Origin of the sequence: uncultured Veillonella sp., assembly GCF_900545795.1 — a bacterium.
Taxonomy (GTDB): domain Bacteria; phylum Bacillota; class Negativicutes; order Veillonellales; family Veillonellaceae; genus Veillonella_A.
In genome coordinates, this window is the sequence record NZ_URAR01000014.1 from 1 (window position 1) to 46,414 (window position 46,414).

At 40.0% G+C, this 46,414-nt stretch carries 42 protein-coding genes and 1 other annotated feature; of the genes, 3 read left to right on the top strand and 39 right to left on the bottom strand.

Annotation, left to right across the window (positions count from 1 at the left end; translation table 11 throughout):
* Positions 1-236: 236 nt before the first annotated feature.
* The 27 genes from QZR90_RS07185 to QZR90_RS07315 all read right to left on the bottom strand — a co-directional run bounded on the left by QZR90_RS07185 (position 237) and on the right by QZR90_RS07315 (position 30,080).
* The gene (locus QZR90_RS07185; RefSeq protein WP_295790277.1) at positions 237-362 is read right to left on the bottom strand and encodes a hypothetical protein; all 126 of its coding nucleotides are present in this window, start codon (positions 360-362) and stop codon (positions 237-239) included.
* 16 nt (positions 363-378) lie between these two features.
* On the bottom strand, positions 379-1,548 hold the full coding sequence (locus tag QZR90_RS07190) for a sodium ion-translocating decarboxylase subunit beta (protein ID WP_295790279.1): 1,170 nt from the start codon (positions 1,546-1,548) through the stop codon (positions 379-381).
* A gap of 129 nt (positions 1,549-1,677) precedes the next feature.
* Positions 1,678-2,097 carry a biotin/lipoyl-containing protein gene (locus QZR90_RS07195; protein ID WP_295790281.1) on the bottom strand — a complete coding sequence of 140 codons (420 nt, stop codon included), beginning with the start codon at positions 2,095-2,097 and terminating at the stop codon, positions 1,678-1,680.
* A gap of 16 nt (positions 2,098-2,113) precedes the next feature.
* Positions 2,114-2,476 carry a hypothetical protein gene (locus QZR90_RS07200; protein WP_295790284.1) on the bottom strand — a complete coding sequence of 121 codons (363 nt, stop codon included), beginning with the start codon at positions 2,474-2,476 and terminating at the stop codon, positions 2,114-2,116.
* A 39-nt stretch (positions 2,477-2,515) separates the two neighbouring features.
* Positions 2,516-4,045, bottom strand: coding sequence for a carboxyl transferase domain-containing protein (locus QZR90_RS07205; RefSeq protein ID WP_295790286.1), 1,530 nt, complete (start codon positions 4,043-4,045; stop codon positions 2,516-2,518).
* A gap of 91 nt (positions 4,046-4,136) precedes the next feature.
* On the bottom strand, positions 4,137-4,559 hold the full coding sequence (gene mce, locus QZR90_RS07210; protein WP_295790288.1) for a methylmalonyl-CoA epimerase: 423 nt from the start codon (positions 4,557-4,559) through the stop codon (positions 4,137-4,139).
* A gap of 133 nt (positions 4,560-4,692) precedes the next feature.
* Positions 4,693-5,640, bottom strand: coding sequence for a methylmalonyl Co-A mutase-associated GTPase MeaB (gene meaB, locus QZR90_RS07215; protein WP_295790289.1), 948 nt, complete (start codon positions 5,638-5,640; stop codon positions 4,693-4,695).
* Between the two features lie 70 nt (positions 5,641-5,710).
* Positions 5,711-6,103, bottom strand: a complete 393-nt coding sequence (locus QZR90_RS07220; protein ID WP_295790291.1) for a cobalamin B12-binding domain-containing protein — start codon at positions 6,101-6,103, stop codon at positions 5,711-5,713.
* Between the two features lie 15 nt (positions 6,104-6,118).
* Entirely contained in the window at positions 6,119-7,765 is a 1,647-nt protein-coding gene (locus QZR90_RS07225) for a methylmalonyl-CoA mutase (RefSeq protein WP_295790293.1), read from the bottom strand.
* Positions 7,766-7,789: 24 nt separating this feature from the next.
* Complete coding sequence (locus QZR90_RS07230; protein WP_295790295.1) at positions 7,790-9,292, bottom strand: acetyl-CoA hydrolase/transferase family protein; 1,503 nt, start codon at positions 9,290-9,292, stop codon at positions 7,790-7,792.
* Positions 9,293-9,524: 232 nt separating this feature from the next.
* The gene (locus QZR90_RS07235) at positions 9,525-10,808 is read right to left on the bottom strand and encodes an O-antigen ligase (protein ID WP_295790297.1); all 1,284 of its coding nucleotides are present in this window, start codon (positions 10,806-10,808) and stop codon (positions 9,525-9,527) included.
* Between the two features lie 11 nt (positions 10,809-10,819).
* Positions 10,820-12,118 (bottom strand): folylpolyglutamate synthase/dihydrofolate synthase family protein, encoded by a 1,299-nt coding sequence (locus QZR90_RS07240; protein ID WP_295790300.1) that lies wholly within the window; start codon positions 12,116-12,118, stop codon positions 10,820-10,822.
* A gap of 88 nt (positions 12,119-12,206) precedes the next feature.
* On the bottom strand, positions 12,207-14,870 hold the full coding sequence (locus QZR90_RS07245) for a valine--tRNA ligase (RefSeq protein ID WP_295790301.1): 2,664 nt from the start codon (positions 14,868-14,870) through the stop codon (positions 12,207-12,209).
* A 109-nt stretch (positions 14,871-14,979) separates the two neighbouring features.
* Positions 14,980-15,284: a binding site (T-box leader), on the bottom strand.
* Positions 15,285-15,339: 55 nt separating this feature from the next.
* A complete protein-coding gene (gene tatC / locus QZR90_RS07250) occupies positions 15,340-16,260 on the bottom strand; it encodes a twin-arginine translocase subunit TatC (RefSeq protein ID WP_295790302.1) in 921 nt (306 codons plus the stop codon).
* A 3-nt stretch (positions 16,261-16,263) separates the two neighbouring features.
* Positions 16,264-17,235 carry a polyprenyl synthetase family protein gene (locus QZR90_RS07255; protein ID WP_295790304.1) on the bottom strand — a complete coding sequence of 324 codons (972 nt, stop codon included), beginning with the start codon at positions 17,233-17,235 and terminating at the stop codon, positions 16,264-16,266.
* Positions 17,232-17,924, bottom strand: coding sequence for a ribosome biogenesis GTP-binding protein YihA/YsxC (gene yihA, locus QZR90_RS07260; RefSeq protein WP_295790306.1), 693 nt, complete (start codon positions 17,922-17,924; stop codon positions 17,232-17,234). The genes QZR90_RS07255 and yihA overlap by 4 nt, the downstream gene beginning before the upstream one ends.
* Positions 17,921-20,233, bottom strand: coding sequence for an endopeptidase La (gene lon, locus QZR90_RS07265; protein WP_295790310.1), 2,313 nt, complete (start codon positions 20,231-20,233; stop codon positions 17,921-17,923). Before lon ends, yihA begins: the two co-directional genes overlap by 4 nt.
* Before the next feature lie 98 nt (positions 20,234-20,331).
* On the bottom strand, positions 20,332-21,558 hold the full coding sequence (gene clpX / locus QZR90_RS07270; RefSeq protein ID WP_295790311.1) for an ATP-dependent protease ATP-binding subunit ClpX: 1,227 nt from the start codon (positions 21,556-21,558) through the stop codon (positions 20,332-20,334).
* 21 nt (positions 21,559-21,579) lie between these two features.
* Complete coding sequence (gene clpP, locus QZR90_RS07275) at positions 21,580-22,173, bottom strand: ATP-dependent Clp endopeptidase proteolytic subunit ClpP (protein ID WP_295790312.1); 594 nt, start codon at positions 22,171-22,173, stop codon at positions 21,580-21,582.
* A gap of 52 nt (positions 22,174-22,225) precedes the next feature.
* On the bottom strand, positions 22,226-23,557 hold the full coding sequence (tig, locus tag QZR90_RS07280) for a trigger factor (RefSeq protein WP_295790314.1): 1,332 nt from the start codon (positions 23,555-23,557) through the stop codon (positions 22,226-22,228).
* Between the two features lie 372 nt (positions 23,558-23,929).
* Entirely contained in the window at positions 23,930-24,385 is a 456-nt protein-coding gene (locus tag QZR90_RS07285; protein WP_295790316.1) for a CBS domain-containing protein, read from the bottom strand.
* Between the two features lie 99 nt (positions 24,386-24,484).
* Complete coding sequence (locus QZR90_RS07290) at positions 24,485-25,393, bottom strand: hypothetical protein (RefSeq protein WP_295790318.1); 909 nt, start codon at positions 25,391-25,393, stop codon at positions 24,485-24,487.
* A 16-nt stretch (positions 25,394-25,409) separates the two neighbouring features.
* The gene (gene rlmH / locus QZR90_RS07295; protein ID WP_295790320.1) at positions 25,410-25,886 is read right to left on the bottom strand and encodes a 23S rRNA (pseudouridine(1915)-N(3))-methyltransferase RlmH; all 477 of its coding nucleotides are present in this window, start codon (positions 25,884-25,886) and stop codon (positions 25,410-25,412) included.
* A gap of 3 nt (positions 25,887-25,889) precedes the next feature.
* Entirely contained in the window at positions 25,890-26,999 is a 1,110-nt protein-coding gene (locus QZR90_RS07300; RefSeq protein WP_295790322.1) for a S1C family serine protease, read from the bottom strand.
* A 10-nt stretch (positions 27,000-27,009) separates the two neighbouring features.
* On the bottom strand, positions 27,010-27,852 hold the full coding sequence (locus QZR90_RS07305; RefSeq protein ID WP_295790325.1) for an MBL fold metallo-hydrolase: 843 nt from the start codon (positions 27,850-27,852) through the stop codon (positions 27,010-27,012).
* 151 nt (positions 27,853-28,003) lie between these two features.
* The gene (gene larE, locus QZR90_RS07310) at positions 28,004-28,840 is read right to left on the bottom strand and encodes an ATP-dependent sacrificial sulfur transferase LarE (RefSeq protein ID WP_295790326.1); all 837 of its coding nucleotides are present in this window, start codon (positions 28,838-28,840) and stop codon (positions 28,004-28,006) included.
* A 97-nt stretch (positions 28,841-28,937) separates the two neighbouring features.
* Positions 28,938-30,080, bottom strand: coding sequence for a RuBisCO large subunit C-terminal-like domain-containing protein (locus tag QZR90_RS07315; protein WP_295790327.1), 1,143 nt, complete (start codon positions 30,078-30,080; stop codon positions 28,938-28,940).
* Positions 30,081-30,323: 243 nt separating this feature from the next.
* On the opposite strand from QZR90_RS07315, the gene QZR90_RS07320 reads away from it, so the two are divergent.
* Positions 30,324-31,490 carry a pyridoxal phosphate-dependent aminotransferase gene (locus QZR90_RS07320; RefSeq protein WP_295790329.1) on the top strand — a complete coding sequence of 389 codons (1,167 nt, stop codon included), beginning with the start codon at positions 30,324-30,326 and terminating at the stop codon, positions 31,488-31,490.
* A gap of 181 nt (positions 31,491-31,671) precedes the next feature.
* Here the strand turns inward: QZR90_RS07320 and QZR90_RS07325 are convergent, their stop codons facing one another.
* The 5 genes from QZR90_RS07325 to QZR90_RS07345 form a co-directional block, all read right to left on the bottom strand.
* Positions 31,672-32,085 carry a flavodoxin gene (locus QZR90_RS07325; protein ID WP_295790330.1) on the bottom strand — a complete coding sequence of 138 codons (414 nt, stop codon included), beginning with the start codon at positions 32,083-32,085 and terminating at the stop codon, positions 31,672-31,674.
* 15 nt (positions 32,086-32,100) lie between these two features.
* Positions 32,101-32,670, bottom strand: coding sequence for a DUF3793 family protein (locus tag QZR90_RS07330; RefSeq protein ID WP_295790331.1), 570 nt, complete (start codon positions 32,668-32,670; stop codon positions 32,101-32,103).
* A 340-nt stretch (positions 32,671-33,010) separates the two neighbouring features.
* Entirely contained in the window at positions 33,011-33,550 is a 540-nt protein-coding gene (locus QZR90_RS07335; RefSeq protein WP_295790332.1) for a hypothetical protein, read from the bottom strand.
* A gap of 61 nt (positions 33,551-33,611) precedes the next feature.
* On the bottom strand, positions 33,612-33,995 hold the full coding sequence (locus QZR90_RS07340; protein ID WP_295790334.1) for a thioesterase family protein: 384 nt from the start codon (positions 33,993-33,995) through the stop codon (positions 33,612-33,614).
* 217 nt (positions 33,996-34,212) lie between these two features.
* Positions 34,213-34,791, bottom strand: a complete 579-nt coding sequence (locus QZR90_RS07345) for a DNA-3-methyladenine glycosylase I (RefSeq protein ID WP_295790336.1) — start codon at positions 34,789-34,791, stop codon at positions 34,213-34,215.
* Positions 34,792-35,237: 446 nt separating this feature from the next.
* Between QZR90_RS07345 and QZR90_RS07350 the strand changes: the two genes are divergently transcribed.
* Positions 35,238-36,356, top strand: a complete 1,119-nt coding sequence (locus QZR90_RS07350; RefSeq protein WP_295790337.1) for a M20/M25/M40 family metallo-hydrolase — start codon at positions 35,238-35,240, stop codon at positions 36,354-36,356.
* Positions 36,357-36,561: 205 nt separating this feature from the next.
* Entirely contained in the window at positions 36,562-37,908 is a 1,347-nt protein-coding gene (locus QZR90_RS07355) for an MATE family efflux transporter (protein WP_295790339.1), read from the top strand.
* Positions 37,909-38,170: 262 nt separating this feature from the next.
* On the opposite strand, the gene QZR90_RS07360 is transcribed toward QZR90_RS07355, so the two are convergent.
* The 7 genes from QZR90_RS07360 to QZR90_RS07390 all read right to left on the bottom strand — a co-directional run bounded on the left by QZR90_RS07360 (position 38,171) and on the right by QZR90_RS07390 (position 45,616).
* On the bottom strand, positions 38,171-39,670 hold the full coding sequence (locus tag QZR90_RS07360) for a DASS family sodium-coupled anion symporter (protein ID WP_295790341.1): 1,500 nt from the start codon (positions 39,668-39,670) through the stop codon (positions 38,171-38,173).
* Between the two features lie 421 nt (positions 39,671-40,091).
* Complete coding sequence (cydB, locus tag QZR90_RS07365; protein WP_295790343.1) at positions 40,092-41,111, bottom strand: cytochrome d ubiquinol oxidase subunit II; 1,020 nt, start codon at positions 41,109-41,111, stop codon at positions 40,092-40,094.
* Positions 41,102-42,481 (bottom strand): cytochrome ubiquinol oxidase subunit I, encoded by a 1,380-nt coding sequence (locus QZR90_RS07370; protein WP_295790345.1) that lies wholly within the window; start codon positions 42,479-42,481, stop codon positions 41,102-41,104. The genes cydB and QZR90_RS07370 overlap by 10 nt, the downstream gene beginning before the upstream one ends.
* Before the next feature lie 17 nt (positions 42,482-42,498).
* Entirely contained in the window at positions 42,499-42,963 is a 465-nt protein-coding gene (locus QZR90_RS07375) for an Rrf2 family transcriptional regulator (RefSeq protein WP_295790346.1), read from the bottom strand.
* A gap of 375 nt (positions 42,964-43,338) precedes the next feature.
* On the bottom strand, positions 43,339-44,340 hold the full coding sequence (locus QZR90_RS07380) for an inorganic phosphate transporter (protein WP_295790348.1): 1,002 nt from the start codon (positions 44,338-44,340) through the stop codon (positions 43,339-43,341).
* Positions 44,333-44,962, bottom strand: a complete 630-nt coding sequence (locus QZR90_RS07385; protein WP_295790351.1) for a DUF47 domain-containing protein — start codon at positions 44,960-44,962, stop codon at positions 44,333-44,335. The genes QZR90_RS07380 and QZR90_RS07385 overlap by 8 nt, the downstream gene beginning before the upstream one ends.
* Positions 44,963-45,118: 156 nt before the next feature.
* The gene (locus QZR90_RS07390; RefSeq protein ID WP_295790352.1) at positions 45,119-45,616 is read right to left on the bottom strand and encodes a molybdenum cofactor biosynthesis protein B; all 498 of its coding nucleotides are present in this window, start codon (positions 45,614-45,616) and stop codon (positions 45,119-45,121) included.
* Between the last annotated feature and the right edge of the window lie 798 nt (positions 45,617-46,414).

Below are 46,414 nucleotides of genomic sequence, written 5' to 3' on the forward strand. Positions count from 1 at the left end.
ACTTCTAACTTTACTTCTAACTTTACTTCTAACTTTACTTCTAACTTTACTTCTATCTTATACTTTATCTAGACCTTATAGTCTTAACTTAACTTAACTTACCTTACCTCACCTAACTTTCAATACCTACCTTCATTTTACTCCTTACCTTACACTAAGATCACAAAAATCCCCTAAAACAAGTATATTATTCATACTTGCTTTAGGGGACTAACTTCAGGTGGATATGTTATTTTTTACGCATCTTTTTCTGGGAATAAATTTACCAATGCTTTCGTAGCTAAAATAAAACCACAAATTACGAAAAACATTACGGGTAAAGCAATACACATTTGCAATACAGCTGCTTCTACATCAGTCATCGTATACCCTCCTCTATTAACGCGCAATCAATTGACTAAGCGCAGGAATTAAAGCTAATACTAAACCACCAGCTACAACGGAGGCAATTTGTCCAGCTACGTTCACACAAATAGCATGCTGAATGATGAAGTTTGTATTATCTTCTTTCAATGCCATTTTAGCAACTACACGGCCAGACATAGGGAATGCGGAAATACCACAAGCACCAATCATTGGATTAATTTTCTTCTTAGCAAAGACGTTATATAACTTAGCGAACATGATGCCGCCCACTGTATCAAATACGAAGGCTACTGCACCAAGGCAAAGAATTTTAAATACGTCAAAGGTCAAGAAATTATCCGCCGTCATAGTAGAACCTACGGTAATACCAAGAACTAAAGTAACCAAATTAGATAGTTCATTTTGTGCCGCTTGGGATAAAGAGTCGGTTACACCAGACTCTTTCAATAAATTACCAAACATCAAGGCCCCAATAAGTGCTACCGAAATAGGTGCCACAATCCCTGCAATGATAGTAATCATAATAGGGAATAATACTTTTGCCATTTTACTTACTGGTTTTTCTTCTTCAAAATCCATGCGAATTTGGCGTTCTTTTTTAGACGTAATCGCACGAATTACAGGCGGTTGAATTACTGGCACTAAAGACATATAGCAATAAGCAGCAACCGATAAAGGTCCCAGCATATCAACAGCATGGCGAGAGGCTACATAAATCGTAGTCGGACCATCAGCAGCGCCAATAATAGAAATAGCTGCTGCATGAATATAGTCAAAGCCTAATAACGCTGCCCCAATTGCAGTTGCAAAGATACCAAATTGAGCGGCTGCAGCAAAGAGCATAACAGACGGTCTACGCATAAGCGGTGTAAAATCACACATAGCACCAATGGCAATAAAAATAAGTACAGGGAATAATTCATTAGCAATACCTGATTGATACAGAGTGATCAAAAAGCCTACTGCGCCGGCCTCTTCTGATACGGCCGAGGAAAATGGAATATTGGCCAACATACAGCCAAAGCCCATAGGTAATAAAAGTACTGGTTCATAATCATAGCGCGCTGCCAAGAAAATAAGCAGGCCGCCAATACAAAGCATAACTAAATGGCCCCAATGGAAGCCTGTAAAGCCCATTAATAACTCATTTAGCCAAGGATATTCAACAAATAGCGAACTCATAAAAAGCCCTCCTACACCATGCAAATCCTCACCTATCCACCTATAAAAATAGGGAGACATTACTGCGAGTAATGTCCCCCTCATTTAGTCAATTGAAATCAAGCGCTCAATTTTACCAATCGACGACAATTACTCGATTACAACAAGTGCTTCGCCAGCTTTAACAGACTGGTTGGCTGCTACGCGTACATCAGCAACTACGCCGTCTTTTTGTGCCACGATTTCATTTTGCATTTTCATTGCTTCTAAAATACATACTACTGTATTAGCACTTACAGTGTCACCTGCTTTTACTGCTACAGAAATAATTTTACCAGGCATAGGAGAATTAACGCTGAACGCGCCGGCTGGAACAGCCTTAGCTGGTGCTGCTGCAGGTGCTGGAGCTGGAGCCGCAGCTGGAGCAGGTGCTGGCGCTGCTACTGGAGCAGTTGCAGCTGGACGAGGCGCTGGAGCCACTGGAGCTGCTGGAGCCACAGAAGTCCCGCCTACTTCATTAACTTCTACATCATATGCAGTACCATTAACAGTAATAACAAATTTTTTCATCTTAATCCTCCTGTGATTAACCTTGACATCTGCCACTTAATCGAGCTTCTAATGTCCAATTTTTAAGTTTTGCCGGTCTAATTGAGGCTATTTGATCAGAGTCATAGCCCATAGCTGCTACAGCTGCAGCGATAACCGCAATGACCTCTTCTTCTTGCATTGCTACAGTAGCGGCAATAACAGCCATAACTTCCTCCTCTTGTGCTGGATTTGCAGTTGTTGTAGGTTCTGCTACAGCATTTGCAGTCTCAGCCGTATTCGAAGCAGTTGCTTCATCAGTAGACGCTGGCGCACTGGATTGATTGCGCTTTACCATCTTTACAATAATATAGAGCACAATCACACCTACCAATGCAATCAGCAAGTTTTGAATGTCCATATGGTGCTTCCCTTCTTATTCGTAATAACAGACGACTAATTATAATGGAATATTGCCATGTTTCTTAGGTGGTCTATTTTCACGTTTACTTGCTAACATTGCAAGGGAGCGAATAATGGTTGGGCGCGTTTCTTTTGGTTCAATAACAGAGTCTACATAGCCACGCTCAGCTGCTTTATAAGGAGTAGCAAATTCTTCTACATATTGAGCTGTTTTAGCCTCTTTATCTTCATCGCGTTTGAAGATAATATTGGCTGCCCCTGCAGGCCCCATTACTGCAATTTCAGCTGTTGGCCATGCAAATACTTGGTCTGCTCCTAAATGTTGGGAGCACATAGCAATATACGCACCGCCATATGCTTTACGAGTAATTACAGTCACTTTTGGCACAGTTGCTTCAGAGTATGCATAGAGCATTTTAGCGCCGTGACGAATAATACCGCCCCACTCTTGATTAGTCCCTGGCAAGAAGCCTGGTACGTCAACAAAAGTAACAAGTGGAATATTAAAAGCATCACAGAAGCGAATGAAACGAGCACATTTATCGGATGCGTTAATATCTAAACAGCCGGCCATAACCTTTGGTTGGCTTGCAATAATACCTACGCTTTGACCATCAAAACGGGCAAAGCAAGTGATGATATTTGTCGCATAGAATGGCTGTACTTCATAATATTCGCCATTGTCTACTACATTAGCAATAATATCTAGCATATTGTATGCCATATTACTATTGTCTGGTAGCATGGAGTTCAATGCTTCATCAGCACGTGTTGGGCTGTCACCAGTCTCAACAAGTGGTGCATCTTCCATATTATTGCTTGGTAAGAATGTCAACAAGTAACGAATCTGCTCTAAGCAATCATCTTCGTCTTCTGCTGCAAAATGTGCCACCCCAGATACAGCATTATGAGCCATCGCACCACCAAGATCCTCTGCTGTTACTTCTTCTGCTGTTACAGACTTAATAACCGCTGGACCGGTAATAAACATTTGGGATGTATTCTTAACCATGTAAATAAAGTCAGTAATAGCTGGAGAATATACGGCCCCACCTGCACATGGTCCCATGATAACAGAAATTTGTGGGATAACACCGGAGGCAGCTGTATTTTGGAAGAAAATCTTACCAAAGCCAGATAAAGCATCTACCGCTTCCTGGATACGCGCTCCACCAGAGTCATTAATGCCGATAATAGGAGCTCCCATCTTCATGGCTAATTGTTGTACTTTAACAATTTTAGCCGCATGCATTTCACCAAGAGAACCACCTTCTACGGTGAAATCTTGCGCAAATGCATATACTAAACGACCATCAATAGTACCATAGCCAGTGACAACACCTTCACCAGGTAACTCTTTTTTATCTTGACCAAAATTAACACAGCGATGTTTAACAAATTGATCAATTTCAACAAAGCTATTTGGATCAAATAATTTTGCAAGGCGCTCCCGCGCAGTCATCTTGCCTTTACTATGCTGTTGGGCAATGCGCTTTTCACCGCCGCCTAATTTGATAGTCTCAAGTTTCTCATGTAATAAAGCAATCTTCTCTTGGACTGTTGCCATTACTGTACCTCCATTAATATATCTTACTTTTGTTTTATATTGATTATTAGGTGTAATGTTGCACACAGCCTAACAAATAATATATGTTCTCTTAATTCATGCGTTGGCAAAGCTCAACTAAGACGCCACCTGTTGCTTTAGGATGAATAAAAGCAATAGCAGATCCGCCGGCTCCATAACGTGGCTTTTCATCAATCATGCGCACGCCTTTTGCCATTAAATCAGCGATGGCATTTTCAATATTGTCCACGCGAAGGGCAATATGTTGAATCCCATTACGCCCACCATTTTTTTCAATGTAACGACCAATTGGGCCATCTACTTCAGTAGTTTCTAAAAACTCAAGCTCTGCGTCACCTAGAGGGAAAAAGCTAACTTTTACTTTTTGCTCTTCTACTACTTCATCTTCTGGCAAGTGTTCCATGCCTAAAATGTTCTTATAGAAGTCTTTTGTCTCGTCTAAATTCGCTACAGCGATACCAATATGGTCCACCTGTAATACTTTAAAAGCCATGTTTCCACGCTCCTCACTTAAATTCTATACGTCTATTTTACCATTAATTACAGTTTTATAGAACAATTTTCAAAAGACTATAGAGTATAGTAATGCAAAATGATTATATATGCAAACTCCTAAAGAAGTAATGCTATACACTCTGAGGAAATATTTTTGCCACTAAGGAATTAACTAAGCTATACGGATCGCTTGTGCGTGCCTCTACTTCTGCCAAGCCTTTAGTAAAGGTTTCACTTGGCACAATAGTTTGACTCACAAAACGGCCAATTTGTTCTTCTAACATGCCAAGAATCTCATCTCTTGTACGGGCTTGACGGCGAGTTTTTAATTCTCCAGTTTGGCGCAAATGGTCAAAATGAGATTCCAAGGATTCAATCAACTCAGTCACGCCTTCATCACGGCTAGCTACAGTACGATTAATCGGTGGTCTCCAAGTTCGTGGACGGCCATCTAAATCAAGCATCATTTCAATTTCTACATTGAGTTTGTCACAACCATCACGGTCAGCCTTATTTATGGCGAATACATCACCAATTTCAAGAATGCCAGCCTTAATCGCTTGAATGTCATCACCTAAACCTGGCACGAGGACCACTAGCGTAGTATCAGCACTTTTTACAATATCTACTTCTGATTGGCCTACCCCAACAGTCTCAATAATAATTAAATCCATGCCAAAGGCATCCATCAATTTAGCCACATCAGACGTCTTGCGGGATAAACCGCCTAAACTGCCACGAGTGCCCATACTGCGAATAAAGACATTGGGATTTAAGGTTAAATCGTTCATGCGGATGCGATCCCCTAAAATGGCTCCACCAGAAAATGGACTCGTAGGGTCCACCGCAATAATGCCAATTTTTTTACCAGCCTTTAGGTATTGCTTAACAATTTTATCGGTCAAAGTACTCTTACCAGCACCAGGCGCACCCGTAATACCTAAAATTTGAGCGCGTCCAGTCTTAGGATAAATAGCCTTCATAATCTCACTGGCACTATCATATTCACTTTCCACTGCTGTAATGGCTCTCGCTAGAGCCAATCGTGAGCCTTTAAACAGCTCGGCGATTAAATCCATAATTACACCGCCTTATATAAACTACACAGGCTCGAACTATTCATTCGAGCCTGCATTGCCTTACACCAATTTATACATGGGCTTTGACGAAATCAATGATGTCGCTCGTTGGAGTACCTGGTGTAAAAACTTCTGCCACACCAGCTGCTTTTAGACCTGGAATATCAGCATCAGGAATAACACCACCGCCAATAACAAGGACTTCGCCCATGCCTTTTTCTCTCAATAAATTTACGATTTTAGGGAATAATGTATTATGTGCGCCCGATAATAAACTGAGAGCCACTACATTTACGTCTTCAGATAAGGCTGCTTCCACTATCTGCTCAGGAGTTTGACGAAGCCCCGTGTAAATGACTTCAAAACCCGCATCGCGAAGCGCGCGAGCCACTACCTTTGCTCCGCGGTCATGTCCATCTAAACCTGGTTTAGCTACTAATACACGAATTCGTTGTTCTACCATGATTGTCCCTCCAAATTATAAAGTGGAATGCGCTTGATATTCACCAAATACTTCACGAAGTACATTACAAATTTCACCTAATGTGGCATATGTGCGTACAGCATCTAAAATAAGTGGCATCAAGTTAATAGATTCATCTTGTGCGCCTGCTTTTAATGCAGCTAGTGCCGCATTTACAGCATCATTATCACGCGCTTCACGAACTTGTTGGGTCTTCATAGATTGATTTTTACCTACTGCCGCATCAACGCGCATTAAACCTTCCGCTGGCTTTTCTTCAACTTGGAATTTATTAACCCCTACAATAGTGCGAAGCCCTGATTCCACTTCCATCTGCCATTTATAAGCAGACTCTTGAATTTCTTTTTGAATATATCCTTGTTCAATGGCTGCCACAGCACCGCCCATTTCATCAATTTTTCGAATATATTCTAAAGCTTCATCATAAATAGCATTTGTCATCGCTTCTACATAGTAGGAACCACCAAGTGGGTCAACTACGTCGGCTAAACCAGACTCATAAGCTACAATTTGTTGCGTGCGAAGTGCAATTTGTACAGATTCTTCTGTAGGAAGTGCCAATGCTTCATCGCGGGAGTTAGTGTGAAGTGATTGTGTGCCACCCATAACAGCTGCTGCCGTTTGAAGGGCTACGCGAACAATATTATTATCCACTTGCTGCGCAGTGAGCATAGAACCTGCTGTTTGTGTATGAACGCGAAGCATCATAGATTTAGCTTTTTTCGCACCAAAGCGTTCCTTCATAATATGCGCCCACAAGCGACGGGATGCACGGAACTTAGCTACTTCTTCTAGGACATTGTTATGTGCGTTCCAGAAGAAGGATAAGCGGCCTGCAAAGTCATCTACATCAAGGCCTGCAGCTAAGGCTGCTTCTACATAAGCAATGCCATCAGCAATGGTAAATGCAATTTCTTGCGCTGCTGTAGAGCCAGCTTCGCGGATATGGTAACCAGAAATAGAAATTGTATTCCATTTAGGCACATTTTTAGAGCAGTATTCAAAGATATTAGTAATTAGACGCATGGATGGTTTTGGTGGGAAAATATAAGTACCACGAGCCGCATATTCTTTAAGGATATCATTTTGAATAGTCCCTTTTAATTCACTAGCTGGCACACCTTGTTTTTCAGCCACCGCAATATACATAGCTAATAGAACCGACGCCGGTGCATTAATAGTCATCGACGTGGATACTTTGCCAAGATCAATACCATCAAATAAGATTTCCATATCCTTTAAGGAGTCAATGGCAACCCCTACCTTACCAACTTCCCCTTCTGCCATAACATCATCGGAATCGTAGCCGATTTGGGTTGGCAAGTCAAAGGCACAGCTAAGGCCAGTCGCGCCAGACTCGATAAGATAGCGATAACGCTTATTAGATTCTTCAGCTGTAGCAAAACCTGCATACATACGCATAGTCCAAAAACGACCGCGGTACATAGTTGGCTGCACACCGCGAGTATATGGATACTCGCCAGGGAATCCTAAATCTTTTTCATAATCAAATCCATCCACATCAACTGGTGTGTAAAGACGATTAAAGGTTAGATTTTTACGCTCTGGAAATTTTGATGTTACTTTCTCACATGCTGCCTCATAGTCAGCTAGTTTGGCTTTAAAATTGTCATTAGCCATGTTGTTTCATCCTCCTAATCGCGACTACTTTTTCATAGAGCCTGTATCTTGGAATCGTTTATGCCAGGACAATGCCTCATCCAATAGAATTGGCGTATGCGCATTTTTACTTTCCACAATAGCGCGCTCTAAATAGTCTTCTAACATGTCTTTGTAATCAGGATGGGCACAATTCTTAATGATAAGACGTGCTCGTTCCACAGGTGCTAATCCTCTTACATCAGCAATCCCTTGTTCTGTACAGAATACTAATACATCATGCTCTGTATGGTCAATATGAGAGCAGAATGGCACAACTGAACTAATAGCGCCTTGCTTAGCAATAGAACTTGTACAGAAAATTGATAAATATGCATTGCGCGTAAAGTCACCAGAACCGCCAATGCCATTCATCATGCGACTCCCCATAATATGCGTGGAGTTCACATTGCCAAAGATGTCAAACTCAATGGCTGTATTCATAGCGATAACCCCGAGGCGTCGCGCCACTTCTGGCGAGTTAGATACCTCTTGAGGACGCAGAATAATCTTTTTAGAATACTCATCAATATTATCGTAAAAACGCTGTAAACCAGCTGGTGATGGCGATAAGGAAGTACCTGAAATGATTTCAATTTTTCCTTCATCAATTAAATCAAACATACCATCTTGAATTACTTCAGTATAAATTGAGAGATTCTTAAATGGTCCATGAGCTAATCCACTAACTACGGCATTAGCTACGGAACCTACACCTGATTGTAGTGGCAAGAGATTTTCTGGAAGACGCCCTGCCTTTACTTCATGTTCAAAGAATTCAATCAAGTGCTGACTCATAGCCTTTGCATCATCATCGATAGGCGCTAATGGTCTTGTTCCATCAGGCACATCGGAATATACAATGGCTACGATTTTTTCTGGATCACAAGGAATATATGGTGTTCCTATGCGATTACTTGGACTATAAATCGGAATAGGTTGGCGATGTGGTGGATCCTGTGGCTCATAAATATCATGCATGCCCACCAAACCCATAGACTGTACTTCATTGATTTCTACAATAACTTTTTTTGCGCGACTTACAAAAGTGGTCGCATTACCAACTGCTGTAGTCGGTACGATGCCGCCATCTTCGCGAATGCATACAGCCTCAATAATAGCTACATCACATTCATCGAAGAAACCATAGCGTATTTGTTGCGCCATATGGCTTAAATGTAAATCACTATATAATACTTTGCCTGAATTGATAGCATTGCGCAAATCAGTATTTGTCTGATACGGATAGCGTCGATGCAAACCATCAACGCGAGCTAGAACTCCATCAACTTCTTCACCTAATGAAGCACCAGACCATACATCAATTTTAAATGGTTCTGTTTCCATCCGCTTTGCCAGTGCCATGGTAACTACTTTTGGATAACCTGATGGCGTAAACCCACTTGTACCAACTCTATCATTAGGGTTGATCAACAAAGCGGCCTCTTCCGCACTCATAACTTTAGACTTCAGATACTCACTTTGAATACGATCGTGGATATTGGTCATCTTTCCAATCCTCCTTTAAAGTTTTACGAACTTATACTATAAGTAGTCAATTACTGCTAAAAACTCTATATATAGTTTTCATATATTATTGAAGCCACTCAACTTAATTCTATAGAATGAAGTTCCATATATGACACAAATATAGATATACTTACATAATTCGACAAATCCTATAAAACTCCTTTTTTATAGTTCAAATTCCAGCTAATTCTCTTATTAAATTTTTATATAACTAACTATTTTCTCGCAAGGTATGCTCCAACGCTTCTTTCTGGTCAGTTTTTACTTTATCAAACTTATACGCGTATAAAACTGCCGACGCCCAACCTAATACTTGCCAAAAAACAACTGACATTTGATGACTAAATAAATCATGATCAAAGAAACCGCTCACTGTAACACCTACGGCTACAGCGCAAATCCCATATTTCACAATATTGCTAATTGTCGCTCTAGGCAAGCGCAAGGCATGAACGGCATGACCATAAACGGCAGCAAAATAAAATAATGCACCAGGAATGCCTATTTCAGCTAACATGTTTAAGAACATATTATGGGCATGATAAATAATAACGCCTGGCTCTTGAATAAAGTAATTGTAATGAGGATACTCAAACCAAAACGCGTCCCAGCCAATGCCTAAAATTGGATAATCTGCAATCATATAGGTCGTGCTATCCCAAAGAGCCCAACGAAGACTTGCCGATGTGTCCGCCCCATTAAAGAGGGACCACAAGCGTGAAGCCACCTCGCCATGATAGCAAAAAAGAACGATAGGGATAACTAACAAGGACAGAAGCAATCGGCGATCGATAGCTATGCCCCAATACACTACAACAGCCATAAAGCTAAGCCATATGCCGCGCGAGTAAGTCAAGGTCATGCACACCAAGAAAAGGAGTGCGGCCGGTACCATCCACGCCAATAAACGCCAACGTTTTTCTCGTAAACCTTGAAATATACCCGTCCCCGCTATGGAAAGTACTACGAGCAAATACTCACCTAATAAATTAGGATTTTGCAGAGTAGAAAACATGCGGCGCTTCAACAACGGAAAGTGCTCCGCATCAACCCACTGTGCTAAGAGTTCCATCGTTGTGTGCATATATTGATAAATGCCAACTAAGCACACCAGTACAGCAGCAACCATGAAAAAGCGCAAAAAGATGCGCCATTGATGGGGCTCACGTACATAGCGATAGGTTAAAAAGTAAATAGCTCCATACATCCCCACATTATAGAGCCAACTAAAAGTAGTAAACAAAGGTTTAGAAGACGCTAAGGAGGAGAGTAAACTCCACCCCATAAAGCCTAATACACTCCATTGGAGCCACGATACAGGCCTCGACAAAGGCCTAAATTTAAAAGTATCAATCACACTTAATAGCAAGGCTAATACGACGAGTACATCACCACCTAATGGATATAAAGGCATGACCAGTACTACGGCATAGAGCAAACGAGTAATGATTTGCTGTAGTCTCTCTCCCTTGTTATTAATTTGTATATCTGTCATAGATACATCCTTTACTGGACTTTTGAAAGTGTGGCGCTCAGCCACTCTTTGACTTCCCCTAATATATATAATGAACCTGCTACTACAATTATATCATTAGGCTGTGTCTCTTTCATAGCCTTTTCAAGTCCTGCTGCAACAGACTCTGCTGCCCAAGACTTAACCGGCATTTGCTGTGCTAACTCTTCAGGCTCACTACTTCTTGGCGTTGGCGCTGGCACTGTAATGACTCGGTCTTGAGGCTTTACAATATGGCCAATCATCGCCTGCACATCTTTATCCTTTAAGATGGCCATAACCAAGGCTTTCGGCCTATTGTGATACCAGGTTTCATAGGTTTCCTCAAAGGCCTTAGCTCCATCAGTATTATGAGCTCCATCTAAAATAAAAAGTCGGTCTAAAGTTTGCACTACCTCAAAGCGACCAGGCCAACGAGTCATTTTGATTCCCTTTAAAATAGTCTCTTTAGTAATAGATGAATCCTCTTTAGCCAAAACCCATAAGGCTCCTAAAGCACAGGCTAAATTACGACTTTGATGAGCGCCGCGAAGCGCTGTTTCATAGGTCTCTAGATGATTATCAAAATCTCTAATCCTTACAATTTGCCCTTCTGTAGTAGGTTCTACAGACTGAATAACTCTTTCTGTATCAACTGCATATAGAGGTGCTGATTCCAAAGCAGCTTTTTCTTTAATAATCTCTAACGCCACGCCAGTGGCTGTAGTGACTACGGGACGCCGAGATTTAATAATCCCTGCCTTATGTCGCGCAATCTCAGGAATTGTGCGGCCACAATAATCTTGATGGTCAATGGCTACATTCGTTATAACTGAAACCGACGGATTCACCACATTCGTCGAATCCAACAATCCGCCTAAACCGACTTCAATGACTGCATAGTCAACGCCAACTTCTTTAAAGTATAAAAAGCCTAATGCAGTTAAAATTTCAAATTGTGTTGGACTCTCCATCCCCTCTGCTACAAGGCGAGCCACTACGGGTTCAAGACGAGCTACTAAATCGGCAAATTGCATTTCCGAAATGGCCTCACCATTTACGCAAAATCGCTCCGTATAACTGACTAAGTGAGGCGATGTATATCGCCCCACCTTATGTCCACTACAAGTCAATACAGAAGCTATAAAGGATGTAACAGAGCCCTTGCCATTCGTACCTGTCACATGAACAACTTTATAGGCTTTTTCAGGATTACCTAAAGCCTGTAAGAGTCGTTCAATTCGTTCTAAACCTGGTTTTATTCCGAAAGAAGCACATTGTTCTAAATATGCTATTGCTTCTACATAGGTCATGAACTGCCTCCTGTAAACTTATGATTATATAATTGTACAACTATTTTGTAGCTGCTATTGTCTCTGCGCTTGCATTCACTTTAGGAGCTTACGCTTCCAAAGTCTTTAAGAATTCTTCGCGCTCAATAACGGCTTGTTGTTTTTGCTTGTATTCAGCTAATTTAGCCTGTTCTTTTTCCACTACAGCAGCTGGTGCTTTAGCCGTAAAGCCAGGATTATTTAATTTGCCTTCTAAGCGAGCTACTTCTTTTTCAAGAGTTGCTTTTTCTTTAGCCAAGCGCTCACGTTCTTTACTTACATCAATTAGGTCTTTAAGCAATAAATACGCCTCTAAACCATTTACTACAGCAACAGTGGCATTTTCTGGTTTAGTGTCATCAGCGTCTAGAATAGTTACAGTTTCAGCCCACCCTAAAGTTTTAAAGTAATCTTTATGTGCTTCTACGATTGGACGCAAGGCTTCATCAGTAACGGCTAAAATAACAGCGCTGCGCTTGCCCATAGGAACATTCATTTCAGCGCGCATATTGCGAATGCCTTTAATGGCATCCATCATGACATTCATTTGCCCAGCAGCTACACTCTGGTCTCCAAATGGCAATGCTTCAGGCCATGGCGCAATAACAATGCTGTCCCCTTCATGAGGTAAGTGTTGCCAAATATGTTCTGTAACGAATGGCATAAATGGATGTAACAACTCAAGCATATGACGTAAAATGGTAACCAATAAGTATTGAACTACAGCGCGGTCACGACCACCTTCTTTATTGTAAAGACGTGGCTTAGCTAATTCGATAAACCAGTCGCAATAGCTATTCCAAATGAAGTCATATACGCCGCCAGCTGCTTCGCCAAGCTCAAATTTTTCAAGATTAGCTGTAATATTACTTACTGCCTTATTATAACTATCAATAATCCAGCGGTCAGCCAATGTAAAGTCTTCCTCAGTTGGCACAAAGCTTGGATCATATTCATCAAGATTCATAATAACAAATTTAGCTGCATTCCAAATTTTATTGGCAAAGTTGCGATTTGCCTCTACGCGTTCCATGTAAAAACGCATATCATTGCCTGGCGTATTACCAGTTACTAAAGTAAAACGCAACGCATCAGCACCAAATTCTTCAATCACGTCTAATGGATTAATACCATTGCCTAAGGATTTACTCATTTTGCGGCCTTGGCTATCGCGAACTAAGCCATGGATGAATACATGTTTAAATGGAATTTCCTGTTTAAACTCGAGGCCTGTGAAAATCATACGCGCTACCCAGAAGAAGATAATATCGTAACCAGTTACCATTACACTGGTTGGGTACCATTGTTCTAATTCCTTAGTTTTTTCTGGCCAACCCATAGTTGCAAATGGCCATAAAGCAGAGCTAAACCAAGTATCAAGCACATCTCCATCTTGATGAACATGGCCGCCGCAATGAGGACAAGTAGTAATATCTTCACGAGATACCGTTACTTCCTCACAACTATCACAGTACCAAGCAGGAATGCGATGGCCCCACCAAAGCTGTCGAGAAATACACCAATCGCGAATGCTTTCTAACCAATTTGTATAGGTCTTAGTAAAGCGTTCAGGTACAAATTCGATGGATTTATCTTTTACTACTTCAAGAGCTGGTTTAGCCAATGGCTCCATTTTAACAAACCATTGTTTAGATACAAGTGGCTCTACAATTGTTTTACAACGAGAGCAATGGCCTACACTATGGTCATGGTCTTCAATTTTTACAAGTAAGCCTAGGTCTTTAAGCTCTTCTACTACTTGTTTACGTGCCGCCTCGCGAGTTAAGCCATTGAAATGACCAGTCTTTTCATTCATAGTACCGTCAAGATTCATAATCACTACGGATTCTAAATTGTGACGTTGGCCCATTTCAAAGTCATTAGGGTCATGAGCTGGTGTAATTTTTACGCAACCTGTACCAAAGTCTTGATCTACATATTCATCAGCAATAACAGGGATTTCGCGATTTATAAATGGCAATAATAAAGTTTTACCAATAATATCTTTGTAACGGCTATCTTCTGGATTAACAGCTACCGCCACGTCGCCAAACATAGTTTCTGGACGAGTGGTAGCAATAGTTACAAAACGACCTTCTTCACCTACTACAGGGTAGTTGATATACCAGAAATGACCTGGCTCGTCACTGTGATCAACTTCAATATCGCTAAGCGCCGTGTGACAGCTTGGACACCAGTTAGTAATGCGTTCGCCACGATAGATAAGCCCCTTTTCATAGAGGCTAACAAATACTTCGCGCACTGCTTTATAATAGCCTTCATCTAAAGTAAAACGTTCTCGTTCCCAGTCACAGGAAGCCCCTAAGCTTCTAATTTGCTTAACGATGGTACTGCCATACTCTTTTTTCCAATCCCAAACGCGTTTTACAAATTCTTCACGGCCTAAGTCATAGCGAGTTTTGCCCTCAGTTTTAAGTAAGTTTTCTTCTACTTTTACTTGCGTAGCAATACCTGCATGGTCAGTACCAGGCATCCATAGTACATTGTAACCTTGCATGCGTTTAAAGCGGATTAAAATATCCTGCAATGTATTATCTAACGCATGGCCCATGTGTAATTGCCCCGTTACATTTGGCGGTGGCAATACAATACTAAAGGGCTTTTTATTTGTGTCTACTTCTTCGTGAAAATATCCTTGTTTTTCCCAAAACTCATACCAATTCTTCTCAATAGATCCTGGATTATAAGTGTCTAAATTTTTAAACTCGCTCATCCCTTATTCCTCCTCGTTTAACTAAAGAGTCCTTTGCATGAACAGCATTACATAATAGCTTTTGCCTTCATACGGAATCTTATCAATCATATAAAAAAGCCCTCTCGTCCATTAGGACGAAAGGGCTAAACTTCCGCGGTACCACCTAGATTATTGCGTTCGCAATCACTCATTACTCTTAACGGAGTTATCCGGAATTGACTATTAAATGCCTTGCCAAGTAGTAAGACCTAATCTATAGGCTTACATCATCGCTAAAATAGGTACTTCATGTAAATACTTTCCAACATATGACTTAGCATAGTTCATCAATTCAGCTCCAAGGCTACCCTTCTCATACGCCGTGTACTGCTCCCACCTACTCAGCACTCTCTGGGACGGTTTCAAAAAATTTTTCCTCTTCTTCGCTTTTATTTCTATATCTAAATTATATAATAGCGAAAATAAGGAGCCTCTGTCAATTAAGATTTTATTTTTTCATTACCTTGCGCACTAGGAATAAAGAAATCTCATAGAGAATAATCATAGGCAAGGCTATCATGGTTTGCGAAAACATATCTGGTGTTGGCGATATGGCGCCACCGATGACAAAGGCAATAAAAATAAAAAACTTGCGCTTTGAACGTAAAAACTCAGAACTAATTAAGTTTAATTTTGCCATAATAATCATCACTATAGGCAATTCAAAAATAAAGCCAAAAGGCAAGATAAATGATATGACAAAATCTAAATACTGACCAATGGAAAAGAGCGGTTGCAATTCATCAGTAGCAAAGCCAATGAAAAATTTAATCGCCACCGGCAAAACTAATGTATAGGAGAAAACAATACCAATAAAAAATAAAATAATTGCAAATGGTAAAAACCAATTCGTAATATTCTTTTCTCGCAAAGTTAATGCCGGTATGATAAAGGCCCATATTTCATAGAGCCATATGGGACTCGCTAAAAGCACCCCAGCTACAAAGGCCACCTTCATATAAGTAAAGAAGGCTTCTGTTGGGCGCATATAGTATAAGGTTCCTGCTGGTTCTACAATAATTGCGAGAATATCATCTACATAGTAATAAGCCGCACAAAAACCAACTAAAATAGCGATTACACTGATAATAATTCGCTTACGAAGTTCTCCTAAATGCCCCACTAAGGACATGGCCTTACTTTCTGCCATAATTTGCTCTTCTGTAGGCGTATAACTGGATTCAGCTAAGGCCTTACTCACAGAATCTGAGTTATTGTCCTCCACTTCGCTAGTTAGAGCTTTGGTAGACTCTAGTTCATCAGCTCCAGCTGCTCGTGCTGCTTTGAGACGCTTTTTATGAGCGATTACACTATTTAAAGAAGGTTTTCGTTTCGGGTCATTAAAATCTCTCACCTGAAACGATTCCATATATTACACCTTTCTATGAGCCAAGGAATTTAATACATCATATAACATAGATTTGCCTGGAAATTCAGGTAAATCAGCTAAGCCTTCACTAGCTAATTGCTCATAAGAGGCTTCTAAATTGAGCGCATTGGTTACGCCCCCTTGTGCCACTACAAAATCGATGAGCTTATTTTCATCAGCCCCATCAGCAATGGCATGCACATAGGAACTGACATCCTCTTTATTAGCCTCAGTGACGATGCTGAGCAATGGATAGGTGATTAAGCCTTCTCTCAAATCTTTGCCTACAGGCTTGCCTGTAGTTTCTGACGTAGCACTGTAATCCATAATATCATCAGTAATTTGGAAGGCCATACCTACGCCATGACCATATTTTTTCAACGCTTCAATCTGCTCTGCCGGCCATTGGCCTAAAATGCCGCCAATTTCCATGCACGCTTCTATGAAGTCAGCTGTTTTTTTCTGCGTTTTAGTTAAATAGCGATCTGTACCTTGATCCACTTTAAATACATCTTCCATTTGCATAAACTCCCCTTCTACTAAAGAGGTAATGATAAAGGAAAATGCTTTTAATACTGCCACAGAGCCTACATCGGCTACAATGTCAAAGGCTTTAGCAAATAAATAGTCACCACTTAAAATGGCTACCTTATTGCCCTTGCTGCAGTGAATGGCAGGAACCCCGCGGCGAACGGCCGCTTGGTCTAATACATCATCATGAATCAATGTAGCTAAATGAAGCATTTCTATGGCCGCTGCAATAGGAACGCGTTCACTTTCTTTTGACTCACCAGCACCAGCAATCAAAAGAGCGAGGCGAGCGCGCAAGCGCTTGCCTCCCGCTGCTGACAATGGTCGAATGAGTTCATTAAAGTCTTCAGAACCAGTCTGCAAAGACTCGGCCAAAAAGGCCTCTACCTTAACTAGGTCAGCTTGTACTTGTGCTAATATTTGCTGTTCTTTTGCCAAACTCATTCCTCGTCCCCCAAAATTACTTGATTAATACGGTTTAGCAATAATTCGCGCCCCGTATGTTTTAATGAACTATAAAAAATTGGTGGTTCCTCAGTTGGGAACTGGTCTTTAATTAAACGTCGACTTTGTTGCTTTTCTTTGCTATTAAGCTTATCTGTCTTCGTCACTACAATCTGTAAAGGCACTCCTGCTTCGCGAAGCCAATTAAAGGCTTCTTGGTCGATTGGTAGTTCAGGATGGCGTGCATCTACTAATAAACATAGTAACATAAGACGCTCAGAATTTAAAATATAATCGGCAATAAAAGAAGACCAAATATTGCGATTACTCTTATCTGTCTTAGCATAACCATAGCCTGGCAAGTCTACTAAGAACCACTCAAAACGACGCTCTTCTTCCTCACTAATATCTTCTTTTGACGTAATAGAAAAGAAGTTAATCGTCTTGGTTTTACCTGGTTGTCCACTCACTAAGGCAAGACCTCGATGATTGCACAATGAATTAATCAATGAAGATTTCCCTACATTGGAGCGGCCTAAGAAGGCAATTTCTACTGTATCGCCTTCTGGATATTGATCCGGCCGCACAGCAGATGCCACATATTGCGACGCAATGATGCGCGGCCCCGTTGGGGCCTTGCGCGTATACATTGGTTTTGGCTGTTGTTTTAGTTGCTTTTTCTTCTTCATTTTACAAACGCTCTTGCTAATACATCGTCCATAGTTTTAACCGGGGTAATCGTTAAGCCTTCTGTAACAGAAGCCGGCATTTCTTCTAGGTCTTTAATATTGCCATGAGGAATAAAGACTTCTTTAATGCCATAACGAAGCGCCGCTAATAGTTTTTCCTTTAAGCCCCCAATTGGAAGTACGCGGCCACGAAGGGTGATTTCACCAGTCATAGCCAAATCAGAGCGAACTTTTTTATTCGTAAGGGCTGAAACGATGGCCAAAGTCATCGTAATGCCGGCCGAAGGACCATCCTTAGGTGTAGCACCTTCAGGTAAATGAACGTGAATATCTAAGGTTTTATGGAAATCTTCAGCAATGCCTAAGGCCTTTGCATTGTGGCGAATATAAGAAAGCGCTGCTTGCCCAGATTCTTGCATAACTTTGCCTAGACTACCAGTTAAGGCTAGTTTGCCAGTCCCCGCCATAGTCGTGGTTTCGCAAGGTAGTACAACACCACCTACAGACGTCCATGCTAAGCCACAAACTAAACCAACTTGTGCTGCTTTTTCGCGCTCTTGCTCTAAATAAATAGGCGCGCCTAAATACTTAGCTAGATTCTTAACAGTCACTTTTGGTGCTGCTTCAGCTCCGCCTACTACTTCATAGGCTACTTTACGAAGAATCTTAGCGATAGTTTTCTCTAATGTACGAACCCCAGCTTCACGAGTATATTCGGAAATTACTTTGCGCAATACAGCATCAGATAATTTAACACCTTTACCAGTTAGGCCATTTTTCTTAATTTGTTTTGGCACTAAATAGCGTTTAGCAATTTCTAATTTCTCATCTTCCATATAGCTAGACAATTCGATTACTTCCATGCGGTCCATAAGAGGGCCTGGAATATTGCCTGGCACATTGGCCGTTGTAATCCAAAATACATCAGAGAAGTCAAATGGCAGTTCAATAAAATGATCGCTAAAGGATTTATTTTGTTCAGGGTCCAACACTTCTAATAAAGCAGATGATGGATCACCTTTATAATCAGAAGCTAATTTATCAATTTCATCAAGCAAGAATACAGGATTGCGTGTACCTGCATTTTTCAAACCTTGAATCATGCGTCCTGGCAAAGCTCCAATATAGGTGCGACGATGACCGCGAATTTCAGCTTCATCGCGAACACCACCTAAGGAGGCGCGAATAAATTTGCGATTCATAGCCTTTGCAATAGATGTGGCCAAGGATGTTTTACCAACCCCTGGAGGCCCTACTAAGCAAAGAATGGAGCCACTTTGAGAGTCTGATAATTTTCTAACAGCTAAGAACTCTAAAATGCGTTCTTTAACCTTTTTCAAGCCATAGTGATCAGCATCTAAGATTTTGCTTGCCTCATCGATTTCAAGACGGTCTTCTGACTCCACATCCCAAGGCAGAGCTAATACCCAATCTAAGTAATTGCGCAAAATATTAGCCTCTGGCATCATAGATGGCATGCGGCTATAGCGACTAATTTCTTTTTCAATGCGCTCCCGCACTTCATCGCTTACTTTGATTTTGCTCAACTGTTCACGAAGCTCTTGAGCCTCTTCATCAGGGTCAGATTTATCGCCTAATTCATTATGAATAACACGAATTTTTTCACGCAAGAAGTATTCCTTTTGCGCTTTCTCCATTTGCTGACGAACTTGATTATTGATAGAGTTTTCTAAATCAGAAATTTGAAGCTCTGTATTAAGAGCCCCTACTACCATATTCAAGCGGCGCAATACATTGAGCTCACTTAAGAAGTTTTGACGTGTTACCATTTCAGTTTGCAAGAACTGAACGATTTGGTCAGCTGTTTCTGACGGGTCAGTACGCTCCATAACGCGGCGAATTTCATCATCAGTAACGAGTTTAGTCTCTTCCGCCCACTTAATAAAATTAGACTGTGCTAACCGACGATAGGCTTCAGTCTCCACTTGGTCACCATATTCAGATACAACAGCTTCCATAGTGGCTTCGTAATATACAGGCCCTTCAATAATATCAACTACTTTAGCACGGGTAATGCCCTCTACTAAAATGCGCACAACACCGCCAGGTAAACGAAGCATTTGTTTAATTTTAACAATCGTACCTACTTCAGCAATTTCGTCCTTAGTAGGATTATCTATTTCATCGTCCAATTGAGCTGACACAGCTAAGAGCCGGTCATTAGCCATCGCTTCTTCAACAGCGCGAATGGACTTGTCTCGCCCAATTTCAAGACGCACTTCAACTTTTGGAAATACTACCATACCACGAAGGGGTACTAAAGGTAGGGAAAATGTGGTCTCACTCATATAGACTCCTTTCCAAATATATATTTATAAAAAGAAACTCATTCCCTAGGAAATGAGTTTCTTAGACTTACAATTAATTCGTGCCTTTAAGGGCTCACTCATTTTTTGAGTATCGGCTCTGCTGTGCCCTTCACAGCAGCACGGGTAATTATACATGTTTTAATATCTTCCTCTGAAGGAATATCATACATGACCTGCTTCATAACCTTCTCAATAATGGAGCGAAGGCCACGAGCCCCTGTATTGCGCTTAAGCGCTAACGAGGCAATCTCTTGCAAGGCTTCGTCCTCAAATACTAATTCCACGTCCTCTAAAGACAACATCTTTTGATATTGTTTTACTAAGGCATTGCGCGGTTCAGTTAGGATTTTAATCAATCCTTCCTCATCCAATGGATCCAATGTTACCATTACAGGCAAACGACCAATGAATTCAGGAATGAGACCAAATTTTTGCAAGTCTTCTGGCACCACTTCTTTTAAAATGGCAGAAATATCTTTTTCTTCTTGCTTTTGAATATCTGCACCAAAGCCCAAAGTCTTCTTAGCAGTACGCTTAGAAATTACTTTTTCTAAACCATCAAAAGCACCGCCACATATGAATAAAATATTTGTTGTATCAATCTGTATAAGCTCTTGGTGTGGGTGCTTACGGCCGCCTTGCGGTGGCACAGAAGCAACAGTGCCTTCTAAAATTTTTAAAAGAGCCTGTTGTACACCTTCACCTGACACATCGCGCGTAATCGATGGATTTTCGGATTTACGAGCAATTTTATCGATTTCATCGATATAGATAATGCCACGCTCAGCCTTTTCTACATCATAATCAGCTGCTTGGATTAGTTTTAAAAGAATATTTTCTACATCCTCACCTACATAACCCGCTTCTGTTAAGCTTGTAGCATCAGCCATAGCAAATGGCACTTCCAATAATTTAGCCAATGTTTGGGCTAATAAGGTTTTACCACTACCAGTCGGTCCAATAAACATTACATTGGCTTTTTGTAATTCTACATCATCCACTGTATTGTTTACTTGAAGTCGCTTGTAGTGATTGTACACAGCTACAGCCAAGGAAATCTTAGCTGCATCTTGTCCTATAACATATTCGTCTAAATATGCTTTTATCTCATGAGGTGTAGGCACATGAGACAGTGTAAAACCTTTACCTGTATCATGGCCTAATTCCTCATCAATGATATTTTGACAAACTTCAACACATTCATCACAAATGTATACATTAGGACCTGCTACTAATTTTCGAACTTCATCGCCAGTGCGCCCACAAAAGCTACAGCGCAATGTTTCTCTTTCGTCTTTCTTCAAGCCTAGTCCTCCTAGTTATCATTATTTACTAATTGATAACGGCCGTTCTAGCACTTCATCAATTAAACCATATGCTACGGCATCTTGAGCACTCATAAAGTTGTCACGATCAGTATCCGCTTTAACGCGTTCTATATCTTGACCACTGTGAGATGCAATAATGCCATTTAATTCTTCACGCATACGTAAAATCTCACGGGCATGAATTTCAATTTCAGTAGCCTGACCTTGTACACCGCCTAATGGTTGGTGAATCATAACGCGTGCATGAGGTAAGGCATAACGCTTCCCTTTAGCACCAGCTGTTAAGAGTACAGCCCCCATACTAGCAGCAGAGCCTACACAAATAGTTGATACATCTGGTTTGATGTACTGCATAGTATCGTAAATGGCCATACCAGCAGTGACAACACCACCAGGGCTATTGATATACAAATGAATGTCTTTATCAGGATCTTCTGCCTCTAAGAATAATAATTGAGCAATGATTACATTAGCTACTTCATCATTAATAGGGCCACCTAAAAAGACGATGCGATCTTTTAATAAACGAGAATAAATATCGTATGAACGCTCACCGCGTCCACTTTGTTCTACCACGATTGGTACATACATAATACACCTCATATCCATGTACCTAGATGGCTAAACAAGTCTCTATAGCTAATTACTCAGCGCTAGCTTCGTCAGCTTTAGCTGCGTCTGCTTCATTGCCTTTTGCATGAGCAACGATGAAGCCAGCTGCCTTTTTACGAGCTACAGAGTTAGCCAACATAGACACACGGCCTTCTTTTGCAATAACATTCCAAACTTCTTTAGGGTCTGCACCAAATTGGCGAGCCATAGTGAAAACTTCCATGTTTAAATCATCTGGAGTTACTTCGATGTCTTCAACTTTAGCTACTGCTTCTAATACTAAGTCAGTGCGTACGTTTTTAGCTGCACTTTCTTTGTATTCAGCTTTTAGACCTTCTAAAGTTTGGTTAGAGAATTGGAAATATTGATCTAAACTTAAACCGCGACTTTCCATGTTCATAGCTAATTCTTGGATCATTTGTTCTACGCGATCGTCAACCATGATTTCAGGAATGTCTACAGTTGCGTTTTCTACAGCTTTTTGAACAAGTTCAGTAGCATAAGCGTCCATTACACGACGGTTTTTGTCTACTTCCATTTGTTTTTTAAGATCTGCTTTTAATTCTTCGAATGTTTCATAAGAACTTGCTTCTTTAGCAAATTCATCATTTAATTCAGGAAGTTCTTTGCGTTTAATATCGTTTACGTGAACTTCAAAAATAGCTTCTTTACCAGCTAATTCTGCTGCATGGTATTCTTCTGGGAATGTTACAGTTACTTTTACATCATCGCCAGCTACATGACCAATTAATTGATCTTCGAAGCCAGGAATAAAGTTGCCAGAACCGATTTCTAAAGGATAGGATTTAGCTTCGCCACCAGCAAATGGTTCATTGTCTACAAAACCTTTGTAGTCGATTACTGCGAAATCGCCTGTTTCGATTTTAGCACCTTCACCAGCTACTACCATTTTAGCTTGTTGGTTGCGAATATTGTCCAATTGTTCTTGGATTTCTTCGTCAGTTACAGTCATATCGCCTTTTTCAGCTTCTAAGCCTTTGTAGTCGCCAAGAGTTACTTCAGGGCGTTTTACAAATGTAGCTTTGAAAACTAAATCTTTACCTTCTTCAAAAGTAACGCGTTCAATTTCTGGTTCGCTTACTGGAGTAAGGTCATTAGCGCGAAGTGCTTCTTGGTATGCACGACCAGCTAATGCATCAAATGCTTCTTCAAGGATAGCTTCTTTGCCGAAGTTCATTTCTAAAATGCGGCGAGGTGCTTTACCTTTACGGAAGCCAGGGATATTTACTTGGCCAGCAATGCGTTTTACAGCTTGTGCTACACCTTTAGTTACGTCCTTTGCAGGAACTTCAATTGTTAATGTTACCTTATGTTGATCAACAGGGGTTACAGTTGCGTTCATGAAAATATGTCCTCCTTGAGGGCTCATGCCCAAAATATTGAGGGCTTATGCCCAAAATCTGTTTTTTTATATTGCATTCCTAATCTTATCATAAAATTTCATTGATTGCAATTTTCTTCTAGAATTTACTAATTATATTGCTATTTCACGCTCATAGGCGCAAATACACCATTAAAGAGCGTAGAATCAAGCGTAACATAGAAGCAAGGCTCTCTTGATAATCAAAAGGGCCTCGCTTATTGCATTTTATTTAACAAATCGTTTATGATTCGGCACTAAATAACCTATAATTCAGTGCTAAGCTATCACTAAAACTAAACTATCATTAAACTATCGCTACGTTATAACTAAGCTACAATTGTATCACTAGGCTTACGATTCTTTAGCGATTAACTCTACCACATCTTGACGACTAAATACACCCACTAATACATCATTATCATCTACTACAGGAACAGTTTTTAGATGCTTTTCTAGCATGGTAGCGACTACGGCTTCCACCTCTTCTGTAGGCTTGCAAGTAATAACATCTTTTGTCATTAACTCTTCCACATGTACAGCGAGGAGTTTTTTAAATTGTGCATTATACTCGCCAATGCCACTATAGTAAATACTAGCGCCTAATACATTTACATAATGTGGTGCATGAGGTCTCACTTTTTTATAAAGTAAATCCCCTTCAGTAATAATCCCTTTAAGCTTATTATTGCTGTCTACAATTGTAATGGCATTAACTTTGTATTTTACCATGAGCTGAGCCGCTTCATTAATCGTTCTGTCACCAGTTATAGTAGTAGGGTATTTATTCATAGCTTCGGATATTAACATGTCAAATCCTCCCTTCCAAAGTATCTCTCAAGGAAATCTCTATATACATATAGTTAGACATGGAGTTGAAAAAGTCCTTCTCTAATTTAATATAAATTTTTATTTAACTAAAATGTAAATAGCAATGGCAATAATAACGATACCCAGCAAGGTAGCTGCTACGGCAATGCCGCGCTTATTGCCACCTTCACCACCTTGAACTGTTTCAATCAAATTGCCGTCCTCATCATATTGATGGCGATATTGTCCTTCTAAATCATCATAGTCGCGCACATCTTCCAAGGTCTTTTTATATCGCTGATTAGCAATTGCTTGCTTGCGCGCCTGTACATATTGCTCCATTTTATGAACTTGAAGATTGGTTAAATCACCCTTTAAAGAACGAAGCAAAGCTTCAATAAAGATTAAGCGCTGTTCAATCATGCTATTCACTTCATAGGTTCTTTGCAACCAGGATTGATAAATGGACAACTGTTCCATATGGCTAGCAGCTAGTGCCTCCTCATTAGCAACGCTGTCATCCAAGGTTTGGCGCTTTGTCTCTCCCAGCTCTTCTTCTAGGGCATTAATAATAACCTGCATATAATTGGTCAATGTGGTGAGCAAAATATTAAAATCTGTATTCTGTTTAACGAGCTCAAATTTACGCTGTAAAATGTAATTCGGCGCAAAGCCACCTTGCTCAATAGTCATAATCATCTTCGCCGCATCGCCATAAGCTCCTAGTGCCGATAAAACAATGCGATTTGAATTGGCAATATCACCCACACTGCGCTCAATCATATCACGGCGTTCTAATTCAGCACTATTCTCTTCAGTCGTCTTAGCTAAGGCATCATATTTAGACTTTAAATCTTCAATATATGATCCATTTTCCTTGAATACAGCTTCTGCTGTTTCAATGGAATCCTTATACAAATCATAAAATGCAGCCGAGCCTTTTAATTCTTGAGTCTGCATTAAGCGCTCCGGCAAAGGCAAGCCAAAAAATTCCTTTTGATTATCCAACTATGTCTCCTCCTCATTACCAATGATATGGTTCATTTCTATTTATTTTACACGCCCTATATAATTGCTCCACTAATAGCAAGCGCACCATTTGATGCGTGAATGTCATGGGACTAAATGATAAGGCTAAATCTGCACGTTGACGCAGCTCTTTAGATACGCCAAAGGCTCCGCCAATGACAAAGGTCATTTCACTTGTCCCTTCTACTTCTAGGCGCTGTATCTTAGCCGCTAATTCTTCAGAGGAAAGGCTCTTCCCCTTCACATCAAGAAGCACCACAAATCCTTTATTGGCAATTTGCTTTAATACGCGCTGCCCCTCTTCTTCTACTATAGCTGCGCGCTGCGACGCATCTTGGCTGCTTTGCTTACTTTCATTAAGCTCCACAATCGTCGCCCCGCCATAAGGACCTAATCGCTTTACAAACTCAGCTACACCATCACGTAAATAGGCTGTTTTTAATTTTCCAATAGTTATAATGGTAAATTTCATGGCCTACTCCGGATCTGGCATAGTGCCTAAAACTAAAGATACACGGCGCTCTACACCAGCGCTCACAAGAGTTAACGCAATAGTTTCACCAGGCTTATGAGAATCCAGCAATTGTTTTAGAGACACTAAATTGTTTACCGTTTTCTCGCCTACGCCTACAATATAATCGCCTTCACTAATATCAACATCAGCAGCAGGGCCATCCGTATATACGCGTGCTACTAGTAAACCGTCTTGCTTTAAGTTGTAGCCATATTTAGCAGCGCCCGCTTTATCCAATAAACCCAAACCTAAATAAGGTCGTGTTACGCGGCCTTTTTCAATCAAAGCCTTCACTATCGGTTTTACTTCGTTAATCGGAATGGAGAAGCCCATCCCTTCAATGCCAGTATGTGCGATTTTCTCACTATTAATACCAATGACATCGCCATCTGCATTGACCAAAGCACCACCAGAATTTCCTGGATTGATGGCCGCATCAGTCTGAATGAGCGGAAAGCGCTGTGTCTCCATATCAATCATGCGATTCAATGCACTGACTACACCAGTCGTTACAGTCCCTTGAAATTCTAATCCCAAAGGATTGCCTATAGCAATCGCTGGCTCGCCGACTTGCAAATTATCTGAATCACCCAAAGTAGCTACTGGTAGTTCTCCTTTGGGATCAATTTTTACAACGGCCAAATCAGTCAAGGGATCAACGCCTACAATCGCACCTGATTGCGATGTACCATCGGTTAACGATACAGTTACAGTCTTATCAGTAGCTCTAGCCACTACATGGTAATTCGTTACAATATAACCGTCTTTATCAATAATTACGCCAGAGCCAACGCCTTCACCAACGAGTACTTGCTGATTAAAAACATCACGACCGTATACCTTAGTAGTGATGCCAACTACAGATGGTCCGGCTTTTTTTACAGCCATCACTATAGCTGTATCGCGGTTCGCTGACAGGGCTACATCTTTTGGTCCACCTACGGCCACAGTTTCTTTAGTTGTGTTTTTCGCAGCATTAAAAAAGTCCTTTGAAACATAGCCACCTACACCGCCAATGACAACTAATACAATGGCGATGATGACAAATATATAGCGCTTATTAGAATCCATCAAAAACCTCCTAATCTTGTTTAATACTTACAATCTCTTTAGGTTGCCCATGGAAAATTTGCAGGTCAGTGCCTATCGCTAAGCCTTCCTGCTCTAGCAATTTAGAAACTGTATGAGCCACTACAGGCTCCGCATTATTTTTCTCCGAGCGATGCGCCATAATAACTTTCAAATTATCTGGGCGCTTCATCATCAAAAGAGCCTGTGCTGCACTTTCATTGCTTAAATGACCTTCAGCACCGGCTACACGGCGTTTTAAGTCTGCTGGATAAGGACCATAGCGAAGCATTTGAGGATCGTAATTCGCTTCCAATACTAGCAAATTGCTCTCATCCATATGCTTAAGCATGGCATCCTCAACAATGCCTGTATCAGTCATAAATGTAACCTTACAGTCACCACCATAACAGCTAAGACCAATCGGATCTGCTGCATCATGGCTTGTTTTAAATATATCTATATCTAAATCACCAACCGCGATATGGCTGCGAGTCAATTCACATAATTGTTTAAAATTAATAGGCTTTCGCCTTACAATTTCACGCCATGTACCAGCTTTAGTATATACGGGTACATCATATTGTTTTACCAATTGCGCAAGACCATTCATATGGTCCGTATGCTCATGGGTAATAAAAATGCCCGATAATTCATCAGGTCGTAAGCCTACAGCCTTAATTCCCTGCACAATGCGGCGGGCACTAATTCCTGCATCTACCAACAGCAAGGTATTTTTATATGCAATTAAAGTCGCATTCCCCTTACTCCCACTGGCAATGACATGGACGGCCATTTTAGCTTGTAAATCTTCCACAATAACTCCATCTTCTTTATCTAATCTAATATCAATCACTAACTATTAATTACTAATCTAAATATTAACTACTCATCTAAGTATGACTATTAACCACTAAGTTAAACTAGCTATTAACTACTCATCTAACTAGTATAATTTAATCCGGCTTTTAGCCAGTAAACTAATCCTGCTCACCACTCGTTTGCTTCTAACGCTCCTTAGTCAATGATTCCTGTACTTGGCGATTTAAGTTGCCACTTTTAAACGGTTGCAAATCTATGCTCACATAAGTGAATCCTAAATCAGTGAAAAATTGAACGACATTTCGTCTAAACTCCACATCTCCAAACAATGCAAAATCGTCCTCACTCACTTCAATGCGCCCTAAACCTTCATGATAGCGCACGCGCAATGGATTGTGAATATATTGCTGTAAATACGCTTCTCCTGCCTCTATCATGGCTAAGGCATCACCAGTAATTACATGATCATAAGGAACGCGCGTCGCCAAGCAAGGAGAGCTCGGTTTATCCCACACGTCTAAGCCCCACTCCTTCGCCACAGCGCGAATATCTGCCTTCGTGAAGCCATTCTCTAGCAATGGACTCTTCACTACGCCCAATTCTTCAAGGGCGCGCATGCCTGGCCGATAGTCCTTAGTATCATCTAAATTGCCGCCATCTAGAACTTCCTTGATGCCCTGTGCGTTAGCCCAATCAATTAATTGTTGAAAGCGATTCTTCTTACAATAATAGCAACGGTCTTTATCATTGCGCACAAAGTCTTCTAATTCTAATTCATTAATTTCTACAATCGTATGCTTTAATCCAATAGCTTTTGCAAAGCATTTTGCATCTTCAATCTCCTTTGCTGGTAATGTGGGCGAGCTCACCGTAAAAGCTTCCGCCTTATCACCTAACGCACGATGTGCTGCGGCCGCCAAAAATGTACTGTCTACACCACCAGAAAAGGCTATTACAACACTCCCCATAGACTTTAAATCAGCCATAAGGGCGTTCAATTTATTTTGTAATTCTTCAGTCATACTCTCATCTCTCTCTACTGACTTTCAGCATATTTATGATTAAGCTCATTGCACTTCTATGCGCGGCCTAATACTTAAATAGCTCTAAGCCTCTAGCTTAAGCTGTATACACATGATTTCGTAGCATATTAACAAATACCTTCGTATTTTCTTGTAAATCATCACCGCGGCGGAACATATCGCCACCAACTAAAAACATTGTATCCTGCCCATAAGCGTCTAATAATTCAGGCAAGCGTGCTTCGGTCACACCGCCCCCCGGCGATGGACAAGCAGCTTTCATGCCCGCTACAGTTTTAGTACAATAATGATGAATTCGTTGACATGCTTCTTTAGAAAATGTAAAGCGCCCTCCATAGGACACAAAGATCGGCATATCCGCCCCCAATAAACGAGGTAAAAAAGCCATCCATAAATAATCTGCAATCCCACTTACGCCAGGCAAAGCAAAGCCGCCCATAAAAGCAGGATGACTAATTATAGGTAAATTTAAGTTTTTATCAGCGGCTAGACGTTGTAGCCAGCCATAGCCAACTAATGCGGGTGCTACCATCAAGGCTGTAGCGCCTGCTTCTTTCGCCTCATAGGCGCGCTCTAAAATAGCTTCGCCATCAGCGGAAACATTAGCTGCATATAATGTATGTCCACCACTTTGAACATTTGCTTCTTTAATGGCATCTGCACAACGAGCTACGCGTTCTTTAAAAGGAGCAAACGGCTGATTCGTAATACCATGATCATCTTTAATGACATCAGCACCGCCTAAGACATATTGGCGACACATATGAGCCAAGGTATCAACCGATAAGCCCATAGGCTTTATGACAGCTTGTAAAAAGGCTCTGTCTTGAACGCCAGTTAAACTGCGCAATCCGTCCACACCAAATCGCGGACCTCCATAGTGAACAATGAGCGAGTTTGGAAGTTCTATATCTACCACCCAAATATGAGGTTGTAAAGAGGAATTTCCAAATATGACATTGAGCAATTGTGTAGCCTCAAAAGCAGTCGTCTCTATTCCATAGGAAATACGTGCCACATAAAAGCCTGGGCGACTCTTGTCAAGACCTTCAAAGCGCCCTACAACTTGATTCTTCACATCCTCATCCCAAAGAAAATCATAAGGAAATTCTATGGTCTGCTCCACTTGTACAGACCAAGCAATAGCTTTAGCCTCTTCATACGTGGTAGCTTCTATTTCATAAATTACAACAAAACGTTCTGTACATAGAGTTTTCATATACAACTCCTACTATTTCATCTAGATCAATTCATGAAGACTATGAGAAACCGACTTAATTAACTAATACTTCAATTAAATTAGCTTTTAAAAGTCTATACTCTTCAATTAGTTATCGTTTCTATTTTACAAAACTTACGATTAAAATACTACCAAAAAAGAAAATATTCTTTAAAGCCTTTAAACTTTTATGATACACTAAGCAGAAGATACAGTATGTAAACAACAAAGGAGTGACCTCATATGAATTGGGATAAACGGATATCGTATGTAGCTAAACAGCTTCCCCCTTCAGGGATTCGCAAGATTTGGGAAATGGCACTCTCCATGGACAATGTGTTGTCCCTCGGAGTCGGTGAACCCGATTATGCACCACCAGAAAAAGTATTAAATGCTTGTATTTCCAGCATCGAGCGAAAAGAAACAGGTTATACCAGCAATGCAGGCCTATTAGAATTGCGAGCAGCCATTCGCAACTGGTATTACAAGCGTTATGACGTCGATTTTACCGAAAATGAAATCATGCTTACTATCGGCGCTAGTGAAGGCATTGACCTAGCTATGCGCGTTCTTCTCAACGAAGGAGATGAAGTCTTAATTCCCGACCCATCCTATGTGGCATATCCTGCAGAAGTTAAACTTGCTAAAGCAGTCCCTGTTATGGTGCCTACCACTTTAGAGGAAGGCTTTAAAATCACCCCTGAGGCCTTAGAAAAAGCTATTACACCTCGCACGAAGGTTTTACTTATGGGCTACCCAAGCAATCCTACAGGCGCCATTTTAACAAAAAATGAGCTAGAGAAAATTGCCCAAGTCATTATCAAGCATGACCTTATCGTAGTGAGTGATGAAATCTATTCCGAACTTACCTACGGCCAATCACATACTTCCATCGCCTCTTTGCCTGGCATGAAAGAGCGCTGTATTATCCTCAATGGATTCTCTAAGGCCTATGCTATGACTGGCTTGCGCCTTGGCTTTATGTGTGCCCCACAAGAAGTAATAAATCAAGCTTTAAAAATCCATCAATATAGCATTGTAGCTCCTGCCACTCCAGTACAACATGCGGCTGTAGTAGCACTAAATGAATGCGATGATGCTATTGCAGCTATGAGAGAGGAATACCATGCTCGTCGCGATCTCATCGTAGCAGGCTTTCAACGCATGGGACTTCCCATAGCCGTTCCAGATGGTGCCTTCTACGTATTTCCTGATATATCCTCCTGTGGCATGGATGATATGGAATTTGCAGTCCAATTATTACAACAAGAGCATGTAGCTTTAGTGCCTGGTTCTGCTTTTGGCGAATGTGGTCGAGGCCGAATTCGTTGTTCCTATGCCTCTTCTCGAGACACAATCGAAGAAGCCCTTCAACGCATTGAACGCTTTATCAATAAAATCCAAAAGTAGAAAAAGAAAATTTAGAACAAATATATAGTTTTTTCGTCCCCATATATGCAAAAAAGGCAGTGGATTAATCCACTGCCTTTTATATATTCAGTATGTTAAGTCTATTTAAGTATAAGCCAACTCTTCGCCATCATCTAGGCAAATCATAGTAGGCTATATCCTGTAAGCTAAAATTCACTGCTTATGCTTCAGCCAATGCTTTGCCAAGAGCTACGCAATCAGCTTCATCTTCAGGTGCACCTAGTACAGCAAGATTATCAGCTACAATTGTAGCACCAGCGCCTTTTACACGCTCAGCCCAATCGTCAAGCCATGTACCACCCCAGCCATAGGAGCCGAATAGTACTACTTTTTTACCAGATAATTTGCCTTCTAATTCTGTGTAAAATGGTTCAAATTCCATTTCTTCAAGTTGCTCAGCACCCATGTCTGCACAACCTAAAGCGATTTTATCAAAAGCAGCTGCTTCATCAACGGAGATTTCAGAAACAGATTTTACTACTACTTCTTGACCTGCTTCTGCAATACCTTTACCGATTGCTTCTGCCATAGCTGCTGTGTTACCTGTACCAGACCAATAAACTACACCAATCATCTTATTTACCTCCTACTAGCATGCCGTTACGGCTACTAAAGACTCTAATTGTTTACCTTGTAAAAGCTGGGTATGACAGTAATCTCTGCATGCCCGAAAACAATGAAAAGAGTGCATAGCTGACATTGGATTGCCATAAACCTTCCACTCACCACACAATTTATAACCACTTCCTTTATACCGAATAAAAGAGCGTACATCGTGTAATGGATAGCCTAAAAATAGGCCTATTTCATGTGGAAAGTCCGAACGTTTTTCTAGACGTGAACGCAAGCGAGCGAGCCAAAGCTCTAAGGTCTCACCTGGTAAATAGCCATATAATTTTAAAAACGCTAAGTGTTCAGGGCGTCGCAAATACTCTTCTAACATGCGTTTACGAAGCACTAATAACAATCGCCGTTCGTCGCAATGACACAATTCATAGAAAAATAAACCTCTGTCATTAAATTGCTCATTATACTCCGACAAAGCCGTTGTCAAATGTACATTCATATCCCGCGGTATAGCCACAAGATTTGCCACCTTGATTCCCCGTATTGCCGGCGCACAATGATATCCGATAATTGTTTCAATCGAGTTCATCATGATCTACCTGCCTTTTTTCCATTGGTTTCAGGAGAACACTTGCTCTCAAGGCTGTCATACTAGTAAATCCGGATTTAATTAATAGTTTTTCTCAAAAATAATCTTACTATTAATTTGTGAAAAATAATTAAGCTAACTATCTTCTAAACTCATGATACAATCAATAGGCTCTCTTGTCAATAAAAACGATAATAATTTTCATTTATTCTTTTATGTCATAATAACTAGAACAAAATATAATTAAACTATTTAGATACATCAAAAAAGACGCCTCCTATTGCGAAGACGTCTTTTTGAATAACTAATATTCACTGATTCTACTATATGGCTTTTATCTGCTTTATATATTCATTTTTTCTAATATACCTAGATTCTCTAATTCCTTTAACAAGCCTGTTTCTGGATGATAGGTTTTACTTCGACCTTCAAAAACATATTCAATGTCTCTACCACTAGATTCATCATATACAGTAGTTAAGGCTGGTGCTTTATAACAAAGGCCATTCCGAAGCACTACATCACTGCGGCTAATGCGAAAATCACTGGCCTTATCGGTAAATTGATAGGCTCTTAAATGAATGCCGTCAGATTTTACATCAATTAGTTGATAATATACATAGTGAGTAAAGCCCTGTTCATAAAGGCTTTGTGCTTCAAAGAAATGTTGCCGTGCATATTCACGAGTTACATTGGCAGCAGGCCTCACTTTAGGTGCTGGTTCATTATTCACAATGACAGTTGCATCTTTATCTGTTTCCATAATGATGCCCAGGTCATTATAATTGCTAATCCTTATGTCTTCTGCCCCTTGTACCGGTGTAGTACCTACTGAAGCGGCCCATAAAGTAGCGCCTAACAAACTATACCAATGTTTTCTCATGCCCTAATCACCCTTTCGACAATCATACCTCTTTACGTTACCTAATCTAATCCTATGGCATCTATTTCCCTAATTTTGCCATAAACTTTTCATTGTTAATGATAAAACGTTCATGGTCCCCTTGTCCAATAACTTTATCGCCATCATAGGCTATGACTTTATATGAAATACGTCGATTATCAACAGAAATAACTTCTGCTTTTGCCACAATCTCCGCTCCTACGGCGGAAGGCGCATCATGCGTAATAGTCAACTTAGTCCCCACAGTTCCCTCCTGAGGATCTAATTTTCCTTTTAATGCTGCACAAGCAGCCTCTTCCATTAAGGCACACATAGCAGGTGTAGCAAATACTTCTAAAGCACCACTCTTCATCGTTTTTGCCGTATTGGCTGCACTAACTTTTACCGTTGCAGTGCCCACTAAACCAGCTTCAATGGTATTCATATATCCTCCTAAATTTAATAATTCCGTTCATCTCTTTAATGCTTTGTATTTTAAATTTTTAACGCTCTAGTACTTTTAATAAATCGCTAATACTTTTGCCAACTATCCTCTTGAACATAACACGCTTGAACAAAGCTCCCTTGAATACTTAGATTTTAATAAAAACAAATTCTAATCTTTATGTTTTTATCACGACCATGAGACTTTTACTATGCCCCTATTCACCAGATATAATTTGGTGGTACTGCGGACAAGTTTTAATATGATCGTTGACCACGCCAATAGCTTGTAAGAAAGCATATACTATAGTTGGCCCTACAAAAGTAAATCCACGCTTCTTCAAATCTTTACTAATTACTTCTGCTAAAGTTGTAACACCTGGTACTTCATCTTGAGTCTCCCAATGCCCATGTATGACTTCACCATTCGTAAAGCTCCAAATATAAGCATCAAAACTACCATATTCTGCTTGCACCTTCAAAAAGGCTTGAGCATTTTTTCTAAGTGAGGCAATTTTTAACCGATGACGTATAATACCAGGATTTTCTAATAAGCTCGCTTCTTTCTCCGCATCATAATGCGCTAGCTTTTCTATATTAAATTGATCGAAGGCCTCACGCATTGATTCTCGCCGCTTTAAAACCATGGTCCAAGTTAAGCCTGCTTGCATAGTCTCTAAAATTAAAAATTCAAATAAAGTCTGATCATCATGAACAGGACGCCCCCACTCTGTATCATGATATACTCGCTCTTCAGGGCTCCGATTAGCCCAAATGCAAAGAATTGGCTCAGTCATATAGTTCTCCTTATTAATTATATTGTAGTGCATTACTTTACCTATAAATTATGCCGCTCCTATCGTAGGAACCATATCTGCCCGTATTATACCATAGAATCATCTTTCATTTTTAGAATAATTATTTTTACTTTTTATCATAAATTGGTGGCTTTTTTTTTAATTTTAACGTATCATAGAAGTAATGAATGACCATTTAATATGGAATAATACAAGCGCTTTGTCTATTGTGAAAACACTTTAATTCAGGTCAAATGGATTTTCTTCATATAACCTTAATCTTGCACAAAAAGACAACTTTTGTATTATCCTTTTCCTACAAACCAGAGCAAACTTTATACAAAATATAGCTATTTCGTACATTCATTTTGTATTGGTTTAAATCAGTTTGTAACTGTGTATTAATGTTGTAACTGTTTGTATCTATTTGTAAAGGAGTGCCATTTATGATTAATGAAGAACGCGTATTGAAAGAGTTTTTAGAGTTTATTCAAATCCCTTGCTCCAGCTTCAAAGAGCGCGAAATTGCTGATATTTTAATTAAACGCCTTTCCGACTTAGGCTTCTCTATTGAAGAAGATGACGCGGGCAAAAAACTTGGTGGCGACACTGGTAATATTGTAGCCACTCGCAAAGGCAATATTGCATCTGCTCCTATGATTATGTTAACCGCTCATATGGACTGTGTAGAGCCATGTACTAATGTTAAACCTCAGATTAAAGATGGTTTAATTACAACTGACGGCACTACTATTCTTGGTGGCGATGACAAAGCTGGCGTAGTAGCTATTTTAGAAGCTTTACGTGTGATTGAAGAAAAGCAATTACCTCATGGAGACCTTCAAGTAGTATTTACTATTGCAGAAGAAAAAGGCGTACAAGGTTCTAAAAACATGGATGCTTCCTTACTAAAAGCAAAACATGGCTTTACCTTTGATACCTCTGGTTCTCCAGGCCGTATTGTGCGCAAAGCACCAGGCCAAAACAAATTAAAATTAGTTGTTACTGGTAAGGCTGCGCATGCTGGTAATGCCCCTGAAAAAGGTGTTAACTCCATTATCGCAGCAGGTAAGATTTTGGCAAAATTCCCTCAAGGCCGCATCGATGATGAAACTACTTGTAATATCGGTACCATTACAGGTGGTAGCGCTACAAATGTGGTAGCAGAAACAACAACAGTTATGCTTGAAGCTCGTAGCCGTGTAAAGAGCAAATTAGATAAACTTACACAAGATATCGTAGCTATTTTTGAAGAAGGCGGCAAAGAAACCGGTACGCAAGTAGAAGTTACTGTATTGCCAGCCTATGATCCATTTGATTTAGCAGAAGATTGCGAAACAATTCAAATCGCTAGCAAAGCAGCTGAAAAACTTGGCTTCCCTGTAAATGTTGTAGAGTCTGGCGGCGGCAGCGATGCAAGCTTCTTTAATGCCTTTGGCGTTCCTACTACGGTTCTCGGCGTAGGCATGACAAATGTACACACAAAGAATGAGTGCATCTTAGAAAAAGACCTCTATGATTCCGCACGTCTAGCACTTCAAATTATCCAAGAAGTAGCTAAGTAATTCATCTACATACACTCCTATCCAAAAACAAAAATTAGACAAGTTCAGTAACTCATGTTACAATAGCAAAATAAGTTAGTAATTACATATTTATTTGTGCTTATTTTTGTCGCCGGATAAAAATAAAAAAGCATCAAAGCATCTGTCGTAGGCCATAGAAGATAGATGATTTGGTGCTTTTTTTGATGAAAGGATTGACTTAGCTATGAATCACTATGCAACACTGAAAGATAAAATTTTCTATTTCATAAAACTTACTATTCCCGTTATTTTAACCCAATTTGCTATTACAGGTGGCTCGTTTATATCCATTGTGCTAACTGGACAATATAGCACTGTAGACTTAGCAGGTATCTCCGTAGGTTATAATATTTGGGTTGCCTGCTTTTATGGTATATCCGGTATTTTACTGGGCCTTCTCCCTATTATTGCTCAATTGCGGGGCGCTCAAAAAGTAGACCGCATCCCTACGACGATTATGAACGGCTTTTATGTGGCAACTATTTTAGCAACTATCCTAATTTTAAGTGGTGTACTTGGCCTCAAACCTCTATTAGAGCATTTAGAGTTAGAACCAGCGGCCTATAATATCTGCATTCAATATATGACAGCTATCGGGGTGGGACTCTTGCCTTTAATCTGGACTTGTACCTTGCGAAACACTGTAGATAGTCATGGCTATACGCGATATTCTATGTACATTATGCTTACTGGACTTACCTTACATATTCTCCTTGATTTTGGCTTAGTCCTAGGCTACTTTGGCCTCCCTGCTTTAGGTGGTGTCGGTGCTGGCATCGCTACAGCCGTTGCGTATTGGTTCAACTGCTTAGCCTTTTTAGCCTTGCTCATGTGGGGCAAACCATTTAAGCAGTACCAATTATTTCGCACGTGGATTAAACCTGAGTTCATTTATATTAAAGAGCAATTTTCTATCGGCATTCCCATCGGACTTGCCATATTCTGTGAAAGTAGTATCTTCAGTGTAGCTGGCCTTGTGATGACGCAATATGGTACTGAAATCATTGCCGCCCATCAAGCAGCCAATAGCTTTGCCAGTCTCTTCTATGGTTTCCCTCTCAGTATTAGCACCGCCGCTACTATTGCAGTAGGCTATGAAGTGGGCGCCAAAGCCTTTGATGAGGCAAAATCCTACTCATATATAGCACGGGGCCTTGCTATTCTAGTGGCTATTTGTGTCAGCGCCTATACATTCACCCATTTAGATCAAATTGCAGCACTCTATACCAATGATCTTAACATGGTCGATTTAATTGGCACCTTCTTAGCCTATGCGGTTTTCTTTACCGTAATCGATGCCTTTGGCACTCCTTTGCAAGGCATTTTACGTGGCTATAAGGACGTTAAAATTATTTCTACCATAGCCATTGCCTGTTACTGGGGGGCTAGTGTACCGATTGCAGCATTCTTTATGTATGTACTCGATTGGGGCCCCTATGGTGTTTGGATGGGACTATTAGGCGGGGTTCTCATTGCAGCTCTAGGTTACTTATGGCGCACTTGGTACATACAAAATAAACGCTTCGCCTAATTCTAAGCATTCTGTTTTATCCTATAGCCCACATTTTATTAACCAAACAATTATTACTTATAAAAAAGCTACCGTATCAACTACGGTAGCTTTTCTCATACTATATATTCCTTTTTTATTTCTTCTTAAAAATATATCTATGTATTTTTCTTATGTAATGTATAGCTAGATATTTTTTCTTACATAATTTATCCCGATGTATTTTGCGACTTAATATCGTAAGTGACTCGTATTATAAAAGTCATCTTAAAACATCTTCTAATTATACGAATCCAATCCAGTGCCAGTAAGTAGAGGCCATAACTAATAACATTACATAGCCAATAATAGTAATTGGAATCCCTGTTTTCATAAATGTCTTTACGTCGAAAGTACCCGAGCTATACGCCACCATCCCTTGAGGTGAGTTAACTGGTAAAATAAAGCCAAAGCATACAGAGAACTGCGCAATTACAGTTAAACCTACTGGGTTCATACCAGAAATATGAACGGCTTGCACAATGGATATTACAATTGGAATCATCGCTGAAGCTAATGCTGTTGCTGAAGCAAAACCTAAATGAATCGCGATTAAGAATAAAGTAATTGTTCCTAAAAGAGCAAATACTGATAAGGTTTCAAGCGTAAACATATGAATAAACGCATTCGCAAGCCAAGTAGCTGCTTTTGTTTTTAATAAAGCGGTACCAAGACTAATGCCAGCCCCGAACATTACGATGGAGCCCCAGTCGATCCGACTTTGTGCATATTTCCAATCAATAATACCAATGCCTGGCATCAAGAAAATAGCAATAGCAACGATGGTTGTTGTGGACGTATCATATTTATGAAGATGTCCACCAGTAGCCCAGAAGCCTAATAAAATTACGGATAAGCATAATAATTTCTTTTCATTAAAGCTCATAGGACCTAATTCACTAAGATGTCTTTGTAGTTCAAGTTGAGCACCTCTTAAATCGACTTCATCAGGTTTTAAGAGCTTCATAGACAAGAAATAGTAAATTACAATCATAATCAAAGAAAATGGTGCCGCTACTAGTAGCCAATCAAGCCAAGACACGGTAGTGTTCAATTGTTGGGAAATAAAACCTACTGCTACTAGGTTTTGTGCTGCAGCAGTTTGTACCATTATATTCCATAATGTATCGGCCTGTGTCGCCCCTACCATGAGTAAAGCTGCTAATTTACTTTGACGATTAATACCTAAACTGTCTAAAATACCTAAAATAATTGGCACTAAGCAAGCTAAACGAGCCGTAGCACTAGGTACAAAGAAAGCAAGAATAAAACCTGTAAAAATAACGCCCATATAAATATGGCTTGTCTTTGTACCGATGCGGGATAATACATTGAGCGCAATGCGTCGATCTAAGCCCGTCTTAGTCATAGCCACCGATATGAACATGGCTGCTGCTACTAGCGCCCAAGCTGGTGTAGAATAGCCAGAAATAGCAATTTTTAATGCATTACTAGTACCTAATAGTTTAGCAGGCGCATCAATATTTGGTGCTGTACCAAGAAATACAGCCGTCAAGGCCGTCAATAGTGTAGCACTCACGGGATAGGAAACCGCACTGGTAATCCACATTACAATGGCAAAGAAAAGTATAGCAATCATGCGGTGTCCAGCGGTAGATAAATCACTTGGTGTTGGCAAGCACAAGATTCCTATGAGAACTAAAAAGCTAATGATTAAGCTTATATGCCGGTTCTTCTTCGGTTGCTGTACTGCTGGAGGGGTGGTTGCGATAGGTTTTGTCATATTCATCATCTCACTTTCTAACGTGAAATTCGGCCTCTAGGACTAAGTAAAATACTGTCTCCCCTTTCGTCAGTATTTTATTAGAGCTGTTGGTAAAATCTCTACTGAGTCACTAAATAATTAGTATCGCAAAACTAACTAAAGCAGTATATTACTACTTACTAAATATATTCGACAATCTATAAACAATACCTTTTATATTTTTTTCAAGTTTCACAATTTCAGCTTCTGGAACAAAGGGCATGAATTAAATAGTTCATTAACTTGATTTTTCTATAATATTTAAATCAATCTCTGTCACCGCGAACAAATAAATTTCCCACACTATATTACCAGTAATCTTTTTAATGCATAGCATAAAAAAGTGGCATGAAAACATAATTATGTCTTCATGCCACTTTATATTTAAGCGACTATTTTATTAATAGTGTAAATCATCAGCACCTACACGATGACGGAACGTCCAGTAAGTCCATCCTTGGTAAATCAATACGATTGGTACAAAGATAAGAGCTACAATAGTCATCAATGTTAATGTGTAAGTAGAAGATGCTGCATTGGTAACAGTCAAGCTATAGCTTGGATCTAGGCTGGACACCATAATACGAGGGAACAAGCCTGCAAAGTATGCCGCAGTAATAGAGATGATAGTTAGAACACTGAAAGTGAAGCCCCAACCAACACGACGCATACGAGTTAAAATCCAAGAAATAATGAAGAACACAATAGCTGCACCATAGCAAACCATAGCTAATGTGCTATTGAATAAATCAGTGTATACATAAGTTGCACCCACTAATACTAAAGCACCGACAGCTGTAATTACGCCTTCTACTAATGCAGTTGCACGAGCGCGTTCAGAAATATCTCCTAAAGTTTTAAGAGATGTATAAAGCGCCCCGTGGTAAACGAATACTAAGATGAACGCAATACCACAAAGAATTGTGTAAGGGCTTAATAAATCAAAGAAGCCACCTACAAAGTTCATATTGCCATCAATTGGAGTACCTTGAATCAAGTTACCTACGGTAACACCCCAAAGAAGAGCTGGAATCAAAGAACCAAAGAAGATGCAATAATCAAAGGTTTTACGCCATGCAAGGGATTTATCTTTACTGCGGAATTCAAAGGCAACGCCACGAGCAATAAGAGCAGCTAGCATTAAGAATAAAGCAAGATAAAAACCACTAAACAAAGTCGCATATACATGAGGGAAGGAAGCGAATGTAGCACCACCAGCGGTAATCATCCACACTTGGTTACCATCCCAAACAGGACCTACAGTATTAATCATTTGGCGGCGTTCTACGTCATTTTTACCAAGGAATGGTAATAAGATACCTACACCATAGTCAAAACCTTCTAAAACGAAGAAACCAGCAAATAGAACACATACGAGGATAAACCATACTACTTCTAGATTTTGTAGAATTATTTCCATAATGCTGCCTCCTCTCTAACATCATGAGATGGATTGCCTTCTGGACCTTTTTTAATGTGTTTTACAGCAAGGTAAAGTGCAGCAATAGCAGCCAATACATATACAGCTGTGAAACCAATAATGGTAGTTAGAATTTCATTAGCAGTTACTGTTGGAGATACGCCAGCTGCTGTTTTTTGTAAACCATATACCAACCAAGGTTGACGGCCCATTTCAGCTACATACCAACCACTCGCATTCGCAATGTATACGAAAGGCAACATCCAGAATACAGTTTTAAGCATAGGACGGGATGTTTCAAGTTTACCAGCGCGGTTCATTGCATACGCAACGATAGCGACTAATAACATTAACATGCCAGAGAATACCATGGCACGGAAAGTCCAATACATGGAAGTTACATGTGGAACATAATCTCCAGGACCATATTTAGCTTCATCAGCTTTTTGAAGATCCTTCATACCTTTTACTTCGCCATTGAAGTCATCAGTTGCTACAAAACTTAATACTTTAGGGATTTCGATAAAGCTATTAGTTGTTTGATTTTTTTCATCAATCGTAGCAAACATACTGAAAGAAGCACCTTGAGTTGTATCCCAAAGACCTTCTACAGAAGCGATTTTCATAGGTTGTACTTTAGTTACATATTGGCCATGTAAGTGACCTGCACCAGCTACTAAAATACCACCAATAATGGAGAATACTAAGCCCCATTTCATGGAGCGTTTGTAAAAGTCTAATGCATTATTGCGTAAAATATGCCATGCACTAATAGATGCGATAATAACACCAGCAGTTAATAGGCCATCTGTAAAAATATGACCAAATTGACCAGGTACATAACCATTTGTCAAGATTGCACCAAAGCTTTCCATTTCAGCACGGCCATTGCGAATTACAAAGCCTACTGGGTTTTGCATGAAAGAGCTAGCTACTAAAATCCAGAATGCAGACAAATTAGTACCGATTGCTACAAGCACTGCTACTACAGCATGAGCTTTTGCAGAGAGGCGATCCCAACCAAAAATCCAAGCGCCCATAAATGTGGACTCAAGGAAGAAGGCAGTTAGCGCTTCTAATGCAAGAGGTGCACCAAAGATATCACCCATAAAACGGGAATATTCAGACCAGTTCATACCAAAGTGGAACTCCTGAACGATACCTGTTACAACACCCATGGCAAAATTGATTAAAAATAATTTCCCCCAGAACTTTGCCATTTTTTTGTACACTTCATTTTTTGTTGATACATAGGCAATTTCCATGCAAGCAACAACTACTGTCATCCCCAGTGTCACTGGAACGAACAGCCAATGATAGATCGATGTCAACGCAAATTGCAATCGAGCTAACATAATTGCATCCATCATATTAATACCTCCTCACATTAACAATTGCGCCCTTGCGCCTTCGATGGACATCCTCGCTTTAAATGAATTTCTCGTTCACGTTTAGCCAAGGTTTCAAAATCTACTGCCTTCAGTTCAGTAATAAGATTCTTTTGTATATGACAAAAGCTTTCTTGTACTGCACAACTGCCATGACATCCACGGGAACAGGTTTCATTATCATAGAGACAGCGCTGCAAATATGTAGCGCCCTCCACCGCTTCTATTACATCAAATAATGTAACTTCATTCGGCTTCTTTGCTAAAGCAAACCCGCCATCAACTCCACGGAACGAACGCATAATACCGCTGGCAATAAGAGGTCTCATAATTTTTAATAAGAACCGATCGGGTATTTTCTGAGCCTTTGCCAGTTCACTACCTGTTATTTTCGTTCCGTTAGGCAATAGTGCCATATGTAAAACCATGCGAAATGCATAGTCTGTGGCCGTGTTCAATTTCATTGTTATTCTCCCTACCTAATCACGATTTCTAAAACCGAACTATTTCGAAATATTTCGATTTCATTTGAATATTTTGTACATAACAAAAATAGTATACTTTCTGTTTATAAAAAAATGCTCATAAGTTGAGCATTTTTCTATTCTCAAGTACATTATAGACAATCTAGTCAGTAAATGCAATATAATCTTGTATATTCATTCAGTTTTAGTACTATGTAACAATGAGCCATCGGTTTAATTCCTACTATATTAATGAGAATAAGAATGCAATATTGCCCCTCAAATATGCATTTAGCTTAGCTAGTATTCAACTATTTGCTAAAGTAAATTCTACATAATTGAGTACACAATACGAAGCAGTCTCACTCTATCTATCTAAATAATAGAAATTATTCCTTGAATAACTGCGTACGCTACAGCGGACATCAGAGCACTCAATGGAATGGTCACAAACCAGGCCATAACCATGGAACGTGCTACGCCCCAGTTAACAGCTTTTACGCGTTTTGCAGTACCAACCCCCATAATGGAGCCACTTACTACATGAGTTGTAGAAACTGGCAAATGAAGGAATGTAGCCGTAAAAATTGTAATAGCAGAGTTTAAATCTGCCGCAAAGCCATTAATTGTTTCGAGTTTAAAAATCTTATTCCCCATTGTGGAGATAATACGCCAACCACCAGCAGCAGTCCCTAATGCCATAGCAGCAGCACAAGAAAGTTTAACCCAAGTTGGTACATCTAATGTGTCAATATAGCCACCACTGAGCAAAGTTAATGTAATAATACCCATAGCTTTTTGAGCATCATTAGAGCCATGTGAAAAGGCCATCAAGGTAGCTGATAATAATTGCATATTGCGGAAGCTATCATTTAAAGCAATTGGCGAAAAACGGCCGAATAACAATAATAATACATTCATAATAATATAGCCGAATACCATAGCAATGATAGGTGATAATACAAGGGATAAGAAGATTTTACCAATCCCTGCAAAGTTAAGTGCCTCATAACCAACTGATATCATAACGGCCCCTACTACACCGCCAATCAAGGCATGGGAGGAGGAACTCGGAATACCATACCACCAGGTAATAAGATTCCACGCAATAGCACCTAATAAAGCCGCACTAATTACTTCTGCATTAATGAGGCTCGGGGAAATGACCAAGTCACCACCGATTGTCTTTGCAACGCCCGTACTAACAAGAGCACCAGCAAAGTTTAAAACGGCAGTCATCATAACCGCTTTTTGCGGCGAAATAGCTCTCGTTGATACAGATGTTGCAATAGCATTTGCTGTATCATGGAAGCCATTAATATAATCAAACGCAAGGGCTAGAAACACAACTAGCCACACCAACCAATGATCAAGCATACTTCAACACAACCCGGCGGAATGTGCCAACCAAATCCTCACAGCCATCAATTACATCTTCAATAGAATTGAGGATTTCCTTCCATTTAATAAGCTCAATAGGATCAGTGCAATCTTTGAACAAAGTAGCCATTTCTTCATGGTAAACACCATCAGCTACTTCTTCTAAACGCAATACTTCGAGTACGCGACCTTCTACTTTAACATGATTCTTCTTCAAGCTGTTCATATACGAAATAGATTTAGTAATATGTTTTAAACATTTTCGTACGATTTGAATGAGCTTTACCGCCCCTTCATTAGGCTTCCCTACATGATACATGCACATCTTATCCATGATGTCTTTCATGCTGTCAATCGTGGTATCTAATTGCGAAATTAGCAATTGAATATCCTCACGATCCATAGGGGTAATAAAGGTAGAACGTAATTTTTCCACGGTTTCATTAACTAGTATATCTGCTTCTTTTTCTTTCGCATCAATAACTGCTAATGCTTCTTCCTTGGTTACTTCACCTTCAAATGCTTGTTCCATAATAATAGCCGCTTCATGACATAATTCCGCATGACTATTTAAAAGGTTAAAAAATTTTTCCTCTTTGCTTTTTAAATGAAAAGCCATAGTATCCTCCAAAACCTATGCTGGACCATTAGTAACTAATGAAAAGTAAATTTACATACTCAATAATTATAGCATATCAACAATGGATTTACCATAATTCGTAAGTTGCAAAATACATATATTCTTATGCTTTCTATATGAAATCCACAACAAAGACTATTTATTTACTTCAAATACGAGATGTTTTATCTCCGGTAAAATTAAGCGATTCATCCCTAATGTAACCGCTCCCACAGAGCCTGGTAAAGCGAAAATCAGTACATTATTTGCTACCCCAGCTATAGCTCTAGAAGCTAGTGCTTTAGTGCCAATATCTTCTGTAAAGCTCAAATATCTAAAAATTTCTCCAAACCCGGGGATTTCTTTTTCAATTATATCACCTACGGCCTCGATGGTCACATCTCGTTTGGCAATGCCTGTGCCACCAGTTAGAATGATAGCATCTAAATCCTCTACTGCAATCCAACGATTCATAACTTCAATAAGTTTCAATGCATCATCAGGTAGCAAGGTTCGTACTTTTACAATATGATCGTCTGCCTCGGCTAAACGAACTACTGTATCGCCTCCTTTATCAGTTTCAGCTGTTCTCGTATCTGATACCGTTATAACCCCCAGAACTAAAGGGCGTTCATTTACTTGCTGTAATGACATCGTGCTGCTATCCTCCATTTCATTAATCATATATATAGTATACCACGTTACACCTTTTGCCCCTAACTATTTAGTAAAAAATATATAAAAAGCCGACTAATTTATTAAGATAACCTTTTAAAAATAATATTATTATCTTAGGTTTACTTTTCTAGTCTGTAAAAATGCTTTTGCCACATTGGCTAAGTACAATCTTATACAATACAAAATCTCATATATATAAGAAAAAGGCCATACTATTGAGTATGACCTATATAATGGTAACTTACTGTTCGGATGCTGGCTATTCTTCTCCGAAGAATCGTACGCCCGAACTACGCGATTCACTCTAATTTATTCGTCGCTATCGCTCCTCTAAATTAGGTTCACTGCGTATCCCAACGCCGCTTCTATTGTGCTTAGAACATAGAGATACTTCTACTTTCCTTGGCTGGAAGCGGTAAGTACGTGGTTACTTTGCGACTTCCTGCTCAGTGGCTGTGGATTTCTCTGCGTCTTCCTGTTCGGATGCTGGCTATTCTTCTTCGAAGAATCGTACGCCCCGAACTACGCGATTCACTCTAATTTATTTGTCGCTATCGCTCCTCTAAATTAGGTTCACTGCGTATCCCAATGCCGCTTCTATTGTTCCTAGAACATAGAGATACTCCTACTTCCTTGGCTGGAAGCGGCTAACAATATAGTAAGGCTTTAATATAAAAATAAGAGGTCATGTCTTTCGACATAACCTCTTATTTTTAGTTAATCAGCGACTTCCTATCCTCCCAGGCCGCTTCCAGCCAAGTACTTTCGGCGTTT

Excerpts from the sequence above, each read along its gene's own strand:
- QZR90_RS07195 (WP_295790281.1), bottom strand. The coding sequence starts at position 2,097 with ATGAAAAAATTTGTTATTACTGTTAATGGTACTGCATATGATGTAGAA.
- QZR90_RS07185 (WP_295790277.1), bottom strand. The coding sequence starts at position 362 with ATGACTGATGTAGAAGCAGCTGTATTGCAAATGTGTATTGCTTTACCC.
- QZR90_RS07385 (WP_295790351.1), bottom strand. The coding sequence starts at position 44,962 with ATGGCTTTTCATTTAAAAAGCAAAGAGGAAAAATTTTTTAACCTTTTA.
- tig (WP_295790314.1), bottom strand. The coding sequence starts at position 23,557 with ATGAACGCAACTGTAACCCCTGTTGATCAACATAAGGTAACATTAACA.
- QZR90_RS07370 (WP_295790345.1), bottom strand. The coding sequence starts at position 42,481 with ATGATGGATGCAATTATGTTAGCTCGATTGCAATTTGCGTTGACATCG.
- QZR90_RS07350 (WP_295790337.1), top strand. The coding sequence starts at position 35,238 with ATGATTAATGAAGAACGCGTATTGAAAGAGTTTTTAGAGTTTATTCAA.
- QZR90_RS07255 (WP_295790304.1), bottom strand. The coding sequence starts at position 17,235 with ATGAGTTTGGCAAAAGAACAGCAAATATTAGCACAAGTACAAGCTGAC.
- larE (WP_295790326.1), bottom strand. The coding sequence starts at position 28,840 with ATGACTGAAGAATTACAAAATAAATTGAACGCCCTTATGGCTGATTTA.
- QZR90_RS07200 (WP_295790284.1), bottom strand. The coding sequence starts at position 2,476 with ATGGACATTCAAAACTTGCTGATTGCATTGGTAGGTGTGATTGTGCTC.
- QZR90_RS07230 (WP_295790295.1), bottom strand. The coding sequence starts at position 9,292 with ATGACCAATATCCACGATCGTATTCAAAGTGAGTATCTGAAGTCTAAA.
- QZR90_RS07345 (WP_295790336.1), bottom strand. The coding sequence starts at position 34,791 with ATGACTGAGCCAATTCTTTGCATTTGGGCTAATCGGAGCCCTGAAGAG.
- QZR90_RS07245 (WP_295790301.1), bottom strand. The coding sequence starts at position 14,870 with ATGAGCGAGTTTAAAAATTTAGACACTTATAATCCAGGATCTATTGAG.
- QZR90_RS07390 (WP_295790352.1), bottom strand. The coding sequence starts at position 45,616 with ATGTCATTACAGCAAGTAAATGAACGCCCTTTAGTTCTGGGGGTTATA.
- QZR90_RS07355 (WP_295790339.1), top strand. The coding sequence starts at position 36,562 with ATGAATCACTATGCAACACTGAAAGATAAAATTTTCTATTTCATAAAA.
- QZR90_RS07340 (WP_295790334.1), bottom strand. The coding sequence starts at position 33,995 with ATGAATACCATTGAAGCTGGTTTAGTGGGCACTGCAACGGTAAAAGTT.
- QZR90_RS07330 (WP_295790331.1), bottom strand. The coding sequence starts at position 32,670 with ATGATGAACTCGATTGAAACAATTATCGGATATCATTGTGCGCCGGCA.
- mce (WP_295790288.1), bottom strand. The coding sequence starts at position 4,559 with ATGGCTTTTAAAGTATTACAGGTGGACCATATTGGTATCGCTGTAGCG.
- QZR90_RS07375 (WP_295790346.1), bottom strand. The coding sequence starts at position 42,963 with ATGAAATTGAACACGGCCACAGACTATGCATTTCGCATGGTTTTACAT.
- QZR90_RS07220 (WP_295790291.1), bottom strand. The coding sequence starts at position 6,103 with ATGGTAGAACAACGAATTCGTGTATTAGTAGCTAAACCAGGTTTAGAT.
- QZR90_RS07335 (WP_295790332.1), bottom strand. The coding sequence starts at position 33,550 with ATGAGAAAACATTGGTATAGTTTGTTAGGCGCTACTTTATGGGCCGCT.
- meaB (WP_295790289.1), bottom strand. The coding sequence starts at position 5,640 with ATGGATTTAATCGCCGAGCTGTTTAAAGGCTCACGATTGGCTCTAGCG.
- QZR90_RS07235 (WP_295790297.1), bottom strand. The coding sequence starts at position 10,808 with ATGACAGATATACAAATTAATAACAAGGGAGAGAGACTACAGCAAATC.
- clpP (WP_295790312.1), bottom strand. The coding sequence starts at position 22,173 with ATGTATGTACCAATCGTGGTAGAACAAAGTGGACGCGGTGAGCGTTCA.
- QZR90_RS07315 (WP_295790327.1), bottom strand. The coding sequence starts at position 30,080 with ATGAAAACTCTATGTACAGAACGTTTTGTTGTAATTTATGAAATAGAA.
- cydB (WP_295790343.1), bottom strand. The coding sequence starts at position 41,111 with ATGGAAATAATTCTACAAAATCTAGAAGTAGTATGGTTTATCCTCGTA.
- QZR90_RS07300 (WP_295790322.1), bottom strand. The coding sequence starts at position 26,999 with ATGGATTCTAATAAGCGCTATATATTTGTCATCATCGCCATTGTATTA.
- yihA (WP_295790306.1), bottom strand. The coding sequence starts at position 17,924 with ATGAAGAAGAAAAAGCAACTAAAACAACAGCCAAAACCAATGTATACG.
- QZR90_RS07325 (WP_295790330.1), bottom strand. The coding sequence starts at position 32,085 with ATGATTGGTGTAGTTTATTGGTCTGGTACAGGTAACACAGCAGCTATG.
- QZR90_RS07360 (WP_295790341.1), bottom strand. The coding sequence starts at position 39,670 with ATGACAAAACCTATCGCAACCACCCCTCCAGCAGTACAGCAACCGAAG.
- QZR90_RS07380 (WP_295790348.1), bottom strand. The coding sequence starts at position 44,340 with ATGCTTGATCATTGGTTGGTGTGGCTAGTTGTGTTTCTAGCCCTTGCG.
- QZR90_RS07190 (WP_295790279.1), bottom strand. The coding sequence starts at position 1,548 with ATGAGTTCGCTATTTGTTGAATATCCTTGGCTAAATGAGTTATTAATG.
- rlmH (WP_295790320.1), bottom strand. The coding sequence starts at position 25,886 with ATGAAATTTACCATTATAACTATTGGAAAATTAAAAACAGCCTATTTA.
- lon (WP_295790310.1), bottom strand. The coding sequence starts at position 20,233 with ATGAGTGAGACCACATTTTCCCTACCTTTAGTACCCCTTCGTGGTATG.
- QZR90_RS07225 (WP_295790293.1), bottom strand. The coding sequence starts at position 7,765 with ATGGCTAATGACAATTTTAAAGCCAAACTAGCTGACTATGAGGCAGCA.
- QZR90_RS07240 (WP_295790300.1), bottom strand. The coding sequence starts at position 12,118 with ATGACCTATGTAGAAGCAATAGCATATTTAGAACAATGTGCTTCTTTC.
- QZR90_RS07205 (WP_295790286.1), bottom strand. The coding sequence starts at position 4,045 with ATGGCAACAGTCCAAGAGAAGATTGCTTTATTACATGAGAAACTTGAG.
- QZR90_RS07320 (WP_295790329.1), top strand. The coding sequence starts at position 30,324 with ATGAATTGGGATAAACGGATATCGTATGTAGCTAAACAGCTTCCCCCT.
- QZR90_RS07285 (WP_295790316.1), bottom strand. The coding sequence starts at position 24,385 with ATGTTAATATCCGAAGCTATGAATAAATACCCTACTACTATAACTGGT.
- tatC (WP_295790302.1), bottom strand. The coding sequence starts at position 16,260 with ATGGAATCGTTTCAGGTGAGAGATTTTAATGACCCGAAACGAAAACCT.